This is a genomic window from Sphingomonas sp. UYAg733, assembly GCF_054057355.1.
This window is the reverse complement of sequence record NZ_JBSRZE010000008.1, coordinates 54,872-110,686: the sequence shown is the minus strand read 5'-3', so window position 1 is coordinate 110,686 and position 55,815 is coordinate 54,872. Positions and strand designations below refer to the sequence as shown.

The window sequence follows — 55,815 nt, the reverse complement described above, 5'->3', positions numbered from 1 at the left end:
GTTCGCACGGCGTTCGGCAAGCATCCCGCATAGCGCGTCGAAGCGGCGAACATGCACGCCGTTCGGCCGTGTGCCCGACCGATTGGCGAGTTCGAAGCTATGGCTGACGATGGTCACCGCGGCGTGTCTTTCGGCAACCGCATGATCGAGCGCGGCGGCCATCTCTCCGGCCGACAATGCGCAGATCTGAAAGTTGCGCAACGCGCCCGGGCGATCCTCGATCAAGGTCACCGGCACCTCGATCAACCCTTCGCGTTTCACCGGCGCGATCTGTCGCACGGGCAGCCCGATCGCGCTCGGCCAAGGATGTTCGGCGCCATTATGGCTGCTGTCATAAGCGAAGCCGAGGCTGGCCAGTGCGCGCAACGTGTCGTCATTGGCGCTGTAGCTGCCGGCGCGAAACGCGATCGGCCTGGGCGCGCCCGCCGCGATCAGCAATTCGGCCGCGCCGGAGATCAGGTCGCGCTGCTGATCCTGCGGAAAGTCGATCAGTTCGAAACGGCCATGCGTCTTGCCGCCATCGCCCGCCGCCGCGCCGGTCCAGTTGGGATGGAGGTGAAGCTGTACCTCCTGCCCCGCCTCGACCACCGCGCCGACGATGCGCTTCATCGGTTCGAGGCCGAACAGCAATGCCGGCAGCGGATCGACGAAGAAACACGCCTTGAGCTGGTGCCGGGCAAGCACATCGAGCTGATAGGCCAGGCCGACCCCGGCCGGCTCGAGCGAGCGTTCGAAGATCGTCTCGACATCCAGCGACGCGGCGTGGTGGCGCCAGGCGAGTTCGGTATCGACGGTCAGGAAGACAGGCGTTGTCATGCGACCGATTGCTAACGCGACGTGGTGAAGATTCTCCCAACGGCAGCCCGGTCGATCAGGGTTTCACCCCATAGCGGGCATAATCCTCATCGATCCTGGGGCTCATGGTTCGCGCCGCCGCGAGATCGGCATCGCCAAGAGCAGCCTGCCCCATCCGCTTGCGGATCACGCCGCGAACGTAGAGCGATGCGGGCAGGTCGGGCGAAATATCGAGCGCCGCGGCGATATCGCCGAGCGCATCCTCCATCCGTCCCATCTGGAAATAAACCAGCGCGCGGCTGTCGAATGCGGCCATCGGCGATTCGCCCAGTTCGATCGCTTTGGTGCAATCTTTCAATGCCGTATCCAGCGCGATCTTGCCGATCGCCTTGGCCCAGCAACGTGAATTGAGCAGGCCGGGATTGCCGGGCTTTTCGGCGACGGCGATGTCGAGCGCGGCGACCGCTTCCGGCCCCCGGCCCGCGCGCGACAGCACATTGCTCTTCAAATCGAGCCAGCCAGTCTTGTCCTTGCCGCCCGCCGCGATACGTTCATCAAGCAGCGCAAGCGCTTCGGTCATCTTGCCCGTCCGACCCTTGAGCGACGTCAACGCGGCGACCGCCTGATAAGAACTCGGATCGAGACCGTAAGCGGTTTCAGCATCAGCCAGCGCCTTTGAATCATCCCCCAGAGTCGACAGAAAGGTCGCCCGCTTCAGGTAGCTGTCGAGATCGGGTTCGAGCGCGATGACCCGGTCGAGATCGACAATCGCGCCGCGCCAATCATAGGTGCCAGCGAGAAAACTGGCGCGATTGACGTAGCCGAGCTTATCCTTGGGATCGACGGCGATCGCCCTGGCATAGGCCGCCTCGATCGGCTTGAGCCAACCCGAGGCGCGCGCGGTGGCAACGACCTCGCGCCGCGAGGGATAGTTATCGGGCGCCATGACTCGCAACAATCGGGTCTGGGCCAGCGCCAACCGCGCGCGCACCGCAGGGATATCAGCAGGGGAGATCTCCGCGCCGACCGTGTCCATTCGCTCATCGACCGTCGCGATACCGTCCGCCAGCGCGGCAGTGCGGCGCAGCCGGACCCCGGCCAGAGTCTCCGGCAGACTGGTATCGCCGTCGAGTGTGAAACCGGTGATGCCCTTGGGCAGCTTGATCTTGGTCGTATAGGCGAGACTGCCATTCGGAGCGGTCGCGACGGGAACATCGCGCCATGCCGGGCGTGTACGATCGGGCTGGAAGTTCAGCTGCGACGCTGTCCGGTCGAGCGTTCTGCTGAAACGCTTCTGTTCATAAGCCCAGCCGCTCTGCGTGATCATGGTGGCGGTAACGACAGTCGTTCCCGCCCGTGCGTCCTGTATCAACGACTCGCTGACCGGGAGACCTTCGCCGACCATGGTGCGGGCAAAGCCATAAAGCAGGTCGCGGCGTTCCTTCGCACCCAATTGGGCGGATGCCGTGGCGATTTGCGAGGCCATCTGCCCGCGCAGCGTGATCCGGGCGGTGTACAGGGCCGGCAGGCCGAGGCCGGCGGTCTGATCGACATCGAGCGCAACTGCAACGTCAGGACGGCTGGCCGGCACGCGCGGGATCGCGAGCAAATCCGCGCCCGCATCGCGCAGCGGCAGCACCCAGCCGAACGGGAGGCTGTCGTCGAGATCGGCAAGGCGCGCGCCCTGCGCCGTGCCATCCAGCCACAGGCTCTTTTCGCCGATCGTCGCATGGACCAGCACATGATCGAACGCTCCGGGAAGCGGCAACCGCTTCGGCACCGCATCACCGATCTGGCTGTTGGCCGTCACCGCCTCCGCTTCGATACCGAGACCATGGAGCAGGGCGAGGAGCAGCAGGGTTTTCGCCTTGCAGTCGCCATAACGCAGCGACCAAGTCTGAACGGGCGTTTGCGGCGTGTAATTGCCACCGTCCATGCCGCGAAACAGATAGCGGACCTGACCCTGGACCAGTTCCAGCGCCGCGGCGGCCCGCTTGCGCGGGTCGGTATCGGCCTTGGCGATCCGATCGACCTCGGCAGCGAGCGGGCTGCCCGGCGCTATCAGCCCGTCAGTATGGTAAAGCGGCGCCATGACCTTCGACACTGCCGCCCAATCGGCGAAACTGCTCGCTTCGAGGATCGGCATCACGCGCGTCCGGATCGGCGCATCATCCGGCCAGTCGGCGGGTTTGGCCAGCGGCAGAGGAAGGTCGATTTCCTGATAGCCACCCACTTGCTTCGGCTTGACGTCCAGGCCGGGCATATAGGTTCGATAGTTCAGGCTAGTGCCCGATTTCCACAACAGCCGCGCCCGCGCGAAGCCGACCCGGGTAGGCTCGGCGACCAACGGCATCACGGTTTGCATACCGCCCTTCAGCACCTTGTCGCTCCGCGTCACCGAATAGGCCACGCGCAGCACGTCACCGACCCGCAGTCCCTCCGCCGCCATCGTCGCGGTGAGCATGCCGTTCATCTGCAGCGCCTCGAGCTCCGCCTCGCGGCGCAGGACGGTGAAACGGCTTTCCTGCTTGAGCAGGTCGATCCGTTCGTCGCCACGGACGATCGTCACGCGGTGCACGATGAGGTCGCCATCACCGGGTTGCCATTGCAGCTGGATCGTGCCCGCCTGAGTCAGCACATCGGGCGACGCGATGCGCGTCGCGGTTTCCATATAGGCCCAGACCTGTCCGTCCTGCAGCAGTTGCTGCTGATCGAACACAAGGAACGCCGGTGCCTCTTCTCCGGCCGCCAGAGCGGCGGGCGGTGGGGCGGGTTTCACCCAATCGGGCGCGGGCGCATAGATCGGCTTGTCGCTCGCCTGAGCGGCACTGGCAACCGCGACCAGCGCCGTGAAGATAATCGACCGAAACATGATATTGACCCCCGGTAGAAGCCGAGAACATTAGCGTTCGGCTGGTCGCTCGCAAGCGGCGATTGATCCGTTATCGCCCGTGATAAAAGTCATAGACCTGTTGCGCGACCGCCGATGACACACCGGGCGCCTGTTGCAAGTCCTGCAGGCTTGCGTTGCGTACCGCGCGGCCGGTGCCGAAATGCATCAGCAGCGCCTTTTTGCGCGCCGGGCCGATGCCCGGAACCTCGTCGAGCGGCGACGCGCCGATCGCCTTGGCGCGCTTGGCGCGGTGTGCGCCAATGGCGAAGCGATGCGCCTCGTCGCGCAGCCGTTGCAGATAGAACAGCACCGGCGCGTTGATCGGCAGTTGGAACTCGCGCCCGTCGAGCATGTGGAACACTTCGCGCCCGGCATGGCGGTCCGGCCCCTTGGATACTCCGACCAGACAGACATCCTCGATGCCCAATTCCTCCATCACACCCTTGACCGCGTTGAGCTGTCCGCGCCCGCCATCGATCAGCACCAGATCGGGCCAGTCGCCCGCGTCACGGTCCGGATCCTCGGCCTGCGCACGCGCGAAACGACGGCCGAATACTTCACGCATCATCGCGAAATCGTCGCCCGGTTCGGTGTCCGGGTTCTTGATGTTGAACTTGCGATACTGGCCCTTGCGGAAACCTTCGGGTCCCGCGACGACCATCGCGCCGAGCGCGTTTGTGCCCTGAATATGGCTGTTGTCGTAGATCTCGATCCGGTCGGGCGGTTCGCCGAGGTCGAACAGGTCGGCGACTTCACGCAACAGCTTGGCCTGGGTCGTGCTCTCCGCCAGCCGCCGGTCGAGCGCTTCCTCGGCATTGCGCTTGGCCTGGTCGAGCAAGCGGCGGCGCGTGCCCCGCTGCGGCATCGACAGCGTCACTTTGAACCCAGCCCCCCCGCCGAGCGCCTCGCCGAGCAATGCGGCTTCCTCCAATTCACGATCGACAAAGATAGTACGCGGCGGCGGTACCTCTTCATAGAATTGCACCAGGAAACTGGTCAGCACTTCATCCTCGGGCACATCATTGGTGTGCGCCGGGAAGAAGCTGCGATGACCCCAATTCTGCCCGCCGCGGATGAAGAAGGCCTGGATGCCCATGACGCCATTCTTGCACGCGAGCGCGAAGATATCGGCATCGCCCAGCCCCTCTGCGTTGATCGCCTGAGTGCCCTGGATGAAGGTCAGCGCGCGCAACCGATCGCGCAGGATCGCGGCGAGTTCGAAATCCATCGCTTCCGCGGCAGCCTGCATCTGGCCGCCGAGTTTGGTCTGCACCTGAGTCGATTTACCGGCGAGGAACGCCTTTGCGTCGCCGACCAGCTCGGCATAGCCATCCGCGTCGATCCGGCCGACGCACGGCGCCGAGCAGCGCCTGATCTGGTAGAGCAGACACGGCCGGTCGCGGTTGCGGAAGAAACTGTCGGTGCAGGAGCGCAGCAGGAACAGCTTTTGCAGCGCGTTGAGCGTGTTGTTGACCGATCCCGCGCTGGCGAAGGGCCCGTAATAATTGCCCTTGGCGCGTCGCGCCCCGCGATGCTTCTGGATACGCGGAAAATCATGGTCGGCGCGAAGAAGGATGAAGGGGAAGCTTTTGTCGTCGCGCAGCAGCACGTTGTAGGCGGGGCGATAGCGCTTGATCAGCTGCGCCTCGAGCAGCAGTGCCTCGGCCTCGTTATTGGTCGTGACAATGGTCATCGAACGAGTCTGCGCGACCATCCGTTGCAAGCGCTTGGGCAGCCGATCGACCTGAGTGTAATTGGTCACCCGGTTCTTCAGCGCGCGCGCCTTGCCGACATAGAGCACATCGCCGCGCGCATCCTGCATCCGGTAGACGCCAGGCCGCGCCGGCAGCGTCGCCAGCACGTTACGGATCGCCGCGACGCCCGCCTCCAGGTCGGGCGCATCGCTGCCCCTGACGGTGTAGGTCGATTTCTCTTCGTTGAACCGGTCGGGGGCGTTGGGCGCTGACATCTTCGTCTCATTTAGGACTCCGGCGCCAAAGCAACAACGGCTATAACCAAGCCTGAGGGGAAGATGCGATGCGGCTTGCGGGAAAGACGGTCCTGGTCACGGGCGGGACGGACGGTATCGGGCTGGCGCTGGCCCGCCAGCTCAAAGCGGCGGAGTCGATCGTTATCGTGGTGGGACGCAGCCCCGAACGGCTCGCCGCCGCTATCGCGGAGCGTTTCGAAGCGATCGAGGCTGACCTGTCGTCAGAGGCTGGCTGCACCGCCTTGCTGGCAAAACTCGCCGACCGCACGGTCGATATCCTGATCAACAATGCCGGCACGGGCGCGGCATTCGACGTCACCGCACCGATCGACATGGCGGAAGTGGATCGATCGATCTTCCTCAATCTCAACGCGCCGATCCGCCTGATCGCCGGGATGCTCGATCCGCTGCGCAGCCGGCCCGAGGCGATGATCGTCAACGTCACCTCCGGTCTGGCGATCGCACCGAGCGCCAAGGCGCCGGTCTATTGCGCGACCAAGGCGGGGTTGAGAAGCTTCACCATGGCGCTGCGCGAACAGCTGTCCGACACCAGGGTGCGCGTGCTGGAAGTGCTGCCGCCAGTGGTCGAGACGCGAATGACCGCGAATAATTCGCACAAGAAGATGCCCGCCCGCGAATGCGCGCGGCAGATCGTCTCGGCGATGGAGAAGGACAGGGATCAGGCCAATGTCGGCATGACCGCATTGCTTTATGCGGCCTATAATATCTCACCGGCGATCGCGCGGCGGGTAATGCTCCGCTACTGACGCCGCAGGCGACGCCAGTAGCGGAGGAATTAGTTACTTGATCGCCGCCAGGTCGGTCGCGACCTTGGTCAGGATTTCGGGCGTGATCACGCCATTCGACATCGGCGCGACCTGGTTGAGCGACATACCCTTGAAGCTGTCATACATCGGGTGCGTCGTGGTGCCGGGCAGATCGGCCTCGATCACGGCCTTGCCGGCGGCATCGGCGACGATCGTCTCGATCGGCGTGTCGAGCGTGAACTTGCCCGCAGCAGCGGGTGCTACGGCGGCAGGAGCCGCAGGAGCGGCTTCGACCGGCGCGGTCTGGGCAGCGGCAGGGACGGCAACGGCAAGCGCGAGGGCGGCGCCAATAACGACAGACTTCATGGGAGAGCCTCTTTCACAAGATACGGCGCGAATCGCCGCTGACCCGGCTTTAGCCGGATTAGTGGCGATTCGAAATGCAATGTGAAAAGCACGCCCGCCGACACGGGCGAGATCGGCTTTAGTTGAGCCGGCCAAGCCCTGCGATCGTGCGATCGACCAAAGTCTTGTCCGCCTCCGCGCCGTGGCGCTGGGCGATGATCGTTGCCGCGGCCTTGGCGGCGGCATCAGCGGCCTTGGCGCGGACTTCGCCGATCGCGGCGCGCTCGGCGGCGGCGATCTTGTCCTCGGCCATCTTGCCGCGACGCGCGACCAATTCCTGCGCATCGCTTTCGGCCTTGGCGAGCAGCAGCTTCGCCTCAGCTCCGGCGTGCGCGACGATCGCGGCGGCATCGCCGGCGCTGGCCGCGTTACGCGCCTTGGCTTCGGCGAGCTGCGCCTCAGCTTCGGCACGAAGCCGGGCGGCCTCGTCGAGATCGGCACGGATCGCCGCGATCTTCGCGTCGAGCATGCCGCCGATCAGCGCCGGGACTTTTTTCCACAGCATGATCGCGATGACGACGAGCATCGACAGCGCGACGAAACCCGGCGCGGTGACGCCGAATGCCGCCGGCTCGTGGTGCAGTTCGACCACGCCGGTGTGCGCGACGGTCTCTACTGGATGCGCCTCAGCCATGAGCCAGTTCCGCCTTTACCTGCTTTTCGATCGATGCCCGGTCGACCGCGACGCCCGAAAGCTTCGCGACGATGTCCTGCACCGCGTCGATGGTCGATGTCTCGATCTCGGCCATCGCCTGTTGCCGGGCGCCGTCGATCCGCGTCGTCGCGGCCGAAATGCGATCGCCGATATCGGCATCGCCGGCCTTGATCTTCATCTCGGACGCCGCTGTCGCCTTCGCTTTCGCGTCGGTTACCGCCTTGAACGCCTGGCTCCGGGCCGAGTCCAGACCAGTCTGGTACTCGGTTTCCGAAGCCTGGGCGGTCGCGCGCGCCGCCTCCGCCGCGGCGATGTCACCCGAGATGCGCGCGGTACGATCGTCGATCGTCCGCTCGATCTTGGGCACCATCGCCTTGCCGATCCCGAAATAGATCAGGGCGAATACGATCGCGAGCCAGAATAGCTGCGACGCGTAGATCTCTCCGATCTGGGATAACTGCGGCATCTCGAGGTCGTCCTTACTTCTTGACGACGAAGAGGATGAGGATCGCGACGACGAATGCGATCAGGCCGAGCAGCTCCGAAGCCGCGAAGCCGATGAACAGGCGACCCTGCTGACCGTCTGCCGCACCAGGATTGCGCAGCGCGCCTTCGAGGAACGAACCGAACACGTTGCCCACGCCGAGCGCGGCGAGGCCAACGCCGATCGCCGCAAGGCCGGCACCAATGTACATTGCACCAAGATCAGTCATTTCAAAGCTCCTTAGGAATATTCAACTAGTGGAAATCGTGGGATTTAGTGCAGATGCACCGCATCGTGGAGGTAAAGCGAGGTAAGCAGTGCGAACACATAGGCCTGGATCGCACAGACCAGCAGCTCAAGTGCGCTGACGCCGACGATCATCACGAAGCTGAGCACGCTGACGACCGGGCCCATTGCGCCACCGGCGTTGAGACCCTGGACGACGAAGCTGCCGAACACTTCGAGCAGGATATGGCCGGCGGTCATCGCGACGAACAGTCGCAGGCCAAGGCTGAACGGGCGCACCAGGAACGACAGCAGCTCGACCGGCGGGATCAGCCACATCAACCACAGCGGCGTGCCGTGCGGCACGAACAGCGAGAAGAATTTCAGGCCGTGTTTCCACAAACCGACCACCAGCACGATGCCGAACGACAGGAACGCGAGCACCGCGGTCACTGTGATATGGCTGGTCACCGCGAAGGTATGCAGGCCCGGCAGGATCGCCAGCGGCAGCACGCCGACCAGGTTGGCGAACAGAATGAAGAAGAACAGCGAGAAGATATAAGGTGCGAACTTCTTGCCGCCCGAGCCGATGCTGGTGTTCACCATATTATCGATGAAGCTCACCGCGCCTTCGGCGGCGACTTGCCAGCGACCGGGAATCAGCTGACGCTTCAGTCCGCCCGACATGAAGACGGCGAGCAGCACGAACACGACGACCATGAACAGCGCCGAGTTGGTGAACGAGACGTCGTACCCGAACATATCGATATGCCGGCCAAGCACGGGCTCGACCATGAACTGTTCCATCGGATCGATTTTGCCGGCGCTCACAATTTTATCCCGTTCATTGGCCCACTCACTCCGGGCGCTCCTTCGAAATACGGAAAATGTTACGGAACGCGACCACCACGGCGAGCGCGATCAGGATCAGCATCAGCCAAGGCTTGGTTCCAAGCCAATGGTCGAGCGCATATCCGATCACGCCACCACCGAGCGGCGCGCCGATCAGTTCGGCCAGCACGCGCGATCCTTGCGAATAGCCCTTGGCCGGTTTGCCATCGGTGTTGCCGGCACGCGCCTCTTCCGCCGCACGCGCCCTGGCGATGCGGAGATCGAGATCATCGGTCTGGCGGTCGTCGGCCAACGCGGAAAGCACCCTGATAAGAAAACGCCGCCGGGCTTGCGCACGGCGACGAGGATCTGGGAGCGAGGCCCCCGTTGCGGCGTCCGTTTAGAAAAGGGGCACCCTTGAGTCAACTATCCTCCCGGCCGATCGACCGGGAGGGCCAGACTATCGTGGACGCGCAATCAAGGACAGCGCGGATCGCGCCCTTTTAAGGGCAGCGCGCGTCGCGGTCGGGCGCCGCGGCGGTCCGTGTCTTCCAACTGCCGTCGGGCGCCATGTATTTCTCGCCCGGCTTGGTCTGCGCGATCAGGTTGCAGCCAAAGGTAAGACCCTGGTCGATCACCGTCACGTTCGCGGCGGCGGCCTTTTGCGTATAGGTCGCCTTGCGCTGAATGTTGATGTTGCTGACCATCGCGAGCAGTGTTGCGCTGCCCGCACCGATCACACCGAGATACCCATCGGGCTGTTCGCCGACCTGCCCGGCATCGCGTGCGGCCTGATAGGCCGGGTCGCGCTGCGCCAGTGCCATGGTCGACATACCAGCGAGCACCAGGCCCGCCGCGATCATCACTTTACCCATAATCTTCATCAGAAAATTCCCGGTTGAGCCTGGATCGTCGTTTTCGCCTCGGCATCGAGACGATATACGACTTCCTGCTTCACGTTGATATTGAGATTGATCACGATCGGCTTGTCGGGCGCGCTGACATTCACGCATCCGCTTACCAGTCCTGCCAATCCCGCCATCCCCAATTTCATTGGCGCGAGGCTTATTCTCCAGATCACTGCATCTGTCATGGCACGGTCCTGCTTTCCTGAGGCTGAATGGATGGCGCCGCCACAGGTATTTCTGCGGGCGGCAAGCTACGCTTCTTCTGGTCCTCCAACAGCGCCGGCAGGTTGCGCTCGATCAACCGCTTCGGGTCGTAGAAGGATTGGGCCGAATCGATCAACTGTCGAAACGGCGCGGTGATGCGGACGTTGAAGACGAAGGGCAGTTTCTGCAGCCGGTCGAACAGGAAGTTGCGCTTCGCCCCCTCGCCCTGGCCGATCCCGGCGAACCGCACCTCGGTGACCATTTCACCGGCGAGCGGCCCGTTCATCACAACGTCGAGATTGCGGTAGCGCAGCGATTTCAGCATCTGGAAGGTGAGGTTACCCCAGAAACCGACATCCTCCTTGGTCACTTCGCCGACATAGGCGATCGTCCCGCCGCCCTCACGCATCGACAATTTCCCATTCTCGATCCGCCCGCCGGTCTGGTCAAAGATCATCGGCAGCACGCCGTCGAACGTGCCGGTCGCATTGAGATTGTCGAAATCGAACTGCTGCAGGAATTGCCCGGCATCCATCGCGGTCACGCGGAACGTCATGTAGCGCAATTGCGCTTCGGCGAAATCGAGCACGGTCGGTTCGAGCACCAGTTGCCCGCCGGCCAGTGGCCAGTTGCCGCTATCGACCTGAATCCGCGTTCCCGCGAGCGTTCGAAAAACGATGCGGCCGTCATTGACCGGGATGCCCGGATTGATCGTCTTGATCGTGACGATCTGGCCCGGCGCACTTTCGAGATTGAGCAAGTCGGTGAAGTGGATTTCCCCGGCGATGCCGGTCACCGGACCGAATGCGGCGGCGAGATCGACACTGGCGGTGCGGAACACGCCGTCGCTGGTCACCGCATCGGCATTCCAGCGGATTTGCCCGTTGCCGGTCACCGTCCCCACGACATTGGCGATCACGCCAAAAGTCAGCCGGGTCAGCTCGTCGGGCTGGAACTTGTCACTGAAGGTCAGGCCGGCGACCGCGAGATCGGCCTTGCCGGCGCCGCTCGACAAGTCGTGCGCGATCGCGACGGTGGCGACCTGCACGCCCTTTTCCGGATGGACCAACGTGCCGGTCGCGGCGATCTTGCCGTCGATCAGAGTCAGCGCGACATCGCGCGCGGCGAGCGGCTTGAAGCGCGGATCGGGGTCGGCATCGGCGACCATCATCGTGCCCTTCAGGCCGAGGTGCCCGCCCTCCAGCATCCAGTCGCCACCGGCAGCGGACATCAGCAACGGCACCTTGCCGATCTGACCCGCGCCGCCGGCGAAGCTGCCCTTGACGACATTGCCATGGAGCCGCCCGTCGAGCGTCGCGAAATCGAGCCGCGTCAGCCGTTCCTCCGTTCCGAGGCGAACCGCCAGATCGGTCAGGCCGAAACCATTGTCGCCAAGCGTCACGCGCGACCCGGTCGCCGCCAGCGTCACGGGCGTGCTGCCGAGCTTTCCCGACAGCCGCGGTGCGGCGATCGTTGCCCCGCCGCTCAGCCGTCCGCCATCGAGGCGCAGCAGCGCGCCACCGGTCGGGCAAAGGTGCAGGCTCGCCGGACGCAGGACCAGCCCGGACACAGCCAGCCGATCGAACGATAGCGGTGCACAGGCGGGGTTAAGCGCAAGGCGCGACCGGCCGTCCCACAAACCATCGAACGCGAAGCGTAGCGCGTCGACCCGGCCATCCCCCAATGGCCCGGACAGGGTCGCATTGGTCGAAAAGCGCGTATTGCCGCCCGGCGTCGCGCTGAACCGGACCGGAGTCAGCGCAAGGCTGGCGCCGTTCGCGACATAGGGCTGCCGCAGTGTGGCGAGGCCGGTGATGGGCTTGCCCGGAGCGGATTGGGCGAGTGTGATGGTCGCAGCGGGGAAACCGCCCCCACCCATGCTCAAGCGTCCGGCGATGCGCAGATCGCCAGCGGGCCAGCGATACGACACTGCCGCATCGTCGAGCCTGGCGTCCAGACCAGATGCCGATGAAAGCGCGATCGTCGACGCCAGAAATTGACCGGCCCCGCCCTGCATCGCACCCGAGACAGCGGTGTTGAACCCGAACGACTTGCCCGCGACCGCCGCCGCCCGGGCAAGCTGATCGACGAGCGGCCCGACCGGCGTTCCCTGCCCAACGGCCGCGAGGCGCGCGGGCGAGGCAAGATAGGTTGGCGTCAGGGCGATTTTTTCACCACCGACCGTGCCGGTGAAGGCGCTACGATCAGCGAGACGATAGGCGCCCTTGACGGACAGGCCCTGTCCATTCGCGATCGCGGTAGCGAACCGGCGCGACACAAGGTTAACGCGCCCGCTCGTCTCGGCGGCCGTGCCCGCAAAGTCGATCGTGCCGCCGATGTCGGCCAGTTGCGCCTGTGGATGACGGACCGTCGCGACCGCCAGCCGGGCAGTGCCGCTCCAGCGATCGAGCGCGGCGCTCAGCGCGACCGTGACATCGCCGCCCAGCGCCGCGATCCGCGTACCGCCGCAGGTCAGCGATGCCGCGCGCAATGGCCCGGTCATTGACGGTCTTGCCCTGGTCACGCCGATATTCATGGACGCCGAAAGCTTGTCGCCGATGCATCCACCGGCGTCGATCCGATCCGAAACCGCCGCCAACGTGCCGGCGAAACCATCATCGAGCCGCCCCCGCCCCGTGAGCTTCAAGCCGACCAGCCCTTGCGGTGTTTCCAGCCGCATGCGTCCGTCGGCGACATCGAGATCGATGCTGGGGAGCGCGAAGGGCTTGCCACTCGGCGCTGGCATCAGCCGGTCGAGCGTGCCGAGCGACAGCGTGCCGTTCGCCAGCCGACCGCGCAGCCGGACATGCCCGGCGCGGATTCCGGTCACCGACGCGCCCGAAAACCCGACATTGGTGCGAAGCTCTATCCAGTCCGCGACCAGATCCGGCTTGGCGGGATCGCCGAGCACGACATTGGTCAGCCGCTGCCGGTCGAAGCCGAGATCGGCGATCTCGTAGCGCGCCGGCACGTGATGTTCGGCGAGGTAGCGATCGACATAACCCGACGCGATCGTCTTGCGCTGCGTCCACAGCGCGATCAGCGCGCCGAGCAGCATCAGCGCGATGATTGCGATGATTCGCGCGCCGCGCCCCAGTTTCGGGATGCGGCGTCGGCGCGTCCTGCGCTGCGGTTCGGCTGCCGGTAATTCCACTGGATCAGCCGTCACGCCGTTCAATACTCCTGGATGGCGTCACAACTGGAGCCAGAATAGAGACTAAAGCGCGTCGTGCAATTGCGCAGCGACGATCAATAGGTAATCCTCGAAACCCGATGAGCGTTCCCGACACCGATCAGACTGGCCATCGCGCCCGGTTGCGCAAGCGGCTCAACGAGCATGGCGGCGACGGCCTGCTCGATCATGAGCTGATCGAATATCTGCTCGCGCTCGCCATTCCGCGCCGTGACACCAAGCCATTGGCCAAGACATTGCTGGCGGAATTCGGTGGTATCGGCGGGGTGCTGTCGGCCGATGCGACGTCGCTGGCACGTATATCCGGCATGGGCGAAACCGCGATAGCCGCGATCAAGATCGCCAATGCCGCGGCGCTGCGCATGCTCCAGGCCGAGGTCAAGGAGCGCCCGGTGCTGAGCAACTGGCAAGCGCTGATCGACTATCTCCACGCCGACATGGCGCACCATTCGATCGAACGCGTCCGCGTGCTCCATCTCAACACGCGCAACATGCTGATCCGCGACGAACTGATGAGCCAGGGGTCGATCGACGAGGCCGCAGTCTATGTGCGCGAAGTGATCCGCCGCGCGATCGAACTCGGCTCCGCCGCGATCATCCTGGTCCACAACCATCCGAGCGGCGACCCGACGCCAAGCCGCGCCGATATCGACCTGACGCGCAATATCATCGAGGCGAGCAAACGGATGGGCATCGCGGTGCATGACCATATCATCATGGGCACCAGCGGCCATGCGAGCCTGAGGGCGTTGGGGTTGATGTAGGTCTCACTGCCGCTCCGGACTGCGCCGGGGACGAGTTACAGGAAGCGTGACCACCTGGAATCAGAACGGCCGCCAAACCCTGAGGTTTGGCGGCCGTCCCGGAGGGTCATTTCCCCGTCGCTAGCGGTTATCCGCCTTGCGACAGGAAGCCCGTCAACTCTGTCTTGGACACCGACTTGTTCTTGTCGATATCGGCGCTGGCAAAGGCCTGGTTGATCCAGGTCTTGACCTCGGCACTCTCGGCCTTGGTCGCTGGATCGCTGGCGGTCTTCAGCGCAACCATCCACGATGCGAATTCGGTCTGGCTCAGGTCGCCATTGGCATCCTTGTCGTAAGACGGGAATTCGGTGTTCACGACTTGCGCGACCTGTTCAGCCTTGCTTGTGGCCGGCGCCGGCTGCTGAGCCATCGCCTGAGCAGGAGCGGCAGCTGCCGGGTCGGCAGGTGTGGTGGCCGGCGTTTGCTGAGCAACAGCCGAATCCTGCGCTGCGGGCTTACCCGTCGCCGCCTGATCGGTCGCGGTCATCGCGTCAGGCGCAGTCTGACTCTCGGCAGGCGCCGGATTGGTGGCAGTCTGCGTCGTCGGCTGCGAAGTCGTTTCGACTGGTGCGGCGGGGTCACCAGCAACCGGCTTGTCCTGCGCCAGAGCGGGAATAGAAATAGTCATCGCACCAGCAAGAAGAATATATTTCAACATGATTTCTCTCCGAATAGATAGTATCTGAATGCTCGATGGCTTGGTCGTTGCCCTCCAGAACACTCACAGGGACCAACCTCCCACTGTCCAGATAGTTCATAATTTAGCGATTTGAAGCGTCGGCTCGTCCCTGCTAACGCGCGCCTCGTCGTGAGTATGTTTGCGAATCACGATGAACAGAAACTCCGATTTTCAGGAACCGTTGTAATGGTGCCACGCTATTCCCGCCCCGACATGGCTGCGATCTGGACCCCGGAGGCGCGTTTCCGCATCTGGTTCGAGATCGAGGCGCACGCCACCGATGCGCTCGCCGAGCTCGGCGTAGTGCCAAAAGAGGCCGCCGCGGCGATCTGGGCGAAGGGCGCGTTCGAGGTCGATCGCATCGACGAGATCGAGCGCGAGACCAAGCATGACGTGATCGCCTTTCTGACCAATGTCGCCGAGCATGTCGGGCCAGAGGCGCGCTTCATGCATCAGGGCATGACCAGTTCGGACGTGCTCGACACCTGCCTTGCTGTACAGCTTGCGCGCGCATCGGACATCTTGATCGCCGATATCGACGCGCTGCTCGTCGTGCTCAAGCGCCGCGCAGTGGAGCACAAGCTGACCCCGACGATCGGTCGCAGCCATGGCATCCATGCCGAACCGGTGACCTTCGGCCTGAAGCTCGCCCAGGCCTATGCCGAGTTCGACCGCAACCGCGCGCGTCTGGTCACGGCGCGTGCCGATATCGCGACCTGCGCGATTTCCGGCGCGGTCGGCACCTTCGCCAATATCGATCCGTTCGTCGAAGCGCACGTGGCCGAGAAACTGGGGCTGAGCATCGAGCCGGTCTCGACTCAGGTCATTCCGCGCGACCGGCACGCAATGTTCTTCGCGACACTCGGCGTGATCGCCTCGTCGATCGAACGCCTCGCTACTGAAATCCGTCATTTGCAGCGTACCGAAGTGCTTGAGGCGGAGGAGTATTTCTCGCCTGGGCAAAAGGGTTCGTCGGCGATGCCGCACAAACGCAACCCGGTGCTGACCGAAAATCTCACCGGCCTCGCGCGCATGGTGCGCGGTTATGTCACGCCAGCACTGGAGAATGTCGCGCTGTGGCATGAGCGCGACATCAGTCACTCGTCGGTCGAGCGTTATATCGGCCCCGACGCGACGATCACGCTCGACTTCGCGCTCGCGCGTCTCACGGGCGTGATGGACAAGCTGGTCGTCTATCCAACGCGGATGGAGAAGAACCTCAACAAGATGGGCGGCCTGGTCCATTCGCAGCGCGTGCTGCTCGCCCTGACCCAGGCCGGCGTAAGCCGCGAGGATGCCTATCGCCTGGTCCAGCGCAACGCGATGCGGGTATGGGAGTCGGACGGCGAATTATCGTTGCAGGAGCTGCTCAAGGCCGACCCTGAGGTTACCGCCGCCTTGTCGATCGCCGAGATCGACGACAAGTTCGACCTTGGTTATCATTTGAAGCATGTAGATACGATTTTCGCGCGGGTGTTCACCGACTGACCAACGCGCTTCGTACCGGGAGCGACTTCGCACACTGCGCGTCCCAAGTGGGAGCCGGGCAGCAGATATCGTCAGTCGCTGAGGCGTTAGCACTGACGAATTCGGCCTACCATTGAAGGTCCATCGTGGACGGGTTCCGCGGACAGCTTTCGGCTCGAATTTGTCGAAAGCTACTCATTCCCGTTTCGGCAAAGGCCGGTCGACCCTGCTCTGCCGTATTTGGGCTTCCAGCCCGAAAATCGGACGTCGAAATTGTTGCACGGGTGGCTGGCCTAGCTGAGTCATACTGTGTTACATGAACAGCACGGTGCAAGTCGCCGATTGGTTTCCTATCGTGTGAAGGGACGGTTCGATGATCCGACGCGCGCGGCATGAGTTTTGGGGCGCCGGGCCGTCATATCGAGAAGCCGCCGGATTCACCTTTCATCGCCTGCAGGCCAGTGCGCCCGAACGAGAGGTACCCGAGCACACACATGACGAAGCGCACTTCGTTCTGGTACTGGCAGGCGGCTATATTTCGTCCGCCGTCGGTGCACCTTTGGTATCGGGGACGGCACTGCTGGTGTTCAACCCCGCCGGAACGACTCATCGAGACCGCTTCCATCAAGGCTGCGGGAGCTTCCTCGCAGTGTCCGGTGGGCCAGAGCAGCAAGAGGGCGCCGCTGTCGCAGTGCTTGATCCCTATGCGATTTGGACCGCGCATCGCATCGCGCACGAGATTGCCGATGCGCGCTTGCCCATCATCGGGCTCGACGGATGTGCGCACCAACTCATTGCAACCGTACAGCCGCTGACTTCGGACGAAGCGCGCGATGCGGCCTGCCCGCCTTCTTGGTTGAAGCGGGCGTTCGAGATGAGCTTCACCGCCGATGATATCGATCTGAGCGTGGCTGACCTGGCTGCGGAAGCGGGAGTCCATCCCGTCCATCTCGCCCGCGTATTCAAACGCTATTTGATGTGCTCGCCCGGCGAGCATCTTCGCGGGCGCCGGTTGGAACGCGCCGTGGCGATGCTTGGCAAATCTCATGCGTCGCTGGCCGACGTCGCTCATGCTTCCGGTTTTGCCGACCAAGCCCATTTCAGCCGCGCCTTTCGCACTACATTTCGCAGCACGCCCTCGGCCTGGCGGCGCGCACGCGATGTTGCATCGCTTCAAGACTGCTAGCCGCGCATGGTGCAAGAGACCGGGTGATCCACCCGCGACAGGACGAAATATGCGCATTGCCGATAGCCTCACCAAGTTGACGATAATGGCCGCCTTCCTCACCACGCCGGCCTTTGCCGACAAGCCGACCGTCGGCGACAAGGCAACGGACCTTGCCGGGCTGTGGCAGAGCAAGAAGAGGTTGGGCCCCGACATGCGCGGTGAACTGACCATCGTGCACGATGGCGCCACATGGCGCGCGGAACTCGCCGGACGACACGCGAGCGTAAACGCCGATGGAAGCATCATCACTTTCGCCCTCGGCAATGACGGGGACAGCTTTCGCGGCCGCCTGGTGGACGATGGCAAGCGAATTCGCGGCCACTGGCTCCAGTCGAAGACAGTGACCGGCGGCATGGCCTATCTAACGCCCGTCGATCTCGTCGCCACGGGAGCAGGGTCGTGGCGCGGCGAAGTGCGGCCGCTCGACGACAGCTTCACTCTCTATCTCAAGATCGACGCCGACCCCGACGGCACGGCGCGCATATTCCTGCGCAACCCCGACCGCAACATCGGCAAGCGTGTCGACCTGCAGCACATCACCCGCGATGGGAACAAGGTAACGCTGCTCGGCAAGCCGGGCGGCATGGCCCAGGAAGTCCCCATCACCACCGGTACTTACAATGCCGATGACCGCGTGTTGTCGATCTATGTCGCGGGACGCGGCGGCACCTATGATTTCGAGCGCACCGGTGAAGACAGCGATTTCTATCCCCGGTCGGGCGCCGCCGCATACGCCTATCGCGCGCCGCTGGCGCGGAACGACGGCTGGGCGGTTGCCACACTCGAATCGGTCGCTATCGACCGGCCGGCGATCGAGCGCTTCATCCAAATGGTGATCGATACCCCGATCGACTCGGTCCAAGCACAGGATATTCACGGCGTCCTGATCGCACGCCACGGCAAGCTAGTGCTGGAGGAATATTTCCACGGCCAGGATGGCGGCGCGTTGCACGATACTAGGTCGGCGGCAAAAAGCATGACGTCGGTGCTGATCGGCGCCGCGATCCGGGATGGCGCGAAGCTGAGCGCCTCGACTCCGGTATATGCCGCAATGAATGGCGGCACGGCCCCGCCCGGCCTCGATCCGCGCAAGCAGGCGATGACGCTGGAACATCTGATGACGATGTCGTCGGGTTTCCATTGCGACGACAGCGATCCGAAGGCGCCCGGGAACGAGGACATGATGCAAAACCAGGACGCGCAGCCCGACTGGTATCGCTACGCGCTCGACTTGCCGATGGCATCGGCGCCGGGGACGACGGCGATCTATTGCAGCACCAATCCCAATCTGGCGGGCGGCGTTCTCGCCAAGGTGACCGGCGAGCGACTGGAAGACAGCTTCGACCGGTTGATCGCGCAGCCGATGCGGTTCGGGCGCTACGCGCTCGATGTGCAACCGACCGGCGAGCCCTATTTGGGCGGCGGCGCGCAGTTCCTCCCGCGCGACTTCATGAAGTTCGGCCAAATGATGCTCGACGGCGGCATTTGGCATGGCGGCCGCATCGTCAGCGCCGACTGGGTAACAAGATCGACCACGCCGCTACGCGAAATGCGCGGGCTCCATTACGGTTATCTCTGGTGGGGTATCGACTTGCCATATGAGGGCAGGACGCTTCCCGCATTTTACGCGGCGGGCAATGGCGGGCAGGTCGTGATGGTGGTTCCTGCGCTCGACCTCGTCGTGGCGATCTATGGCGGCAATTACAGCGACAAGGTCATGTACGTGCCGCAGGAGATTTACACGCCGAGATATATTCTGCCCGCGATCAGATAGCGACAACAACTCGCCTTCACCTCGCTGTATGACGGCTGTCGAGCGACGCGGCTATCTTCACGGCGGCAATTGGGCGTACTCCTTCCGCAACTGCCGTCCGATGAACGATTGGTTCAGAGCGAAGTCGAAGACCTTGTCAAAGCGCATTGCGCCAATCGGGCTGCTTTTCGATACGCATTTCGACAAGCTCAATGACCGCTCAAGACCAGTGCTCTCATTCGGCCACCCACGAATGCAAATTCTGCAATCGCGACTGCGCGCAACAATGTTGCACCGCAGCACAATAATCTTATTTGGGCCGTGTCGGACTTAACCGGCATTCTCGGAGACGACCCTATGCGCACGTTCGAAGCCCTTGCCAGCAGCGTGCTGGCTTTTGCGGCTCAGGCGCTGGTGGTCGGGTTGGTCATTACGACCTTCTGATCCATCGGCTAGCCCGCCCCTTCGCAAGGAGGGGCGGTCACGGCTCAGTCGATCCCAAAACTTCTCGCACTGACCGGCACATCACCCCCAGGCGCTCTTCACCTTCTTGAAGAACCCGGTCGTCTGCGGATTCTCCTTACCCGTCTCGGTCGCGCGGAATTCCTCGAGCAATTCGCGCTGGCGCGAGGTCAGGCTGGTCGGCGTTTCGACTTCGATCTGGATCACCAGGTCACCACGCCCGCGCCCCTGCAGCACCGGCATGCCCGCACCGCGCTGACGCAGTTCGCGTCCCGATTGCGTGCCCGCCGGAATCTTGATGCTGTGCAATTCGCCATCGGGACCGGGGATGTGGATTTCGCCGCCGAGCGAGGCGGTGGTGAAGCTGATCGGCGCACGCGCGAACAGGGTCGTGCCCTCGCGTTCGAAGATCGAATGCCGTGCGACGTGCAGGAAGATGTAGAGGTCACCGGGCGGCGCGCCACGCGCACCCGCCTCACCTTCGCCGGTCAGGCGCACGCGCGTGCCTTCGTCTACGCCGGGCGGAATGTTGACGGTCAGCGTCTTGGTCTTCTCGACCCGGCCTTCGCCATGGCAGGCGTTGCAGGGATCAACGATCACCTGGCCCGCTCCGTGGCAACTTGGGCAGGCGCGTTCGACCACGAAGAAACCCTGCTGCGCGCGGACCTTGCCCGCGCCGCCACAAGTCGAGCAGCCTTTCGCGCTGGTGCCGGGCTTCGCGCCCGATCCCGAACAGGTATCGCAGGCGGCCGAGACATCGACCGTCACATCGGTCGATTTGCCCTGGAACGCTTCTTCGAGCGTGATCTCCATATCGTAGCGCAAGTCCGCGCCACGCCGGGGTCCGCGCTGGGCGCCACGCTGGCCGCCCATGAATTCGCCGAAGATATTTTCGAAAATGTCGCTGAACGCGTTGAAGTCCTGCCCGCCACCGCCGCCGCCGGCACCATCACGGAACGCGGCATGGCCGAACCGATCATAGGCCGCGCGCTTCTGCGGGTCCTTCAGGCATTCATAGGCTTCGCTGATCGCCTTGAAGCGACCTTCCGAATCCTTGCACCCGGAATTCTTGTCGGGGTGATATTTCATGGCGAGCTTGCGGTACGACGATTTGATCGTCGCATCGTCGGCGCTGCGCTCGATCTCGAGCAATTCGTAGAAATCGACTTCGGTGGTCATATTGGGCCCCCGCCCGCCCCGTCATCCCGGACAAGGCCGAAATGACGGGGGGCACGCATCTACTGATTTACGCTTTTTGGTTGTCGTCGACTTCCGAGAATTCGGCGTCGACCACGTCTTCGGCAGGTGCCGCTTCGGCATCCGCTTCACCAGCCGGCGACGCTTCCGACGCTGCTTGCTTCTCGTAGATCGCCTGACCGAGCTTCATCGCGACCTGCGCCAGCGCATTGGTCTTTTCCTTCATCGCCTCGGGATCGCCGCCTTCGACCGCAGTCTTGGCTTCGGCGATCGCCGCTTCGATTTCACCCTTCAAGCCGGAATCGACCTTGTCGCCATGCTCGGCGATCTGGCGCTCGGTCGTGTGAATCAGGCTGTCGGCATTGTTCTTCGCCTCGGCCGCCTCACGGCGCTTCTTGTCGTCCTCGGCAAACTGCTCAGCGTCACGGACCATCTGATCGATGTCCTTGTCGCTGAGGCCACCCGAGGCTTGGATGCGGATCTGCTGCTCCTTGCCGGTGCCCTTGTCACGCGCCGATACGTTGACGATGCCGTTGGCGTCGATGTCGAAAGTGACCTCGATCTGCGGCACGCCACGCGGCGCGGGCGGGATACCGACCAGGTCGAACTGGCCGAGCACCTTGTTGTCCGCGGCCATTTCACGCTCGCCCTGGAACACGCGGATGGTCACCGCCTGCTGGTTGTCGTCGGCGGTCGAATAGGTCTGCGATTTCTTGGTCGGGATCGTCGTGTTGCGGTCGATCATGCGGGTGAATACGCCACCCAGCGTCTCGATGCCGAGCGACAGCGGCGTCACGTCGAGCAGCAGCACGTCCTTGACGTCGCCCTGCAGCACGCCGGCCTGGATCGCAGCACCCATCGCCACGACTTCATCCGGGTTGACGCCCGAATGCGGTTCCTTGCCGAAGAAATCCTTCACGACCTGACGCACCTTGGGCATGCGCGTCATGCCGCCGACCAGCACGACCTCGTCGATCTGCGCCGATTTCACGCCGGCATCGGCAAGCGCCTTGCGGCATGGCTCGAGCGTACGCTGGATCAGGTCCTCGACCAGCTTTTCCAGGTCGGCGCGGGTGATCGTCTTGACGAGATGCTTCGGACCGTTCTGGTCAGCGGTGATGAAGGGCAAATTGACTTCGGTCGTCGCCGCCGAGGACAGTTCGATCTTGGCCTTTTCGGCGCCTTCCTTGAGCCGCTGCAGGGCCAGCTTGTCCTTGGTCAGGTCGATGCCTTCGGCCTTTTTGAAGTCTTCGGCTAGGAACCGCAGCAACTTGTCGTCGAAATCCTCGCCGCCAAGGAACGTGTCGCCATTGGTCGCCTTCACTTCGAACACGCCGTCACCGATCTCCAGGATCGAGATGTCGAACGTGCCGCCGCCAAGGTCATAGACCGCGATCGTCTTGTTGCTGTCCTTGTCGAGTCCGTAAGCGAGCGCCGCCGCAGTCGGCTCGTTGATGATGCGCAGCACTTCGAGCCCGGCAATCTGGCCGGCATCCTTGGTCGCCTGACGCTGGGCGTCGTTGAAGTAAGCAGGAACGGTGATGACCGCCTGGGTCACCGTCTCACCGAGATAGGCCTCAGCGGTTTCCTTCATCTTCTGCAGCGTGAAGGCGCTGATCTGTGACGGCGAATAATCCTTGCCGCCGGCCTGCACCCAAGCGTCGCCATTGGCGCCCTTGACGATGGTATAGGGCACCAACTCGGTGTCCTTCTTGGTCACCGGGTCGTCGAAGCGGCGACCGATCAGGCGCTTCACCGCAAAGATGGTGTTTTCCGGATTCGTCACTGCCTGGCGCTTGGCCGGCTGGCCGACCAGCCGCTCGCCATCCTTGGCGAAGGCGACGATCGATGGCGTGGTGCGTGCGCCTTCCGCATTTTCGATCACCTTGGGCTTGCCGCCTTCCATCACGGAAACGCAGCTGTTGGTCGTGCCCAGATCGATACCGATTACTTTAGCCATTTGGTCCTCTGACCCCCGTCGTTCTAAATTGCCTCTCGACCGCGTCCCGCTGTTCGGGGCACGATACGTTACTGAAGGCGATATAGGGGGGCTTTCGCTTGCCGCAAGATTTTCGCGTGCGTAGTTGTAGCGCAGATTTCCCGAACTGAGAGAATATGATGCGCCTTGCGACCCTGCTTCCCGCCGCCGCACTGGTGCTCAGCGCTTGCTCACCGCCCGCGGAAATCGAAGCGCACGACGCCTATGTTCGCCTCGCCGCCGTCAAGGGCAACCCGGCAGCGGCCTATTTCACGCTCCAGGGCGGCGCCGAAGACGCGACCCTGATGAGCGTCGGTACCACAGTCGCGATCAAGACCGAGATGCACGAATCGATGAAATCGAGCGCGGGGAAGGCGGGCGCCGGCATGACGATGAAGCCGATCGCCGATCTGCCATTGCCCGCGCTGGGCACGCTGACCTTCGCGCCGGGCGGCAAGCATGTCATGCTGTTCGACGTCAATCCGGGCATCAAACGCGGATCGACCGTGCCGCTGACCTTCACCTTCACCAACGGCCGGCGCGTTGAATATAAGGCGGTGGCGATCGGCGCGGGCGATCCGGCACCCGAATAATGACCGATCGTCCGCTCACGTCAGGCGAGATTCAGCTCGCCCGGACCGTCTTCGGCACCGCGATCGATTACGGACCGGTGCGCATCGCGCGGCGCAAATGGATTTTCTTCCAGCCGCGCGAGACGGTGATGGCGCCGACCGGCAATATCCACTTCCATCCCAAGGGCAGGCTCTACCGCGACGATTTCGCTATCGCACCGCTCGGTGAACAGGGGCTGTTCATCCATGAGATGACGCACGTGTGGCAGCATCAGCGCGGCGTCGTCCTGCCGATCGCGCGCCATCCATTCTGCCGTTACGACTATGCGATTCGGCCGGGCCTGCCGCTCAATCGCTATGGCATCGAGCAACAGGCGGAGATCGTTCGCCACACCTTTCTGTTGCGCCGCGGATGTGACGTGACGGGCGCCCCGGACCTGGCACGCTACGAGACGATCCTGCCATTCGAAAAAGGGCAGGGATAGCCTTTCAGCCATTCGCTCTTGGCAATTGCTTAACCAATTTCCGTCATGAGAATCCCCTTAACGGGGCCAAAAAAATGAGCGTTCGCGCGGGTTTGTGGTTATATGCATCGCTCGCGCTGATTGGCGTGACGTGTGCGCTCGCGGCTACTGGCCTCTCGCTCGATTTCGCGGATAGCGGCGCGCGTGGCGTGCTGGTGGCGAGCGTGATCGTCCTCGCACTGCGGCGCGACCGGATCGACAATCCCGTGCTCCGCACGCTGGCGGATGTGATGGAATGCCTGGGCCTGCTTTCGCTGCTCAGCCTGTTGGGAGCGTTGGCAAGCTATGCGGTGGCGGCAGCGACCACCGGCTATGTCGATCATCTGCTGGCGACGATAGATGCGTCGCTCGGCTTCGACTGGGTCGCGCTATATCAGTTTTTCGCGCATAACCCTTCCATCGCGCACCTTGCCGCTCTGGCCTATTCCAACATCTTCTATTCGCCGGCCATCATCCTCGTGGCACTGGTCGTCACCGGCCGCAAGGATCGCGCGCACGCATTCCTGATGGCCTATGCGATCGCGCTGACCGCAACGGTCGTCGCCTTTGCGCTGTTCCCGGCCCAGGGCGCTCTCTTATATTATATAGGCTGGAAGCCCGGCTTCATGCCGGCGATCGGCCTCGACCATGTCGTGGTCATCGCGAATCTGCGCAGCGGTGCGATGACGGTCATCAACCCGATGACCCTTTCCGGGCTGATCAGCTTCCCCAGCTTCCATGCCGCCGCGGCCCTGCTCTTAATCTGGGCCGCATGGCCGCTGAAACTGCTGCGGTGGCCCATGGTGGTGGTCAATGTCGCCATGCTCCTCGCAACGCCAGTACATGGCTGTCATTACCTGATCGACGTAATCGGCGGGCTCATGATCACCGGCCTCTCGATCGGCATGTTGCGGCTGCCCGCTTTGGCGGCACTATGCGCCCATGTGCCGCGCCTGGCGCCGAAATTCGCGCTGGCGAAGCTCAACTAAGCTAAAGCGCTGCCAAATCGATCTCGCCGAACCGGTCTACTGTCTTCGACGCATCGGCCATCGGATACTTCAATCCCGTCGCGCAGTTGAACAGCACTGCGCTTTCATCCTCGTCGACCAGTCCTAGTTTCAACGCCTCGCGATACGCTGCCAGCGTCGCGCCGCCTTCAGGGCACATCAGCAAGCCGTCCTTTGACGCGGCATCTTCGACCGCCTGCAGGATCGCCGGATCGCCGACCGCCATCGCCCGGCCCCCGCTCTCGCGCACCGCACGCAGGATCAGGAAATCGCCGACCGCTTTCGGCACGCGGATGCCGGCCGCGACGGTATGCGCATCTTCCCAGCGCTCGGCATGTTCCTCGCCCGCCTCATACGCGCGCACGATCGGCGCGCAGCCCGACGACTGGATCGCGAACATCTTGGGCCGTTCGGGCCCGATCCACCCCAGTGCTTCCATCTCAACGAACGCTTTCCACATGCCGATCAGGCCTGTTCCGCCGCCGGTCGGATAGAAGATCGCTTGGGGCAGTTTCCAGCCGAACTGCGCGGCCAGCTCCAGCCCCATCGTCTTCTTGCCCTCGATCCGGTACGGCTCCTTCAGAGTCGAAAAGTCGAACCACAGGCCCTCCGCGGCGCCCTTGCCGACGATCGCGCCACAATCGTCGATCAGCCCGTTGACGCGGTAGACGCGGCCCCCTTGCGCAGCGATCTCCCGCACGTTGATTTCCGGCGTGTCGTCGGGACAGAAGACGATCGTCTCAATCCCGCAGCGCGTCGCATAGGCGGCAAGCGCAGCGCCGGCATTGCCGTTGGTCGGCATCGCGATCTTCCTGATGCCGAGCGCCTTGGCCATCGCCACCGCCATGACCAGCCCGCGCGCCTTGAACGATCCGGTCGGCAGCCGCCCCTCATCCTTGACCAGCACGTTGGGGCCGCCCGATCTAGGGATCGGCACCAGTGGCGTCTCGATCTCGCCCAGGCTGACGATGTCGCCGGTGCGCCGTACAGGCAGCAGTTCACGCCAGCGCCACAGATCGGTCGGCCGCGCCGCGATCATCGCGCGCGGGGTCGCGGCGCGAATCGCGGGCAAGTCATAGCGCACCAGCAAAGGCCGCCCGGCGCGCGACAAGCCGTGAAGCTGGTCCGCCTCGTAGCGCTCGCCGGTCAGCGAGCATTCGAGGTGCGTGACGAAAGTCGGTCGGTCGGCGGTGAGATTGGGGTTCATGCCCGCACCCTAACCCAGGCTTTTGAAAAAGCGAGCGCATCGCCAATTCTCCGTCTGACTTGCCGAGCATCCCGCACTATCCCACCGCCATAGCTCGATTATTTTTTCGCCTGAACCTGTGCGGCACTGTCAGACAGGATGTCGAAGGCATGACCTTCCCGATCTCGGCGCGGCGCGCGGCCCCGATCTGGACGCAGCCCGCATCAAGGCGATCCAGGCCGCTCGTGCGGTCTCGTAAGAGGAAGCGGCGCAGGGTAAACTCTACCTGAGCTGTCACGTGGAGGTGCTGAACGAGAAGGGCGAGCGGCTGCGCCACGTGCCCTTCGCGGAAGCCCTCACGATCACCGGTCTAGAAGGCGGCGGCGGGCTGACGCACGATGTCTGCGATCAGCGTCGATAATGCTTCAGGCATATCCGCCGGATCTTCGACCGACCGCGACCGGTGATAAAATTCATCGACGCGATAGTTGATGCCGACACCCGCCAAGATGATATCGTCCGCTTGCTCGAGATCGCCGATGACGGTCTTGATGTGGCGCCATAGATATTGCGCGCCATTGTCACATAGCGTCGAATCATCGACCGGTGCACCGTCAGACAGTATAATCAGCAGCTTGTGCTGCTCCGGCCGCTCACGTAGCAACCCAGCCGCCCATTGAATCGCCTCGCCATCGACATTTTCACGCAGCACGTCCGGGTGGAGCATCGTTGACCAATCCTCCTCGGCAAGAGGCTCGCCGAAGCGCTGATAACCTATGTGCAACAAAGAGCAGAGGCGACCGGGCCTTTTGGGCTGGCCGCCCCTGAGCCAGTCTTGTCGCGCGCGCCCACCTTTCCAGCCAACCGTCGAGAAACCGAGAATCGCAAGATTGACGCCCAGCCTGCCGAACAAATCGGCGACCCAGCGCGACGTCGCGGCAGCATAAAGAATGGGCTGGCTTTTCATGGAACCAGAATGATCTACCAGCAGGCAGATCGCCCAATCCTTCGGCTCGGCCCCGGCAAAAGCATCGCGAATTGCCGTCGTCCGATCGGCGGGAATGCCAGCGACGATGTGCCGGGCCGCTTCGATATTGCCTTGCCAGATTGCCGGATCTCGCATCGCCCAACCCTTGGCGCGATCCATCCCATCTTCGGTTAGTGCGGCCGGCACATCTCGCGCCGGAAGCGTCAGGTCATGGTCGAACGTGAAGACGCGATAAGGCTCGCCAGGCGGCCCGTCCGCGACGCAGCCGGATGCAGTCCGTCGTCGGCGCCGAAACGCCCAGATAAGATAGCCGACAAAGCCGATCACAAGGGCCAACGACAGTATGTCGCCAACTCCGAATGGCGTCGGCGCTGGGTTCATCCCGCCTTGGCGACCCCGACCAACGCCGGCCGCAACAGCCGGTCCTTGATCATATATCCCGCCTGCATTTCCTGCACGACGGTACCCGGCTTCTCATCGCTCGGCACTTCGAACATCGCCTGATGACGGTTGGGGTCGAGCGCCTCGCCCAGCACGGTCATCCTGATGATGCCATGGCGCTGAAACACCGACTCCAACTCGCGGCCGGTCGCTTCGAGACCCGCGACCAGGCCTCTCATCTTCTCGTCATCGCGCAATTCCGCGGGGATCGCGTCGAGCCCGCGCGACAGATTGTCGGCGACCGACAGAAGGTCGCGCGCAAACGCCGTCGCGGCATAGGCGCGGGCATCGGCCGCTTCCTTCTCGGCGCGGCGGCGGACGTTCTGCGCCTCGGCATGGGCGTATAGCAGCCCGGACTTGGCCTCGGCCAGTTCGGCTTCCAGCTTGAGCAGGCGGTCCTCGGCGATCGGGTCCGATGCGATCGGGGCAGTTTCCGTCATGTCGATCATCTCGGTCGCTTCGGTCTTTTCGTCTTCGATCATGTCTTAGCTTCAATCCTATCGGGAATTCTGACCTGTTCGCCAGATTCCGGCTTTCAACTCATCAACCGCGCCAGTGTCGCGGCGGTAAAATCAACCATTGGCACAACCCGCGCATAGTTCAACCTCGTCGGACCAATGACCCCGACGACCCCGACGACGCGCCCGTCCAACCCACGAAACGGCTTGGCGATGACCGAAGATCCCGACAGCGAAAAGAGTTTGTTCTCCGCCCCGATGAAGATCCGCGTCGCATCGCCCGCGCTTGCGCTGTCGAGCAGATGGGCGATCTCCTGCTTGCCTTCAAGGTCGTCGAGCAAGATGCCGATCCGTTCGAGGTCGGCGGCGGCGGCGGCATCGATCAACCGCCCCTGCCCGCGCACGATCAGCACCGGACGCCGGTCGCCATCCTCGCTCCACACCGCGAGGCCTTGCTCAACCAGCGCACGGGCGACGCTGTCGAGCAAGGCGCGTTCCTCGCCAATCTCGCGCTCGATCCGTGCCCGCGCCTGAGTCAGGGTCATCCCCGACAGCATCGCCGTCATGTAATTGCCCGCCTCGACCAAGGCGGACGACGTCACACCCATTGGCAGATCGACCACGCGATTCTCGACCGCGCCATCCTCGCTGACCAGCACCGCCAAGGCCTTGTCGGCCGACAAGGGCACGAAACTCATCTGGCGCAACACCAGCTCGCGCTTCGGCACCAGCACCAGCCCGGCACAGGCCGACAGGCCCGACAGCGCCGCGGTGGTCGCGGCGAGCGCTTCCTCGACCGGCCCGACTTGCGACACGCGCGATTCGATCGCAGCGCGCTCCTCCGCCGACGGTTCGAGCGCGTGCATCATGCCATCGACGAACAGCCGTAAGCCAATCTCGGTCGGCATCCGCCCCGCGCTAGTATGCGGTGCCGCGAGGAGGCCGAGTTCCTCCAGATCCTGCATCACGTTGCGAATCGACGCCGGCGACAGGTTCAGGCCCGATAGCTGGGCGATCGTCCGCGATCCGATCGGGCTGCCGGTGTCGAGATAGCTTTCGACCACCACGCGAAACACGTCGCGGGCGCGGTCGTTGAGATCGCTGATCGGGGGAGCGGACATACCGGTCATATGGTGATCCGCTGCACGCGCCTCAACGCTTGCCGATAAGGTCGGCGATCGGCAGGTTTGACGGCGCCGCCTGCAGCGCCTCGGCCATAGCCGGGCCCTGCGCCGGCCGGCAGCCATAATAATAGGATAGCCGATCCGAACGTGCATCGTTCCAGCGCACCGTGACGCTCGGCATGTCGGTAACAGTATCGTTGCACTCGGGCTGACCCGGTATGATGTCGCGCGTGCCTTGCGGGCGATAGGGCGCGAGCGACGCCGCAAATGCCTTAAACTGCTCCGGCGTCACCGGGAATTTTCGATCTCCGACAATCGCGGAGTGCCGAATGCCAGTAAAAATGCCCGAGCCCTCCGATCCGACAGTGACGCGATAGACCGGGCAGACTCCGAAACAGGGCGCCGTTTCATAGACGATGGTCTGCGGTTTCGCGGGCTGCTGCTGCGGCACGGCGCACCCGACTACCAGAAGCGCCCCAAATACAATGGCCGTACGCATCGTCGTATCTCGCCTCGTTGGAAACTGCGCGCGACACTGGCGCGTTTGCGGCGACCCGTCTAGGTGCCGTGCCGACCGTTTTTGTGGAGAACAACTATGCGCCCATCCGGCCGCACCCCCGACCAAATGCGCGCGATCACGATCGAGCCGCGCTTCACCCGCCATGCCGAGGGATCGGTGCTGATCGGGTTCGGCGACACCAAGGTGCTGGTGACGGCATCGGTCGAGGAGCGCCTGCCGCCATGGATGCGCGGCAAAGGCGAAGGCTGGGTCACCGCCGAATATGGCATGCTGCCGCGCGCCACCCACACCCGCAGCAGCCGTGAAGCGGCGAAAGGCAAGCAATCTGGCCGGACGCAGGAGATCCAGCGTTTGATCGGGCGCAGCTTGCGCGCGGTTACCGACCTGAAGCTGCTCGGCGAACGCCAGATCACGCTCGATTGCGATGTGATCCAGGCCGATGGCGGAACGCGTACGGCGTCGATCTCCGGCGCCTGGGTCGCGCTGCGTCTCGCGATCGACGGACTGATGGCGGAGGGCAAGCTGACCGCAGACCCACTGACCCAGAAGGTCGCGGCGGTGTCGTGCGGCATCTTCAAGGGCACGCCGGTGCTCGATCTCGATTATGACGAGGATTCGAACGCCGACGCCGACGCCAATTTCGTGCTGCTCGAAAACGGCAACATCGCCGAAGCGCAGGCAACCGCCGAGGGCGCGACCTATGACGAGGAAGCCTTGTTGCGTCTGCTGCGTTTGGCACGCATCGGCTGCGCAGACATCTTCGCGGCACAAGCGAAGGCTGTGGCAAAATGAGCGGTGAAGGCGATACCCCCCAGGCGATCCGCAAGCTCATGCCCGGCAAGCTGGTGATCGCCAGCCATAATGCCGGCAAGGTGCGCGAGATTCGCGATCTGCTCGGGCCTTACGGTATCGAGCCGGTGTCCGCTGCCGATCTCGACCTGCCCGAGCCGGATGAGACCGGTACCACGTTCGTCGCCAATGCCGAGTTGAAAGCGCTGCAGGCGGCCGACCTGTCCGGCCTGCCCGCGCTCGCCGACGATAGCGGCTTGTGTGTCGATGCGTTGGCCGGCGAACCCGGCATCTTCTCCGCGCGCTGGTCCGGCGAAGCCCGCGACTTCGGCCTGGCGATGAAACTGGTCAACGACCGGCTCGACGCGCTTGAACCGGAAACCGGCCGTGACGCGCATTTCGTCTGCGCGCTCGCACTCGCCTGGCCCGACGGCCATGTCGAATGGTTCGAAGGCCGGGTTGAAGGCGCCCTCGTCTGGCCGCCACGCGGCGAGAACGGTTTCGGTTATGACGCGATGTTCGTGCCGGATGGCGGCACCAAGACCTTTGGTGAGATGGATCCGCCAGCCAAACACGCAATCAGCCACCGCGCCGACGCGTTCCGGCAAATGGTCGCGGCGGTCCTTTAGATCCGCCGATACGCCACGCGCCACATCGCCAGCCCGATCGCCGCCGACATGCCAGCAAGGATCAGGCTCGTCGCGATGCCGCTCAACCAGCGGAATATCAATGTGCTCGCATCGGTGACGGGCATGTCGAACAGGCCGAAGCCATAGGTTTGTGCGCCAAGGAACAACGCCAGACCGGCGACCGCACCGACCGATGCCGCCGCCACCGGGCCGCGCTTGCCCAGCGCATGGCAGACGATCCACAATGGCCCGCCGATCGCGGTTATGGTCATCGCGGAGATAACCGACCCGACGACCAGGCCGACAACCAGCGCAACCGGCGACCATGAGCCGCCGAAAATGACCAGCACTACCGTGAACAGGCCGCCGAGTAGCCCGCCGGTCGCCAGAGCGATCCCCGCCCGGTCAAGTGTCGTATCATAGCTGCGCAGTGCGACCCGCTCACCCAAGTCTTTTCTCCCCCGAAACGACTTCTATCACCGGGCCGGTGCCCGCCCAAGCCCATCGATACGTAAAATCGGTGAACCGAATTACGTATAAGCAGGAACCGGGCGCAGGGGCCCGGCGCGATCGAATTAACGAAGATTCGCCTATAGCCCGACGCGGAAGCTGTTGTTCGCTGGAGGGCAATCATGATCCTGGAAGATGACGCCCCGATCGGCACGGTGGGGATTGTTGTGGCGCTGGTCGTCGCGGGTGAAATCGCGTTCGGGCTTTTTCTGCTCATCGCGCCCGGACTGACGCCCTCGATCGCCATGATGATGGCCGCGTTGGCGGCCAGTTTCGCCTCGGTAGTCGTGATTTGCCTGTGCAGAATGCCACGGCAAGTCCGCGCTATTCTGATCGCCGGGCTCGTCATCGTCCTGCTCGCCTTGTCGGGGCGGAGCGATCTGTACGGCGTCCGCCATATCGGAACGGAGTCCGGGGAGCCCGAAGCTGGGCTCGACCGGCCAGCGGCGAGCATGTCGGACCGGATTCGCAGCGGCGGCGCGCTCGACGTACCTCCCGTGCAGTCCGATGCTCCGATCGCGCAGCGCGGTGCCCCGATCGCGCAGCACGGTGCCCATGTGGCGATCACGCCGGGAGAAAATGGCGATGGCGGATGGTCGCGCACGATCAACGCCGCGACCAACGGCTCGATCGGCGGGGCGGATGGATCGAGCTGGCACATTTCGGGTACGACGAGCCTGGCCCCCGGCTCACCCTGGGATAAACTGACATTGATCTGGTCGATCGAAGGCAATGGGGTGACGGCCCCGTGCGGCATGACGACGCTGCTCGTGACCGACCATAATATCGCGACCAAGCAAATCGCGTCGTCATTCCGCAAGGCGGTCGATCGTTCGATCGAAATCGGACGAGCCGTCTGCTTTTGACCGGCGCGCCAGATACTACCGGTCCGCTATAATATTACGTAATATTACGTAGTTCCATTATTTTGCGCAATTTACATAGTAAGGTGTTATTGTCAGGACGGCCAGATAATGGCCGGCATGACGAGGGGAACCAGCCGCTTCAGTTATCCAGGACGCGCCGCTCTGGCGCGACACGCGGCATGCACCCGTGGCACCGCGGTCATCGAAATGGCCCTGGCACTGCCGTTGCTCCTGACCTTCCTGCTCGGGATCGTCGCTTACGGCAATTGGTTCCTGACCGCGCACGATGTGCAGCAAGCCGCCAATGATGCGGCACGCGCCACCATTGCCGGGCTCACGCCCACGGAGCGCGCGACGATCGCCGCCAGCAGCGTGGAGACTAACATGCGGCGATCCGGCGGTCTTGATCCACGGCGGGCAAGCGTCCAGTTGGAGGATGACGGCGCCACACTCGTCGTCCATGTGACTTATGATGCTCGCAACAACCCGCTGCTCGCGATAAAATTCCTGCCGATGCCGAGCCCGACGATCGAGCGGAGCGCGGCGATCCGTCTGGACAACCTCTGATGGCGCGCTGGACCTGGTCCAACCGGCTGGTCATGCTGGCCCGGGACTGTCGCGGGGGCGTTACCGTGCTCGTCGCGGGCGCGATGCTGATGACGATCGGCGCCGCAGCGGTCGCGGTCGATGTCGGGTCGATCTATCTCGGCGAGCGCCGGTTGCAGGGCGTCGCGGATGCCGCGGCACTCGCTGCGGCCAACGCAAGCACCAGCCCCCAGGCCGCCGCGAACGCCGTGATCGCCACCAATCGAAACGGCAATGCCCATCTGGTGACGCTGGTCGGGGGAAGCTACACCCCCGATGCGACGCTTGCCGTGAACCAGCGCTTCGTCGCCGGCGGCTCGCCGGCGAACGCGGTGCAGATTTCGGTCGGTCAGGACGTACCATTATTCTTCGGGCGCGTCCTGCTGGGCAGGGCGACCACGCCGGTCGTCGCCCGTGCCTCCGCCGCTCGGACCGATATGGCCTCCTTCTCGATCGGATCGCGCCTCGCCGCGGTGAGCGGTGGCCTGCCCAATGCGCTGCTGTCCGGGCTTGCCGGGACCAGTCTGAACCTGTCGGTGATGGATTATAACGCGCTGGTCGGCACCAATATCGATCTGCTTGCTTTTTCCGACGCGTTGCGCACTCAGCTCCACCTTGGTGCTGCGACCTTCGCGGACACGCTGGACGCCACCGCAACCCTGCCTCAGGTCCTGAATGCGCTGGCCGCCACGACCAGCGACCCAAATGCGGCGGCAGCCTATCGGTCAATGGCACTCAAGGTGCCGCCAACCTCGGTCAAGCTTTCCGATCTGATCGATCTCGGCCCGCTCGGGTCGGACGTCAGCGTCAATCCGGCATCGTCGGTCAAGACCGATGGTTATGCCGTTGTCCGGGAAGTGCTCGAACTGGCCAATGGGTCGCGCCAGGTCGCGCTCGATCTCGGCGTGTCGTTGCCGGGGCTCTTATCGACCAAGCTCTATCTCGCGATCGGCAATCGCCCGGCGCACTCGCCCTGGCTCACCGTCACAAAGGACAACAGGACGATCGTCCGCACCGCCCAGACCCGGCTGTTTCTCGATACGAAAATCGCCGGCGGTGCGACGCTCGGCCTGGTGTCGGTACGCCTGCCGATCTTCATCGAACTGGCCGAGGCGCAGGCCACGCTGTCGGCGATCTCGTGCCCGGCAGGCCAGGCCAAGGCGAGCGTCACGCTGGATGTGACGCCGGCGGTCGGGCAAATCAGGATTGCCGATTTCGACACGACGGCACTGAACAATTTCAACGCACCCCTCGATTTCCGTCGCGCCACCATCGCTCATGCATTGCTGGTCGATGTGACGGGTCAGGCGGCGGTGAGTCTTGGCGGCGTATCGCCCCAGCCGGTCACCTTTTCGGCGAACGATATTGCCACGCGTCAGGTCAAGACGGTGTCGACCAACGACGTGCTGCAAGGCGTGGCCACCTCACTGATCAGTCAGGTCGACTTGCGTGCGGTCGGCATCAGCCTGTCCCCGATAACCGCGCTGGTGGGCGCGCTGCTCTCACCTGTCGCGCCGGTGCTGGACGGCCTGGTCGATCAGGTGACCAGCCTGCTCGGTGTGCGGGTCGGTCAGGCGGACGTACAGATTAATGGCCTGCGCTGTGGCCGGCCAATGCTGGTGGGATAGGATGATGTGGACCGTACTGCGCGGGGCGGGAGATGAGTGATCGGGTGAAGTTATCCTGGGTCAGTGACGGCCGGGGTCCGCAACGGTCGCTGCGGCTGCCGATCAGCCTCCCAGTCAAGGTCCGTGAACTAAGCTCATGCCCGATGGATGTGGAACTAATCGACATCTCCACGCTCGGGTGCCGGATCTGGGCAGGTTTCGCGATGCCGCCGGGCCGCGCCACGATGATCATCATTCCCGGCTTCAGACCGCTACCATCGACCACGGTGTGGAGCCGCGATGGCCATGCCGGATTCCGCTTTACTACCGCGCTGCATCCGGCGGTCGTGACTCATGTGATCGGCATGGGGACCATCGCCGATCATAATAGCCATGAGCGCCGGGTCCGCCTGCGCACAGGCTGAGCACGGCTTTTCCTCACCTTGCGGTCGCTTTCAGGCAGCCGGCCGCGCAGACACCGTATCGGCCAGAAACGCGAGGATCGCCGCTTCGTCCCTCTTCGCCGTCCAGGTCCCGACCCGATAGAGCAAGCCGCCGAACGCCATCATGCCAAGCGGTATCGCCATCAACGGCCACGCCGCACCGAAGGACTCTCCCGCCACGGCCATGCCGCCCCCGGCAAGCGCCAGGAAAACCGTGAGGAAGCCGAACCAGCATCCCATGAAAACGCCCGCGCTGCGCGGCGTGCCGATCCGGCCCGCGATCCGCGTGCCGCCGCCTGCGGCAGCCATGGTCGCGGTCAGATTGGTGGCGAAGCTATTTTGGATATTGGGCCGAAAATAGAACAGCATCATGCTCTGATCGGTACCCTGCCCGGTTACGCCGGCCGCTTTGATTTGCCCGTCGCGTCCGCCGAGCACCGTCTTCAGCCTGGTCGCCAGAGCGACCGGATCGAGCGGGGATTCGAGCACGATCTTGCGAGCCATCGATTGACTTCCTTAAAGCGCCCCGGCGAGCGCCAGCGCGACACCCACCGCCACCAGCAACAGCCCGATCGCTTCGCTGCGCGCGATCCGTTCACCGAGATAGAAATGCGCGAATCCCATGGTGAACGCCACCTCGACCTGACCGACGATCCGCACCAGCGCGACCGGAGCGGTGGCGAACCCGGTGAACCAGCATGCCGACCCAAGCGACGACATCAATCCAGCCTGGCCCGCCACGCGCCAGTTGGCGAACACCTTCGCCACCTGATCGCGCTCGCGCCACATGACATAGCCGCCCTGCAACACCGTCTGCAGCACCACGGTCGTGACCAGCACGATCAGCGCCGCGCGCAGCTTATCATCGGTCGCGACTTCGAAAGTCGCGCGCCGGATCCCGATCGTCGTCAGCGCAAAGAAGAAGCCTGAGGCGATGCCGTACCGCGCCGCCGGCTGACCCAGCGAGCGGAGAAGTTCGCCGAACCCCATCCGCTTGCCGCCGGTCGACAGCATCATGATACCGGCCACGCCAAAGCCGATGCCGAGCCAGGTCAACGGCCGGAGTCCCTCGCCCAGCAACAGGATCGACAACAGCGCGCTCTGCACCGCCTCGGTCTTCGAATAGGCGGTGCCGACGACGAAGTTACGTTCGTCGAACGCCATCAGCAGCAGATTGGTCGCGACGATCTGCGCGATCCCGCCCGCCGCGCAGAACAGCAGGAACGTCGCACCAAGCGCCGGAAACGGCGCCGGCGCGATCACCCATTGATAAGCAACAACGAACAGGATCGCGAACGGCAGGCCATAGAGATAGCGCACCAACCCCGCCGCATTGACCGACAGATCCCGGCCGACCTTGCGCTGCACCGCCGTGCGCCATGCCTGCAACGCGCCGGCGAAAACCGTCGCCGGCAGCCAGATCGGCAGGACGATCATCGCTAACGACGCTTCAACGGATCAAATCGACGTGTAGCGGCATCGCATCGACCATCTTCGCCAGCGCTGAGCAAGGAACGACGCGGTCATAGGCACCGCGATAGATATCCTCGATCCAGGCAGCGACCTCATCCCTTGTGACATGCGTTCGACCGCTGCCCGGCCAGATCATCAGGTCGAGTTCGGGCGGGGATTCGGCGCCGATCTTCGGCATCCGGTATTCGACGCCGGTGATCTGCCGAGCGCCCAATCGACCGTAGAACCGCTTGCGACGACGGCGCATCTCCAGATCGCCGCTGTCCTGACGATCGCTATCGACTTCCATCACCAGACTATGGCGGCCGATCCGGTCGAGCGCCGCGCGAAACATCTCCGCGCCAAGCCCTTGGCCGCGCCCCGCAGCCGAGGTTCCCAGATATTCCAGCAACGCCATCGGGTGGCGATCGGACAGGAAAAGAACCGCAAACGACATCACCTGATTGCCGATTTCGCCGATCAGGATGCGATAGTCGGGCCGGATCGCCAACGCCACGATCTGCTCGCGCGTCTTGCGCTCGCTCGCCGGAAGCGCCTCGCAGAATATCTCGTAGAAACCATCAAACGCCGGCCCTTCGGCGACGCTGAGCTGCCCAATCCGAAATTCGCTACGGCCCGCTTGCGTCACGCGTTCTCCAGCGCCTGTCTGGCGATCTTTTCCTTCCACACCAGCGGCGCAAGCGCGTGCACATTGGCTCCACTCGAATCGACCGCCACAGTGACCGGGAAATCGCTCACATCGAATTCGTAGATCGCCTCCATGCCGAGGTCCTCGAAGCCGACGATCCTGGATCCCTTGATCGCGCGGGCGACGAGATAGGCCGCGCCACCCACCGCCATCAGATAGGCGCTCTTCGCTTCGGCGATCGCCGCGGTCGCGTCGGGCCCGCGCTCGGCCTTGCCGACCATCGCCAGCAGGCCCTGGTCGAGCATCATGCGGGTGAACTTGTCCATCCGCGTCGCGGTGGTCGGGCCGGCCGGGCCGACCACCTCGTCGCCGACCGGGTCGACCGGACCGACATAATAGATCACGCGGCCGGCGAACTCGACCGGCAGCTTTTCGCCCGCGTCGAGCATGTCCTTGATCCGTTTGTGCGCGGCGTCGCGCCCGGTGAGCATCTTGCCGTTGAGCAACAGCCGATCACCCTGCTTCCAGCCCCGCACCACCTCCGCCGTCAGCGTATCGAGATCGACCCGGATCGCCGCCTTGTCGGGCGTCCAGTTGACGTCGGGCCATTCCTCCAGCTTCGGCGCTTCCAGATAGGCGGGACCCGATCCGTCCAGCGTGAAATGGGCGTGGCGGGTCGCTGCACAATTGGGAATCATCGCGACCGGCTTGGACGCGGCATGCGTCGGCCAGTCGAAAATCTTGACATCGAGAATGGTCGACAGACCGCCCAGCCCCTGCGCGCCGATCCCCAGCGCGTTGACCTTGTCATAGATTTCGATGCGCAGTTTCTCGATATCGTTCTGCGGTCCCCGCTCCTTCAGCTGCGCCATGTCGATCGCGCCCATCAGGCTTTGCTTGGCGAGCAGCATGGATTTTTCCGCCGTACCGCCAATACCGATACCGAGCATACCCGGCGGGCACCAGCCGGCACCCATCTGCGGCAGCATCTCCAGCACCCAGTCGACGATCGAATCGCTCGGGTTCATCATCTTGAACTTGGATTTGTTCTCGGACCCGCCGCCCTTGGCCGCGACATCGATCGACACCGTATTGCCCGGCACCATTTCGACATTCAGCACGCTCGGCGTGTTGTCCTTGGTGTTGCGCCGCGTGAAGGCAGGATCCGCGAGAATCGAGGCGCGCAACTTATTCTCGGGATGGAGATAGGCGCGGCGGACTCCCTCATCGACCACTTCCTGCAAGGACCGGTCGCCCTTTTCCAGCCGACAATCCTGGCCCCATTTGACGAACACCGTGACGATGCCGGTGTCCTGGCAGATCGGTCGGTGCCCCTCGGCGCACATACGGCTGTTGGTCAGGATCTGCGCGATCGCATCCTTCGCGGCCGGGCTCTGCTCCGCTTCATAAGCGACGCCCAGCGCACGGATATAGTCCATCGGGTGGTAATAGCTGATGAACTGCAATGCGTCGGCGACGCTCTCGATCAGGTCGGCTTCGCGGATAATCACTGTCATGGTCGGTTCCCGGCACTGGCTTGGCGCCGTCCATATGCGCAGCATGGCGGTCGGCCAAGTCCCTCACGCGCCCGGCGCCGTTAACCAATCCATGTTGGCAATTCGGAAACGCCTTGCCGCTACCGCCACGATCGATGATCGGATCTCTCAATCCTTTTCCCTGGGCACGGCGATCAATCGCGTCGCTGTGGCACGATCTGTCGCTCGGCGCCGATGAGGAACGGCCGCTCGACGCGCATCACGCACAGTTCGAGCAGGCGGCAACCGCCTGGCCCGCCGCTCTGCTCGCGCAGATTCTTGCCACCGCGATGCTTGCGACGACCGCTGGATCGACGGGACCAAGGACGTTGCTCGGTGCGATCCTGCTGTGCGGTACGGCGACCGGATTGTTCGCGGTGGCCGCGCTGGCACTGCTCAAATTACGCAAGGCGCGCTGCTGGCCGCCGCATATCCAGGCGCGGCTGTCGCTGATCTATGCCGCCGGCCTTGGCGCCGGGCTGTTCGCTATGCTGTGGCTGACCACGCGACTGCCTACCGGCACGCTGCAACTGGCCAGCTTCGTCGCGGTATTCAGTGCGATCGTGGTCACGACGCTGGCATTGCAGGCGTTGCGCGCGGGCATGCTCGCCTTTGCCGCCGCGCTGGTCACGGCCATCGCCGTGCTGACCGGTTTCGGCATGGTTACTGGCATCGCCTGCGTCTTTCTCGGATGCCTGACGGTCGCCACCGGCAGCCTTGCCCGGCTCGACCAGACAATGGCCAAGGAGCGCGATGCCAATACCAATGACGGCAAGCTTGCCCTGCGCCTGATCCGCGAATTCGAAGACCATGGCAGTGGCTGGTTCTGGCAGACCGACCGCCACGGCCGTGTCATCTATCTGTCGCCGCAGGTTGCAACCGAAGTCGGCACCACCACGCCGGCTGTCGGATCGCAACTGATCCATGTGTTCAAGGTCGACAGCCTGTCGCCCGAATCCGAACGTACCCTCGGTTTCCACCTTTCCTCCCGCACATCCTTTTCGGGCTATTCGGTACGCGCCGCCGCCGGTGAGACGGAGCGTTGGTGGTCGATTTCGGGTCGGCCGATCCTCGACGAACTCAACCGTTTTCAAGGTTTTATCGGGAATGGCAGCGATCTGACCGAAAAGCGCAAGTCGGAGGCCGAGATTACCCGGCTCGCATTGTTCGACAGCCTGACCGGACTTGCCAATCGTCAGCGTATGCGCCTCGCGCTCGATCAGACGCTTGCTTCCCACGGTGGCGGATATCGCTCGCCCGCGCTGCTCCTGCTCGACCTCGACCGGTTCAAGTCGGTCAACGATACGCTTGGTCATCAGACCGGCGACGCGCTGCTCAAACAGGTCAGCCAGCGATTGCAACGCAGCGTCGGCGACGCGGGGCTGGTCGGCCGGATCGGCGGCGACGAGTTCGAGGTCGTGCTGCCGCGCGAAGCCAATCGCGACCGGCTGGCCGAACTCGCGCGGGCAATCATCGCCGCTGTGTCCCAGCCCTATTTCATCGAAGGCTCGTCGATCACCATCGGCTGCTCGATCGGTATCGCGATCGCGCCGGATGATGGCGAGGATTCGGAGACGCTGGTGCGCAACGCCGATCTCGCACTCTACGCGGCGAAGGCCGATGGTCGTGGCGTCCACCGTTTCTACCGCGAGGAGCTGCTCCACGGCGCACAGAATCGCCGGCAACTCGAGGACGATCTGCGCAATGCGATGGTCCAGAACCAATTCCATGTCGCCTATCAACCGGTGGTCAGCACCAGGACCGAGCGGATCGTCGGTTATGAAGCGCTGCTGCGTTGGGACCATCCGACGCGCGGCGCAGTCAGCCCGGCCGAATTCATCCCGGTCGCCGAGGATTGCGGGCTGATCGAAGCGATCGGCGAATGGGTGCTGCGCACCGCCTGCGCCGATGCCGCGACCTGGCCGCGCGATATCCGCGTCGCGGTCAATGTCTCGCCGATCCAGTTCGCCAACCCTGCTCTTCCTGCGGTCGTCACTAATGCGCTGGCGCGGTCGGGTATCAGCCCGGCGCGGCTTGAGCTTGAAATAACAGAGGGCGTATTCCTCAACGAGGATGCTTCGTCGGAACAGATGTTCAAGAACCTCAAGACGATCGGCGTGCGCCTCGCGCTCGACGATTTCGGTACCGGCTATTCCTCGCTTGGCTATCTCAAGAAAGCGCCGTTCGACAAGATCAAGATCGACCAGAGCTTCGTACGCGGCGCGGCAGTCGCCGGTAACCGCAATGCCGCGATCATCAAAGCGATCGTCACGCTGGCCGACACGCTTGGCATGGAAACCACCGCCGAGGGTGTCGAGGTGCAGGATGAGATCGCGCTGATCCGCGAACTCGGCTGCAGCCACATCCAGGGTTATGTCTATGGCAAGGCCGCACGGGTCGCGGCGGTGCTTGAACAACTCGCCGCGAACGGCGGCATGGCCACCGCGAGCGGTTACAGTGTCAGCCGCTCGCCCCGCAGCACGATGCTGCGCAACGCGCGGATCCTGGCCGAAGGCGTCGAGGGTGAAATCCGCATTCGCAACATGTCTTCGACCGGCGCGATGATCGACGGCATCGAGATCGACGGCAGTGCCGCCGGCATCGATATCCTGATCGAACTGATCGAGGACCAGATGTTCCCGGCCAAGCTACGCTGGGCCGCCGACGGCAAGGCCGGGATCGAGTTCGCGCAGCATTTCAACATGGAACGCCTGAACCCGGTCAATCAGCCCGCCACGATCCGCCGTTCGGCATAGGCGGCAAGGCTCGAATCAACTTCATTTCTGGCAGAGGGGGTTCGACAGCAACGGTGCATGGAGCGCGGGCGGTTCGCGGTACGCCGTTCGCATTCAACACCAATGCGACCTCGCTTCTGGCCGCGCATTTGGCGACGATCGCGCGGTAGAAGCCGCTCGGGTCCGCCATCGGCTCGATACCTTCCGCTTTCTCGATTACCGGCGCATCGCCAAACAAGACGCATCCGGGGGGCGCCTGCACATATAGGCCGCGCTTGTCCTCCCCCACGCCGCGCAACTCGCCACATGACGACAGAATCAGCGCCTGCATTGCCGCAACCCGCTGACTAAAGCCCAAGGGCGATTGCACATCGACCGAGGCACCAAGCCGGTTCAGCATTACCGCAAGCTCCGGCCATCGCCCGGCCCCCGCACCGTCGATTAGCGAATCAACCGCTGGCACCGCGCGCGGCGCCAACGACGCGACCAGCCCACGCCATGTTGCGACTGCCGCCAGCCCTCCGGCCCTCTTCGCCACCAGAAAGCGTCGCCAGATCGCAAAGCTATCGCGGCGACCGGACTCGCTGCGGGCACCCAGATCGGCGATCCATTGCATCACCGCGCCGCACGGATACCGCGCGCCACGAGCAGCCGGCTCTTCCAAAGCACCTAGCGGCTGTGATTGCAGGACGCTCGCGCATCCGCGCAGTGCGCCGCCGACGCGCTGGTCGAGCGATAAATCTGCTGGCCACAGCGTCGCGGTGGCAACCCATGAGGCATATTCCGCACCGCCCTCGTGCAGCCACCAGTCGCGCGGGGCGGTCTCCCCGCCTTCACCCCATAGATGAAACAGTTCGTGTGACAGAAACCCCGTATAGTTCCCGATCGCCGACGGATCAGCAACCTGTGCCGCGCTGCCATAGATGCGCAGGAACACAACGCCATTGGGCGTCACGTCGCCACGACTGTACCGGTGCCCCGATTCCGATGCTCGCTCCGCATAGGACATGACGACCGTCGGCATTCGCCGCAGCGGCAGATGCAGCCGCGCCCGATAAAAGGCGAGGAGGCGCCCGGTCCGATCCAACAGCGTGTCGCGCAGTCCGTCGGGCATTCCCATCGATACGAGCGATCGATAGGCGCCGCGCTTTTCCGGTGCCGCGCCAATAATGACATAACCATCAAGCGTCGCTCGATCGCGCAACACATGCACGGCACCACCATCGGTGACGATCCCGACGCGAAACGGCCCGGAAGACGGGAGTATGTAGGGGGCGAACAGCACAACACCCTTGCCAGCCACCGGAAGCAACATCGGATAGATCGAGTCGATTTCGTCACTGTCCGATCGAATCAGCAACGTGACACGGCGAAAGCCCGTCCGTGCGCTGAGCGTCCCACGATCAAGGGTCACGCTTGCCTCGCGAACGCGGATGTCGGCTGCAGCGGGTGGGAGCGAGCCATTGCCGAGCGAAAGCGACGTTACCTCGGCCGGCAGGTCGTAGATGACCTGAACGGCGTTGTTTGTCACGGAAATGGTGAGCATTGTCTCGCGCAATCCAACGGCAGCCGCCGAACCGCTCTCCATGAGCAGCATGATCGACAAGGCGAACCACCAAATGCGCGACAACATCATTCCGGGCAATTATCCAGTTCAGGTCATGCGACGGACTTATACGATGGTGCGGCGATGTCGAACGGCATCAACCATCAGCCAGCGGAAACCAATCCCAGAACGGCTTGCCCTCTTCGCGCGTTCGCGCCACCGAAGGCCGTGCCTCAAGCCGTTCGTGATACGCCGCGACATTGGCAAACCCGTCAAACGGCAGCGCATGTTTCGCATAGAGCAACGACGGCGCCGCCGCGCAATCGGCCAGGCCGAACGCGCCGCCCGCCGCCCATTCGCGCGTCGCCATCACCGTATCGAGCCAGCCATAGGCCCGGGTCAGCATCTCCCGCGCCTTCCCCGCGCCATAGGGGTCGGCATTACCTTCGGGTCGGCGGCGCTCGAACACCACCGTCTGCAACGGGGTCATGACATAATTGTCGAAGAACCGGTCCATGAAGCGCGCTTCCAGCGCGGCGTCGATGTCTGCCGGAATCATCGGTGTCGCACCCGGATGATAATGGTCGAGATAGTCGATGATCACGCTGGTCTCCGCCACCGAGCGCTCGCCATCGACCAGCAACGGCATGTGCTGAATCGGCCAAAGCGTCGCAAACTCCTTGGCATATTCGGGCGTGTCCGGCCCAAGCTCGCGGTATTCGAACGAGGTGCCATTCTCATACAGTGCGATCAGCACCTTTTGGCAGTATGACGACAGGGGATGTGCGTAAATTTTGATGGTCATCTCTCTCTCCGCCTATTTCGTCTCAGGACGATGTGCATCGCGTTTTCGCCCCGGACATGTTCGGTCACATTATAACCGAGCGCCGGCAGGTTGATCCCGGCGAAAAACCCCTCGCCACAACCCAGCATTATCGGGGCGATGGCGAGATGCATCTCGTCGATCGCGCCGACCTGCAGATATTGGCGGATCGTCGCCGATCCGCCGCCAATCCGGATATCGCGCTCGCCGGCTGCTTGCCGCGCCAGCGCCAGTGCTTCGTCGGCCCCGCCGGTCACGAAATGGAAAACGGTGCCGCCCTTCATTTCGATCGACGCGCGGGCGTGATGAGTCAGGACGAACACCGGGCAATGATAAGGCGGAGTATCGCCCCACCAGCCTTTCCACTCATCGTCGGGCCAGTCACCGCGAACGGGGCCGAACATGTTGCGGCCAAGGATCCAGGCCCCCAGGCCGTGCATCGCCCTGGCGGCATAACCCTCGTCTATGCCGGACGAGCCGCCCGCCTCACCGAACATCGTACGAAAGGTCTTGGTGCCGAACGCCCATTCATGCAGCTCTTTGCCACGCACACCGAGGGGATTGTCCAGATTCTGATCGGGGCCGGCGCCAAACCCGTCCACCGATATCGAGAAACCGCCCACGCGAACCTTGGTCATCATCGATCCCTTCAAAACTGATTGCGAATCAAAAGCAGTTGTTCTTTTGCATAACTGATCCTATATTGCAATCAGTCATGACGATCCATATCGACGCTCCGCGGTCGGGCTGCCCGATCAACCTTACGATCCAGGCGCTGGGCGACCGCTGGAGCCTGATCGTCATCCGCGACGTGATGTTCGGCAATCGCCGCCATTTTCGCGAACTGCTTGGCGGGTCGGAGGAGGGCATCGCATCCAACATCCTCGCCGATCGCCTGAAGAAACTGGTCGCTGCGGGCTTTCTCGTGATCACCGACGATCCAAGTCACAAGCAGAAGCATTTCTACAGCCTGACCGAGCCCGCGATCCAGCTTGTGCCGCTGATCGTCCAGCTCGGCGCCTGGGGGCGGCGCCATTTGCCCGTCACCCCCGATCTCGCGATCCGTGCGCAATTGCTTGAGGAGGGCGGACCCGAAATATCGGCGGATTTCATGGATGAGCTGCGTACCGCGCATCTCGGCACCCCGCCCACCGGCCGTCCGAGCGTCGCCGGCCGCCTTCAAGCGGCATATGAAGCGATGGTCACCCGATTATACCGAGACTCGGCCGACCCGACGGACTAGCATACCCGTAATTCAAAACGGGAGAGTCGCATGCGCCTGAGCAAAGCACGTATCGAGCCGCTGTCGGATGCCGAGGCGACCGATGCGCAGAGGGAAGTGCTGGCACCGTTCGTCGAGCGCAACTTCGTCCTCAACATCTTCCGCACCATGGCGCGACACCCTGGCGCGCTCGACCGATTCCTCAAATGGGGCAATTACATCCTCGGCAAGCACAATACGCTGCCGGCGCGCGAGCGCGAACTCGCCATACTGCGCACCGGTTTCAATTGCGGATCCGGTTATGAATGGGCACAGCACGTCGTTATCGGCAAACGCGCCGGGCTGACCGATGATGAGGTCGCGCGGATCAAGAACGGCAGTGCCGCACCAGGCTGGAGCGCGGCGGACGCGGCGATCCTCGATGCGTGCGACGACCTGACCCGCGATCACTTCATCACCGATGTGCATTGGGCGGCGCTGGGCCGGCACTTCTCGACCGAACAGTGCATGGATCTGGTCTATACCGTCGGCCAGTACACCCAGGTGTCGATGCTGCTCAACAGCTTCGGGGTCCAGCTCGACCCCGGCCTGACGCTCGATCCCGATCTGGACCGTCGCGCATGACCGGGCGGCTTTCCGGCAAGACCGCGATCGTGATCGGCGCGGGCCAGACGCCGGGCGACACGATCGGTAATGGCCGCGCCACCGCGCTGCTTTTCGCGCGCGAAGGGGCGGCGGTGTTCTGCGTCGACCGCGACCTGATCCGGGCCGAAGAAACCGCGACGCTGATCACCGGCGAGGGCGGCATCGCTCATGCCCATGGCGCCGATATCCGCGACGAAGCCGAATGCGCCGCGCTGATCGCAGCCGGGGTCGCGGCGCTCGGCCGGCTCGACATACTGCACAATAATGTCGGCGGGGGCGCGGGCGACGCGCCGGTCGAGAAGACAGATCCCGCCCGCTTCGATGCGATCCTCCATCTCAACCTCACCGCGATGATGCAGACGATCAAACATGCACTGCCGGTGATGCGCGCGCAGGGCGGCGGCGCGATCGTCAACATCTCGTCGCTCGCCTCGATCGCCCCCGCCGGGATCATCGCCTATGAAGTGTCCAAGGCCGGGGTCAATAAACTCACCACCAGCGTCGCCGCGCTCAACGCGCGCCATCAAATCCGCTGCAACGCGATCCTGCCGGGCCTGATCGACACGCCGATGGCGATCCAGGGCTGGGCCGGCATGAGCGGCGAAGCGCAGGCCGAACTGCGCGCCAAACGCAACGCGCGCGTTCCGATGGGCCGGATGGGCACTGCCTGGGACGTCGCGCATGCGGCACTCTGGCTCGCCTCCGACGATGCTCGATTCGTCACCGGCGCGCTACTGCCGGTCGATGGCGGCCAGTCGGTGAGACTCGGTTAACGCACCGTCCTTTACGGGAGCGGTTGCGGAGGGGCTCAGCCGTGCGCGCGGCTCAATGCCCCGTCGATGCTTCGCATCGAGCGCTGCGCTTTGCGATCGCAACCCTACATCCAACCATGAACCGCAGATAACCAGCGGGTTCAGCAACCGGACTTCAACCGAGGCGTATCGTCCAACAATGCCCGACTCACCGGGCGAAAGAGGACAAGCCGATGAAAATGCCCAAACTCTTCGTCGCTGCCGGTCTCATGATCGCCGCGCTCGGCGTGAGCACCAGTGCAAGCGCCCAAAGCTATCGTGACGATGGCCGCTACTACGAGCAGCGGTATGACCGGGGCGACCAGTACGACCGGGGCGACCAGTACGACCGGGGTGATCGTGGCGACCGGTACGATCGGGGCGATCGGTACGACCGATACAATCGATATGATCGTCGCTGGGACCATCGCGACCGCCGTTGGCACAACCGCGATCGCCGCTGGAACAACCATCGTCGCTGCTGGATCGAATGGCGCCATCACCGCCGCATTCGCATCTGCCGCTAAAGTGAAGGGGCGGCGGCTCGATGGCCGCCGCCCTTTACCTGGTCAGCCCGTGCTATTCCCCGAAAGGACGTGAGCCGGCAAGCCGGATCGCCTACCCCTGCTCGCTATCCAGGTGGGCCATCAGCGGTGTCGGATACCGGTCGCCCGCCGCTGCACCCTTGGGCACCGCGCGCTCGATCGCCGCAAGATCCTCCGCCGTCAGCACCACATCGAGCGCGCCGAGCGCCTCGCTCAGCCGGTCGCGGCGGCGCGCCCCGACCAGCGGCACGATGTCACGCCCCCGTGCGGCGACCCAGGCGATCGCGATCTGCGCCACCGTTGCGCCTGTCGCGGATGCGACCGTCCGCAACGCCGCGACCAGCGCGAGATTTGCATCGACATTGCCCGGCTGGAAACGCGGGCTCATCACACGAAAATCGCCCGCCCGGCTCGCATCCTTCTGCCAATGCCCGCTGATCAGCCCACGCGACAACACGCCATAGCCGGTCACACCGATGCCCAGTTCACGCGTGGTCGGGAAAATCACCTTTTCCGGCCCGCGCGAGATCAGCGAATATTCGATCTGCAGGTCGCAGATCGGATGCACCGCCGCCGCGCGCCGGATCGTCTCCGCGCCCATCTCGCTGAGCCCGATGTGCCGGACATACCCTGCCTTCACCATCTCGGCGATCGCCCCGATCGTTTCCTCGATCGGCACATCGGGGTCGAGCCGCGACGGGCGGTAAACGTCGATATAATCGGTGCCGAGTCGCTGGAGCGAATAGGCGAGGAAATTCTTCACCGCCTCGGGCCGCGCATCATATTTCGACCAGCCATTCGCCGGATCGCGCATCGCGCCGAACTTGACGCTCAACTGGAAACTGTCCCGCGCTAGGCCCCTCACCGCCTCGCCGATCAGCATCTCGTTATGCCCCATGCCGTAGAAATCGCCGGTATCGAGCAGAGTCACGCCGGCATCGAGCGCGGCATGGATCGTCGCGATGCTCTCCGTCCGGTCGGCCGGGCCATACATGCCCGACATGCCCATGCAGCCAAGTCCGATCGCCGATGTCGCCGGGCCGGTGGCGCCGAGATTGCGCTGTTCCATTCATGGTCTCCTCAAAGTCGATCTGCCGCTTATGCCGCACCCACGATCGTGCGATAAGCCGCTGTTATTGGAACAACCCGTGCGGGAACCCGGACAATGACCACACCCAACCTCGACGACATCCGGCTCTTCACGGCAGTGGCCGAAGCCGGCGGTTTCCGCACCGCCGCGCTACGCCGCAGCGTCTCCGCCTCATCGCTCAGCGACGCAGTACGGCGGCTCGAGGGCGATCTCGGCGTCCGCTTGCTCAACCGCACGACGCGCAGCGTGACGGCGACCGAGGCCGGGCAGCGCCTGCTCGACCGATTGCGCCCGGCGCTCGCCGAGATCACTGATGCACTCGACGGCCTCGCCGTCGCGCACGGCCAGCCGAGCGGAACGCTGCGCCTCAACGTGCCCTCGATCGTGGCCCGCTATATCTTGCCGCCGATCGTCGCGCGTTTCCTCACCGCGCATCCCGGCATCCGTCTGGAGGTCGTCGCCGAAGACAGTTTCCTCGACGTCCTCGCGCACGGTTTCGACGCCGGCATCCGTTACGAGGAGAGTATCGCCAAGGACATGATCGCGATCCCGATCGGCCCGAAGCGTCAGCGTTTCGCGGTCGCTGGCTCGCCTGCCTATCTCGCCGCGCGCGGCGTGCCGAAACATCCGCGCGACCTCGCCGATCACGCCCGGATCGGCCACCGCTTCGCCAACGGCAATGTCGCGCTGTGGGATTTCGAGCGCACCGGCAAACGTTTCCGCATCGCCCCCGAAGGCCCGCTGATCAGCACCGGACACGAGATCGAACTCGCCGCCGCGATCGCCGGCCTGGGCTTGATCGCCAGTTTCGCGGAAGTCCTGCAGCCGGAGATCGACAGCGGCGCGCTGGTGCCCGTGCTCGTCGACTGGCTGGAGGATTTCCCCGGTCCGTCGATCTATTACCATAGCCGCCGACACATGCCGGCGCCGCTGCGCGCGTTCGTCGATTTCGTGAAAGCGGGGATTTCGTGAAAGCGGGGATTTCGTGAAAGCGGGGATTTCGTGAAAGCGGGTTCATGAATTCGGCGCCTTGACCACGCGCCGTTCGCCCTGAGTTAGAGACTAAGCGTATCGAAGGAACACCGTATGCCCGAACCCCTCGCTTTGGCCTTCGACGTGTTCGGCACCGTGGTCGACTGGCGCACCAGCATCGCGCGGGAGGCCGACGTTTGCTTCACCGCGCTCGGCATCGAGATCGACGGCGCGCAGTTCGCCGATCAATGGCGCGGTCTCTACCAGCCGGCGATGGAGGAATGCCGCAGCGGACGGCGCCCCTATACCCGTCTCGACATCCTCAACCGCGAGACGCTGGAGGCGCTGCTCATCCGCCACGATATCGACCCGGCCAGCATCGACGAGTCCGCGCTCGACCATCTCGCCAAAGCCTGGCACAGGCTCGACCCTTGGCCCGATTCGGTCGAAGGCCTGACGCGGATGAAGGCATTTTTCCCGATCGTCACTTTATCCAACGGCAACACCGCGCTGACCCTGGAGATGGCCCGCCGCGCACGCCTGCCCTGGGACGCGATCCTCGGCGCCGAATCGACCGGCTATTACAAGCCGCTCCCCCAGGCCTATCTCGGCACTGCCGAAATCCTCGGCATCGCACCGTGCCGCCTGTGTCTTGTCGCCGCGCACCATAGCGACCTCGCCGCCGCGCGGGCGTGCGGGCTGATCACCGCGTTCGTACATCGGCCGATGGAATATGGCGGCCGCCCCGCGCCCGACGCCGATGCGGAGCAGGACTGGGATTACCAGGCCAGCTCGTTCATCGACCTCGCCGCGCAGCTCGCGCAATAGCGGCCGACCAAAGCGATTTCATGCAGGTTAACCGATTGAAACTGCTAGAGTGGAACTCACGTCCTCCCAGCCACCTTTGCATCATGCCCGCATCGGCGGGTCAGGCCGTACCGGGGATGGCTTTCGCACCGCGAGTCTCCGGCCCTTTGAGGCCAATAAATGCCAACCTCGCCACCTGCCATCATCGACGCGGCGAACAGCATGATGCTCGCGCTGATATCTTCATCCGACGCGCCGCTTGTGCTGCTCGACGGGGATCTGGTGATCATCGCGCTCAGCACATCCTTCTGCGCCGCGTTCGATATCGAGCGCTCGGCGGCGGTTGGCCGCAAGCTGACCGCGATCGGCAACGGCGAATGGAACCGCCCGCAGCTCGGCTCGCTGCTTGAGGCGACGGTATCGGGCAATGTCCAGATCGACGCCTATGAAATGGACCTGGCGCGCGACGGCACCACCCCGCGTCGCCTCGTACTCAACGCGCACACGCTCGATTATTCGGACGACGCCACCAATATCCGCCTCGTCCTGACCATCTCCGACGTGACCGACGCACGGCTGACGGCCAAGCTCAAGGACGAACTGCTCCACGAAAAGGCCGTGCTGCTTCAGGAACTGCAGCATCGCGTCGCCAATAGCTTGCAGATCATCGCCAGCGTCCTCACGCAGAGCGCACGCCGGACCAGTTCCCCCGAGGCGCGCGGCCATATCAACGATGCGCATAACCGCGTCATGTCGATCGCCTCGCTGCAACAGCAACTCGCCCAGTCGCAACTCGGCGAAGTCGGGCTGCGCAGCTATTTCAACGATCTGTGCCGCAGCATCGGCGCGTCGATGATCCACGACCATGCCCAGATCAGCCTGAAGGTCGAGGTCGATGACAGCATCACCAGTGCCGATGCATCGGTCAGCCTGGGGCTGATCGTCACCGAACTCGTCATCAACGCGCTGAAGCACGCCTTTCCGGGTACGCGCCACGGCGTGATCACCGTCGGCTATCAGTCCGACGGTAATTCATGGACCCTCTCGGTCGGCGATGACGGCGTCGGCATGCCGAGCGACGCGGCGGACGCAAAGCCCGGCCTTGGGACCAGCATCGTCGAGGCGCTGGCGAAGCAGCTTCGCGCCGATGTCGTAATCACCGACGCCAGGCCGGGCACTTATGTGTCGATCGTTCACCCGCAATCCGTGGCCAGCGGGATCGAAGCAAGGGTCCGCGCCGCCTGATCCGACGTCTCTGCACCGGACCGATTTTTTCGCGCAAATTTTTTGTTCGTTCCGTGTTCGTGCTCTTGCCTTTCAGCAAAGCCAGCTTTGACCACGCGTCGCTGCGCTGCGGCATCGAAAGCCTGTGGTGAACCGACTCAAAATAGCGACGAACCGAGTCGCTAAATTGTCATTTACCGTCTTGCCTCCTGACCAGAATAGGCACAATCTGTAGGGGTTGAGTTCGGGGGCGAACCCAAGAACTGGTAGTACAGCGGTCGCAACACCATATTGCGAGCCTATCGCCACGCGCCATCGGGGTGGCGCGGAGCGGTAGATTTTGTTCTCCTTGGGTCGCCCGAAATGATAGCTTGGGGGTTCGCCCTCCGATTCGAACGGACCGGGAACGTCGGTCGGGTATTTTTGTTGATTGAGGGCGACACCGATGGATTTCAGAGACGGCCAGGAAGCGAGCGTAAACATGTCAACCGACACGATCGAAGCGATCACCGGCATTACTCCAGAGGCATCCGCCCCTGACGACAAGGGTAAGGGCACGGCAGCGCGCAAGCTCGACGCCCGCGGCGATTCGAAGGAAGTGAAGGCGCAGCTTTATCCGGTCGAGGTCGATCATTCGCGCGACGCGCTGCTCACCGATTTCGGCAAGGACACGCTGACCGACCGTTATCTGCTGCCGGGCGAGCGCTACCAGGATCTCTTCGTCCGCGTCGCGTCGGCCTATGCCGATGATGCCGCGCATGCGCAGCGCCTGTACGACGCGATTTCGCAGCTGTGGTTCATGCCCGCGACGCCCGTCCTGTCGAACGGCGGCACCGGCCGCGGCCTGCCGATCAGTTGCTACCTTAATTCGGTGCCCGATAGCCTGGGCGGCATCGTCGATACCTGGAACGAGAATGTCTGGCTCGCCTCGCGCGGTGGCGGTATCGGCACTTATTGGGGCAATGTACGCGGCATTGGTGAGCCGGTCGGCCTGAACGGCAAGACCAGCGGCATCATCCCGTTCGTGCGCGTGATGGATTCGCTGACGCTCGCGATCAGCCAGGGCTCGCTGCGCCGCGGCTCGGCCGCTTGCTACCTCGATGTCTCACACCCGGAAATCGAGGAATTCCTCGAGATTCGCAAACCCTCGGGCGACTTCAACCGCAAGGCACTCAACCTGCACCACGGCGTGCTGATCACCGACGAATTCATGGAAGCGGTGCGCGACGGCAGGGAATGGACGCTGCGCAGCCCGAAGGATCAGTCGGAGCGCGGCAAGGTCGACGCGCGCTCGCTCTTCCAGAAACTGGTCGAAACGCGCCTCGCCACTGGTGAGCCGTACATCGTCTTCGCCGACCATGTGAACAAGGCGATGCCCAAGCATCACCGCGATCTCGGGCTCAAGGTCTCGACCTCGAACCTGTGTTCGGAAATCACCTTGCCGACCGGCAAGGACCATCTCGGCAACGAACGCACCGCGGTGTGCTGTCTGTCCTCGCTCAATCTCGAAACCTGGGATCAGTGGAAGGACCAGAAGGGCTTTATCGAGGACGTCATGCGTTTCCTCGACAATGTCCTGCAGGATTATATCGACCGCGCCGAACCCGGCATGGAGCGCGCCGCCTATTCGGCGATGCGTGAACGGTCGGTCGGCCTCGGCGTGATGGGCTTTCACAGCTTCCTCCAGGCGCGCGGCCTCGCCTTCGAAGGTGCGATGGCCAAGTCGTGGAACCTGAAGATGTTCAAGCACATCAAGGCGCAGGTCGACGAAGCGTCGATGCAGCTCGCGGTCGAACGCGGCCCCTGCCCCGATGCCGCCGACATGGGCGCGATGGAGCGGTTCAGCTGCAAGATGGCGATCGCGCCGACCGCGTCGATCAGCATCATCTGCGGCGGCACCAGCGCGTGCATCGAACCGATCCCGGCGAATATCTACACTCACAAGACGCTGTCGGGCAGCTTCTCGATCAAGAACCCCTATCTCGAAAAACTGCTGAACGAGAAGTCGAAGAACTCGGACGCGGTATGGAATACGATCCTCGAACAAGGCGGCAGCGTCCAGCATCTCGACTTCCTCACCACCGAGGAGAAGGACTGCTTCAAGACCAGCTTCGAGATCGACCAGCGCTGGCTGATCGAACTCGCCGCCGACCGCACACCCTATATCGACCAGTCGCAGTCGCTGAACCTGTTCATCCCAGCCGATGTCGAGAAATGGGACTTGCTCATGCTCCACTTCCGCGCCTGGGAACTGGGCATCAAGTCGCTCTATTACCTCCGCTCGAAGAGCATCCAACGCGCCGGTTTCGCCGGCGGGGTGGAAGCCGACAACACGATCGACCTGCGCCAGATCGAGGTCGAATCGAAGGATTATGACGAGTGTTTGGCGTGCCAGTGAGGTGGAGCAGCTAAGTCCCCTTCACCCTTCCGTCGCTTCGCTCCTCCCTCCCTCTCCCACAAGGGGAGAGGGAACAGAAAGCGCGACTCCTAAAAACTCTTCTCCCCTTGTGGGAGAAGAAGGGGCCCGCGCGAAGCGTGGGAAGATGAGGGGGAATGACGCGGGCCTGACGAAACGCCAGCTGCTGCCGTCAAACACCACGGCCCGCGCCCGCGAACTGCGCCGCAACGTGACCGAAGCCGAAAAACGCTTGCTCCGAGCCCTGCGCGAAACCTTCCCAGCGGCAAAATTCCGCTTCCAGGTCCCGATGGGACGCTTCTTCGTGGATTTCTGCTCGCACAGCGCAAAGCTGATCATCGAAGCCGATGGCGGCCAGCACGCGATCGCCACGGAAAACGATGCCAGCCGCACCCGCTTTCTGGAAGGCGAAGGCTATCGGGTAATGCGCTTCTGGAACAACGACATCATCGAAAACATGGAAGGCGTAATCACAACGATCGCCGCACAAATTCCTTCTCCCCCTGTGGAAGAAGGTGGCGCGAAGCGCCGGATGAGGGGGAGTGAGTCTTGAAACCTCTGTCCCCCTCACCCTTCCGTCGCTTCACTCCTCCCTCCCTCTCCCACAAGGGGAGAGGGAAAGACGCCTCACGCCTCTTCTTCGAAACTCGCCGCGACGTCGCCATTGGCGCTCAGCCGAACCTTGTCGCCCTCGACCTCAGCGACCAGCCCGCCCGAGATATAATGATGGTGCCCCTCATGGCTCCCCTCACCCGAATCCTTCTTGGTCAGCTTGATGCGGTCGCCCCCATCTGGTCCTTTGGCGACATGGTCGACGGTGCCGACATGGACGCCATCGGCGCCGATGACTTCCATATGTTCCTTGATCGCACTCAGATCGGCCATGCTTTCAGCTCCTTCGTTACGGTTGCGGCGATTGAACGCGCGCCAGCGGGAATGGATGCACGGGAGAACCGGCCATGATGATCACCACACCACGCCTGCGTCTGACCCTCGCACTAGCCCTGGTCGCGACGCTCACCGCCTGCGCGCACCAGATAAACGCCACGGTCGCGCCCACCGCGCCCGGCTTCCTGCTCGGCCTGTGGCACGGTTTCATCTTCCCGGTCGCCTGGGTCCTGTCGCTCTTCATGCCCGAGGTCGCGGTCTATGCCGTGCCCAACAATGGCGGCTGGTATGATTTCGGCTATTTCCTCGGCATCGTCGTGTTCGGCGTCGGCTCGCATCGCGGCTCGAAGCGGATCTATGTCGATCGGCGCCGGCCGCGATGACATTGCAGATCGCCATCATGTACGCCGTCGCGCTGGTCTTCGCCCTGGTCGGAGCCGGTCTGCTGCTCGCGCTCAGCCGTCCGGCAGGACCGGCCAAGGTCTATGTGTTCCGCATGGTCGGGATCATGGCGGTGGCGCTCGGCGTGGTGCTGGCGATCTCGGCGAGTGCGATGTGGCAATGGAGCACGGAGTCATGAGCAACGTGAATATGACACGCCGCTTCTGGCCTCGACTGCGCTTGTTGCTAATAACCGCTGTGGTCGTTGCACTGTTGCAATTGGCGTCTATCCTGACCGGCTTCGGAGACTGGGTGCGCGAAACCCCCGCCGCCGCCACAACCGCTCGAATAATCGCAATGCTGTTCTGCGGAGGGCTCGGCTTGGTCAGCTTGTTGGCTGGTCGTTACGATCCCGAGATGAGAACGCTTGGCAATCGTCTCATAGGCATTTTTATATTGCTCATCGCCGCCATCCAGGCAGCACTCCTGCTCAGGGGCGCGGCATCATGATCGGCAGCACGCCCGCTTTCCTCCTCGCGTCGCGTACGCGGTTCGGACCGCTCGGAAGCGCCCGGATGACCTCATTTGGTGCTATGATGACGGCGACTCGTACGGTGATCGCCAGCGATCACCGAGACCAGAAGGCAGCGTTATGAATACCGCAGCAAGTGCCGTCTCGCCCGCTCCGCAATCGCGACGCACGCTCGGTGCGATCCAGCTTTTGGTTGCGGCAATGGGTTTGATCTCGATGGCCTTGCCGTATCTTCTGGCGGTCGACACGGCGCGATGGACCAACCTGTTATTTGCCGCGATGTTCTGCTGCTGGGCGACCGATTGGCTGATCTGGCCGGATCGTTCCAGCCTGCCCTCACGAGTTGCTGCACGGGCCGGCGGTGTCCTGACGCTCGCCATTGCCGTGTCCCTGCTCACCCAATTCTCGCATATAGTC

The 55,815-nt window shown here is 63.6% G+C and carries 58 protein-coding genes (2 of these 58 only partly in view); 28 read left to right on the top strand and 30 right to left on the bottom strand.

Translation table 11 applies throughout. From position 1 onward, the window contains the following. The 3 genes from ACVWZA_RS14675 to uvrC form a co-directional block, all read right to left on the bottom strand. Positions 1-816, bottom strand: the 5' portion of a protein-coding gene (locus ACVWZA_RS14675) for a polysaccharide deacetylase (protein ID WP_457311993.1). 141 nt of this gene lie to the left of the window's left edge; only the first 816 of its 957 coding nucleotides appear in the window; its start codon is at positions 814-816; its stop codon lies off the left edge, out of view. Between the two features lie 55 nt (positions 817-871). Then, complete coding sequence (locus ACVWZA_RS14670; protein WP_457311992.1) at positions 872-3,667, bottom strand: DUF3857 domain-containing protein; 2,796 nt, start codon at positions 3,665-3,667, stop codon at positions 872-874. A gap of 70 nt (positions 3,668-3,737) precedes the next feature. Then, positions 3,738-5,657, bottom strand: a complete 1,920-nt coding sequence (uvrC, locus tag ACVWZA_RS14665) for an excinuclease ABC subunit UvrC (protein WP_457311991.1) — start codon at positions 5,655-5,657, stop codon at positions 3,738-3,740. Positions 5,658-5,725: 68 nt separating this feature from the next. Between uvrC and ACVWZA_RS14660 the strand changes: the two genes are divergently transcribed. After that, positions 5,726-6,445 (top strand): SDR family oxidoreductase, encoded by a 720-nt coding sequence (locus tag ACVWZA_RS14660; protein ID WP_457311990.1) that lies wholly within the window; start codon positions 5,726-5,728, stop codon positions 6,443-6,445. A 33-nt stretch (positions 6,446-6,478) separates the two neighbouring features. On the opposite strand, the gene ACVWZA_RS14655 is transcribed toward ACVWZA_RS14660, so the two are convergent. The 9 genes from ACVWZA_RS14655 to ACVWZA_RS14615 form a co-directional block, all read right to left on the bottom strand. Continuing rightward, complete coding sequence (locus tag ACVWZA_RS14655; protein WP_457311989.1) at positions 6,479-6,811, bottom strand: hypothetical protein; 333 nt, start codon at positions 6,809-6,811, stop codon at positions 6,479-6,481. A 118-nt stretch (positions 6,812-6,929) separates the two neighbouring features. After that, positions 6,930-7,484: a F0F1 ATP synthase subunit B family protein gene (locus tag ACVWZA_RS14650; RefSeq protein ID WP_457311988.1), complete on the bottom strand. Its 555-nt coding sequence runs from the start codon at positions 7,482-7,484 to the stop codon at positions 6,930-6,932. Further along, a complete protein-coding gene (locus ACVWZA_RS14645; protein ID WP_457311987.1) occupies positions 7,477-7,971 on the bottom strand; it encodes a F0F1 ATP synthase subunit B family protein in 495 nt (164 codons plus the stop codon). The genes ACVWZA_RS14650 and ACVWZA_RS14645 overlap by 8 nt, the downstream gene beginning before the upstream one ends. A gap of 13 nt (positions 7,972-7,984) precedes the next feature. Further along, positions 7,985-8,200, bottom strand: a complete 216-nt coding sequence (locus tag ACVWZA_RS14640; RefSeq protein ID WP_299913126.1) for a F0F1 ATP synthase subunit C — start codon at positions 8,198-8,200, stop codon at positions 7,985-7,987. A 62-nt stretch (positions 8,201-8,262) separates the two neighbouring features. Then, entirely contained in the window at positions 8,263-9,045 is a 783-nt protein-coding gene (locus tag ACVWZA_RS14635; protein WP_457311986.1) for a F0F1 ATP synthase subunit A, read from the bottom strand. 25 nt (positions 9,046-9,070) lie between these two features. Further along, complete coding sequence (locus tag ACVWZA_RS14630) at positions 9,071-9,358, bottom strand: AtpZ/AtpI family protein (protein ID WP_457311985.1); 288 nt, start codon at positions 9,356-9,358, stop codon at positions 9,071-9,073. Positions 9,359-9,548: 190 nt separating this feature from the next. Further along, positions 9,549-9,929, bottom strand: coding sequence for a YdbL family protein (locus tag ACVWZA_RS14625; protein ID WP_457311984.1), 381 nt, complete (start codon positions 9,927-9,929; stop codon positions 9,549-9,551). Then, entirely contained in the window at positions 9,929-10,087 is a 159-nt protein-coding gene (locus tag ACVWZA_RS14620) for a YnbE family lipoprotein (protein ID WP_457311983.1), read from the bottom strand. Before ACVWZA_RS14620 ends, ACVWZA_RS14625 begins: the two co-directional genes overlap by 1 nt. A gap of 47 nt (positions 10,088-10,134) precedes the next feature. Continuing rightward, positions 10,135-13,326 (bottom strand): intermembrane phospholipid transport protein YdbH family protein, encoded by a 3,192-nt coding sequence (locus tag ACVWZA_RS14615; protein WP_457311982.1) that lies wholly within the window; start codon positions 13,324-13,326, stop codon positions 10,135-10,137. 104 nt (positions 13,327-13,430) lie between these two features. Between ACVWZA_RS14615 and radC the strand changes: the two genes are divergently transcribed. Beyond that, positions 13,431-14,114 carry a RadC family protein gene (gene radC / locus ACVWZA_RS14610; RefSeq protein ID WP_457311981.1) on the top strand — a complete coding sequence of 228 codons (684 nt, stop codon included), beginning with the start codon at positions 13,431-13,433 and terminating at the stop codon, positions 14,112-14,114. Positions 14,115-14,241: 127 nt separating this feature from the next. On the opposite strand, the gene ACVWZA_RS14605 is transcribed toward radC, so the two are convergent. Continuing rightward, positions 14,242-14,811 (bottom strand): hypothetical protein, encoded by a 570-nt coding sequence (locus ACVWZA_RS14605; RefSeq protein WP_457311980.1) that lies wholly within the window; start codon positions 14,809-14,811, stop codon positions 14,242-14,244. Between the two features lie 207 nt (positions 14,812-15,018). On the opposite strand from ACVWZA_RS14605, the gene purB reads away from it, so the two are divergent. The 3 genes from purB to ACVWZA_RS14590 all read left to right on the top strand — a co-directional run bounded on the left by purB (position 15,019) and on the right by ACVWZA_RS14590 (position 19,301). After that, positions 15,019-16,320: an adenylosuccinate lyase gene (gene purB / locus ACVWZA_RS14600; protein WP_457311979.1), complete on the top strand. Its 1,302-nt coding sequence runs from the start codon at positions 15,019-15,021 to the stop codon at positions 16,318-16,320. A gap of 352 nt (positions 16,321-16,672) precedes the next feature. Further along, positions 16,673-17,485: a helix-turn-helix transcriptional regulator gene (locus ACVWZA_RS14595; RefSeq protein WP_457311978.1), complete on the top strand. Its 813-nt coding sequence runs from the start codon at positions 16,673-16,675 to the stop codon at positions 17,483-17,485. A 49-nt stretch (positions 17,486-17,534) separates the two neighbouring features. After that, entirely contained in the window at positions 17,535-19,301 is a 1,767-nt protein-coding gene (locus tag ACVWZA_RS14590; protein ID WP_457311977.1) for a serine hydrolase domain-containing protein, read from the top strand. 504 nt (positions 19,302-19,805) lie between these two features. On the opposite strand, the gene dnaJ is transcribed toward ACVWZA_RS14590, so the two are convergent. Together dnaJ and dnaK are read right to left on the bottom strand one after the other, a co-directional pair. Continuing rightward, a complete protein-coding gene (gene dnaJ / locus ACVWZA_RS14585) occupies positions 19,806-20,921 on the bottom strand; it encodes a molecular chaperone DnaJ (RefSeq protein ID WP_457311976.1) in 1,116 nt (371 codons plus the stop codon). A gap of 67 nt (positions 20,922-20,988) precedes the next feature. After that, entirely contained in the window at positions 20,989-22,899 is a 1,911-nt protein-coding gene (dnaK, locus tag ACVWZA_RS14580) for a molecular chaperone DnaK (protein ID WP_457311975.1), read from the bottom strand. A gap of 155 nt (positions 22,900-23,054) precedes the next feature. On the opposite strand from dnaK, the gene ACVWZA_RS14575 reads away from it, so the two are divergent. The 3 genes from ACVWZA_RS14575 (at position 23,055) to ACVWZA_RS14565 (ending at position 24,981) form a co-directional block, all read left to right on the top strand. Continuing rightward, entirely contained in the window at positions 23,055-23,510 is a 456-nt protein-coding gene (locus tag ACVWZA_RS14575) for a copper chaperone PCu(A)C (RefSeq protein ID WP_457311974.1), read from the top strand. Then, positions 23,510-23,974, top strand: a complete 465-nt coding sequence (locus ACVWZA_RS14570) for a vgr related protein (protein WP_457311973.1) — start codon at positions 23,510-23,512, stop codon at positions 23,972-23,974. The genes ACVWZA_RS14575 and ACVWZA_RS14570 overlap by 1 nt, the downstream gene beginning before the upstream one ends. Positions 23,975-24,048: 74 nt before the next feature. Next, positions 24,049-24,981 (top strand): phosphatase PAP2 family protein, encoded by a 933-nt coding sequence (locus ACVWZA_RS14565; protein ID WP_457311972.1) that lies wholly within the window; start codon positions 24,049-24,051, stop codon positions 24,979-24,981. Position 24,982: 1 nt separating this feature from the next. On the opposite strand, the gene ACVWZA_RS14560 is transcribed toward ACVWZA_RS14565, so the two are convergent. From ACVWZA_RS14560 to ACVWZA_RS14540, 5 genes are all read right to left on the bottom strand, one after another. Then, positions 24,983-26,206: a threonine synthase gene (locus ACVWZA_RS14560; RefSeq protein WP_457311971.1), complete on the bottom strand. Its 1,224-nt coding sequence runs from the start codon at positions 26,204-26,206 to the stop codon at positions 24,983-24,985. A 349-nt stretch (positions 26,207-26,555) separates the two neighbouring features. Next, positions 26,556-27,554: a cobaltochelatase CobT-related protein gene (locus ACVWZA_RS14555; protein WP_457311970.1), complete on the bottom strand. Its 999-nt coding sequence runs from the start codon at positions 27,552-27,554 to the stop codon at positions 26,556-26,558. Beyond that, a complete protein-coding gene (grpE, locus tag ACVWZA_RS14550) occupies positions 27,551-28,096 on the bottom strand; it encodes a nucleotide exchange factor GrpE (RefSeq protein WP_457311969.1) in 546 nt (181 codons plus the stop codon). Before grpE ends, ACVWZA_RS14555 begins: the two co-directional genes overlap by 4 nt. 53 nt (positions 28,097-28,149) lie before the next feature. Then, entirely contained in the window at positions 28,150-29,193 is a 1,044-nt protein-coding gene (gene hrcA, locus ACVWZA_RS14545; RefSeq protein ID WP_457312046.1) for a heat-inducible transcriptional repressor HrcA, read from the bottom strand. Between the two features lie 31 nt (positions 29,194-29,224). Then, positions 29,225-29,695: a DUF6438 domain-containing protein gene (locus ACVWZA_RS14540; RefSeq protein ID WP_457311968.1), complete on the bottom strand. Its 471-nt coding sequence runs from the start codon at positions 29,693-29,695 to the stop codon at positions 29,225-29,227. 96 nt (positions 29,696-29,791) lie between these two features. Between ACVWZA_RS14540 and rph the strand changes: the two genes are divergently transcribed. Then, on the top strand, positions 29,792-30,508 hold the full coding sequence (gene rph, locus ACVWZA_RS14535) for a ribonuclease PH (protein ID WP_457311967.1): 717 nt from the start codon (positions 29,792-29,794) through the stop codon (positions 30,506-30,508). Beyond that, positions 30,505-31,134, top strand: a complete 630-nt coding sequence (rdgB, locus tag ACVWZA_RS14530; RefSeq protein WP_457311966.1) for an RdgB/HAM1 family non-canonical purine NTP pyrophosphatase — start codon at positions 30,505-30,507, stop codon at positions 31,132-31,134. Before rph ends, rdgB begins: the two co-directional genes overlap by 4 nt. Here rdgB and ACVWZA_RS14525 read toward each other — a convergent pair. Then, positions 31,131-31,583, bottom strand: a complete 453-nt coding sequence (locus ACVWZA_RS14525; RefSeq protein WP_457311965.1) for a hypothetical protein — start codon at positions 31,581-31,583, stop codon at positions 31,131-31,133. The genes rdgB and ACVWZA_RS14525 overlap by 4 nt on opposite strands. A 183-nt stretch (positions 31,584-31,766) precedes the next feature. Between ACVWZA_RS14525 and ACVWZA_RS14520 the strand changes: the two genes are divergently transcribed. From ACVWZA_RS14520 to ACVWZA_RS14505, 4 genes are all read left to right on the top strand, one after another. Then, positions 31,767-32,510 carry a hypothetical protein gene (locus ACVWZA_RS14520; RefSeq protein ID WP_457311964.1) on the top strand — a complete coding sequence of 248 codons (744 nt, stop codon included), beginning with the start codon at positions 31,767-31,769 and terminating at the stop codon, positions 32,508-32,510. Positions 32,511-32,618: 108 nt separating this feature from the next. Further along, positions 32,619-33,077: a TadE/TadG family type IV pilus assembly protein gene (locus tag ACVWZA_RS14515; RefSeq protein WP_457311963.1), complete on the top strand. Its 459-nt coding sequence runs from the start codon at positions 32,619-32,621 to the stop codon at positions 33,075-33,077. Then, a complete protein-coding gene (locus tag ACVWZA_RS14510; RefSeq protein ID WP_457311962.1) occupies positions 33,077-34,723 on the top strand; it encodes a pilus assembly protein TadG-related protein in 1,647 nt (548 codons plus the stop codon). Before ACVWZA_RS14515 ends, ACVWZA_RS14510 begins: the two co-directional genes overlap by 1 nt. Before the next feature lie 143 nt (positions 34,724-34,866). After that, a complete protein-coding gene (locus ACVWZA_RS14505) occupies positions 34,867-35,127 on the top strand; it encodes a hypothetical protein (RefSeq protein ID WP_457311961.1) in 261 nt (86 codons plus the stop codon). A gap of 30 nt (positions 35,128-35,157) precedes the next feature. On the opposite strand, the gene ACVWZA_RS14500 is transcribed toward ACVWZA_RS14505, so the two are convergent. Genes ACVWZA_RS14500 through ACVWZA_RS14485 form a run of 4 tightly spaced genes read right to left on the bottom strand, consistent with a single transcriptional unit; the run spans position 35,158 to position 38,763 of the window. Further along, the gene (locus tag ACVWZA_RS14500; protein ID WP_457311960.1) at positions 35,158-35,649 is read right to left on the bottom strand and encodes a hypothetical protein; all 492 of its coding nucleotides are present in this window, start codon (positions 35,647-35,649) and stop codon (positions 35,158-35,160) included. A 12-nt stretch (positions 35,650-35,661) separates the two neighbouring features. Next, a complete protein-coding gene (locus ACVWZA_RS14495) occupies positions 35,662-36,582 on the bottom strand; it encodes a DMT family transporter (protein WP_457311959.1) in 921 nt (306 codons plus the stop codon). A 13-nt stretch (positions 36,583-36,595) separates the two neighbouring features. Further along, complete coding sequence (locus tag ACVWZA_RS14490) at positions 36,596-37,246, bottom strand: GNAT family N-acetyltransferase (protein WP_457311958.1); 651 nt, start codon at positions 37,244-37,246, stop codon at positions 36,596-36,598. Further along, positions 37,243-38,763 (bottom strand): fumarate hydratase, encoded by a 1,521-nt coding sequence (locus ACVWZA_RS14485; protein WP_457311957.1) that lies wholly within the window; start codon positions 38,761-38,763, stop codon positions 37,243-37,245. The genes ACVWZA_RS14490 and ACVWZA_RS14485 overlap by 4 nt, the downstream gene beginning before the upstream one ends. Before the next feature lie 134 nt (positions 38,764-38,897). Here ACVWZA_RS14485 and ACVWZA_RS14480 point away from each other — a divergent pair, with 134 nt between their 5' ends. Continuing rightward, entirely contained in the window at positions 38,898-41,537 is a 2,640-nt protein-coding gene (locus tag ACVWZA_RS14480) for a putative bifunctional diguanylate cyclase/phosphodiesterase (RefSeq protein ID WP_457311956.1), read from the top strand. Here the strand turns inward: ACVWZA_RS14480 and ACVWZA_RS14475 are convergent. From ACVWZA_RS14475 to ACVWZA_RS14465, 3 genes are all read right to left on the bottom strand, one after another. Continuing rightward, the gene (locus tag ACVWZA_RS14475) at positions 41,503-43,152 is read right to left on the bottom strand and encodes a hypothetical protein (RefSeq protein ID WP_457311955.1); all 1,650 of its coding nucleotides are present in this window, start codon (positions 43,150-43,152) and stop codon (positions 41,503-41,505) included. The two genes, ACVWZA_RS14480 and ACVWZA_RS14475, sit on opposite strands and share 35 nt — an antisense overlap. Positions 43,153-43,219: 67 nt before the next feature. Further along, on the bottom strand, positions 43,220-43,867 hold the full coding sequence (locus ACVWZA_RS14470; RefSeq protein WP_457311954.1) for a glutathione S-transferase family protein: 648 nt from the start codon (positions 43,865-43,867) through the stop codon (positions 43,220-43,222). Next, positions 43,864-44,523 carry a dihydrofolate reductase family protein gene (locus tag ACVWZA_RS14465; RefSeq protein ID WP_457311953.1) on the bottom strand — a complete coding sequence of 220 codons (660 nt, stop codon included), beginning with the start codon at positions 44,521-44,523 and terminating at the stop codon, positions 43,864-43,866. The genes ACVWZA_RS14470 and ACVWZA_RS14465 overlap by 4 nt, the downstream gene beginning before the upstream one ends. 77 nt (positions 44,524-44,600) lie before the next feature. Here ACVWZA_RS14465 and ACVWZA_RS14460 point away from each other — a divergent pair, with 77 nt between their 5' ends. The 4 genes from ACVWZA_RS14460 (at position 44,601) to ACVWZA_RS14445 (ending at position 47,070) form a co-directional block, all read left to right on the top strand. Beyond that, positions 44,601-45,128 (top strand): winged helix-turn-helix transcriptional regulator, encoded by a 528-nt coding sequence (locus ACVWZA_RS14460; RefSeq protein WP_457311952.1) that lies wholly within the window; start codon positions 44,601-44,603, stop codon positions 45,126-45,128. Between the two features lie 30 nt (positions 45,129-45,158). Next, the gene (locus ACVWZA_RS14455; protein WP_457311951.1) at positions 45,159-45,731 is read left to right on the top strand and encodes a carboxymuconolactone decarboxylase family protein; all 573 of its coding nucleotides are present in this window, start codon (positions 45,159-45,161) and stop codon (positions 45,729-45,731) included. Then, a complete protein-coding gene (locus tag ACVWZA_RS14450; protein WP_457311950.1) occupies positions 45,728-46,525 on the top strand; it encodes an SDR family NAD(P)-dependent oxidoreductase in 798 nt (265 codons plus the stop codon). The genes ACVWZA_RS14455 and ACVWZA_RS14450 overlap by 4 nt, the downstream gene beginning before the upstream one ends. A 212-nt stretch (positions 46,526-46,737) precedes the next feature. Then, positions 46,738-47,070 (top strand): hypothetical protein, encoded by a 333-nt coding sequence (locus ACVWZA_RS14445; protein WP_457311949.1) that lies wholly within the window; start codon positions 46,738-46,740, stop codon positions 47,068-47,070. Between the two features lie 91 nt (positions 47,071-47,161). Here ACVWZA_RS14445 and ACVWZA_RS14440 read toward each other — a convergent pair whose 3' ends face one another. Continuing rightward, positions 47,162-48,157: an aldo/keto reductase gene (locus ACVWZA_RS14440; protein ID WP_457311948.1), complete on the bottom strand. Its 996-nt coding sequence runs from the start codon at positions 48,155-48,157 to the stop codon at positions 47,162-47,164. A gap of 96 nt (positions 48,158-48,253) precedes the next feature. On the opposite strand from ACVWZA_RS14440, the gene ACVWZA_RS14435 reads away from it, so the two are divergent. The 5 genes from ACVWZA_RS14435 to ACVWZA_RS14415 all read left to right on the top strand — a co-directional run bounded on the left by ACVWZA_RS14435 (position 48,254) and on the right by ACVWZA_RS14415 (position 54,150). After that, a complete protein-coding gene (locus ACVWZA_RS14435) occupies positions 48,254-49,150 on the top strand; it encodes a LysR family transcriptional regulator (protein ID WP_457311947.1) in 897 nt (298 codons plus the stop codon). Between the two features lie 114 nt (positions 49,151-49,264). Then, on the top strand, positions 49,265-49,978 hold the full coding sequence (locus tag ACVWZA_RS14430; protein ID WP_457311946.1) for a haloacid dehalogenase type II: 714 nt from the start codon (positions 49,265-49,267) through the stop codon (positions 49,976-49,978). Between the two features lie 159 nt (positions 49,979-50,137). After that, positions 50,138-51,202: a sensor histidine kinase gene (locus tag ACVWZA_RS14425; RefSeq protein ID WP_457311945.1), complete on the top strand. Its 1,065-nt coding sequence runs from the start codon at positions 50,138-50,140 to the stop codon at positions 51,200-51,202. 424 nt (positions 51,203-51,626) lie between these two features. Next, complete coding sequence (locus ACVWZA_RS14420) at positions 51,627-53,579, top strand: ribonucleoside-diphosphate reductase subunit alpha (protein WP_457311943.1); 1,953 nt, start codon at positions 51,627-51,629, stop codon at positions 53,577-53,579. 145 nt (positions 53,580-53,724) lie between these two features. Then, positions 53,725-54,150: an endonuclease domain-containing protein gene (locus tag ACVWZA_RS14415; protein ID WP_457311942.1), complete on the top strand. Its 426-nt coding sequence runs from the start codon at positions 53,725-53,727 to the stop codon at positions 54,148-54,150. Positions 54,151-54,224: 74 nt separating this feature from the next. Here ACVWZA_RS14415 and ACVWZA_RS14410 read toward each other — a convergent pair whose 3' ends face one another. After that, entirely contained in the window at positions 54,225-54,482 is a 258-nt protein-coding gene (locus ACVWZA_RS14410) for a DUF2171 domain-containing protein (protein WP_457311941.1), read from the bottom strand. Between the two features lie 77 nt (positions 54,483-54,559). On the opposite strand from ACVWZA_RS14410, the gene ACVWZA_RS14405 reads away from it, so the two are divergent. The 4 genes from ACVWZA_RS14405 to ACVWZA_RS14390 all read left to right on the top strand — a co-directional run. Continuing rightward, entirely contained in the window at positions 54,560-54,868 is a 309-nt protein-coding gene (locus ACVWZA_RS14405; protein WP_457312045.1) for a hypothetical protein, read from the top strand. Continuing rightward, complete coding sequence (locus ACVWZA_RS14400) at positions 54,865-55,065, top strand: hypothetical protein (protein WP_457311940.1); 201 nt, start codon at positions 54,865-54,867, stop codon at positions 55,063-55,065. The genes ACVWZA_RS14405 and ACVWZA_RS14400 overlap by 4 nt, the downstream gene beginning before the upstream one ends. Further along, positions 55,062-55,376, top strand: a complete 315-nt coding sequence (locus ACVWZA_RS14395; RefSeq protein WP_457311939.1) for a hypothetical protein — start codon at positions 55,062-55,064, stop codon at positions 55,374-55,376. The genes ACVWZA_RS14400 and ACVWZA_RS14395 overlap by 4 nt, the downstream gene beginning before the upstream one ends. Positions 55,377-55,518: 142 nt before the next feature. Continuing rightward, a protein-coding gene (locus ACVWZA_RS14390; protein ID WP_457311938.1) for a hypothetical protein crosses the window boundary here: on the top strand, positions 55,519-55,815 show its 5' portion. The gene runs 3 nt beyond the window's last position; 297 of the gene's 300 nt are visible here — the first part of the coding sequence; its start codon is at positions 55,519-55,521; its stop codon lies beyond the right edge, outside the window.

Coding starts and splice junctions, on each gene's coding strand:
- ACVWZA_RS14415 (WP_457311942.1), top strand. CDS start 53,725: ATGAGGGGGAATGACGCGGGCCTGACGAAACGCCAGCTGCTGCCGTCA.
- ACVWZA_RS14435 (WP_457311947.1), top strand. CDS start 48,254: ATGACCACACCCAACCTCGACGACATCCGGCTCTTCACGGCAGTGGCC.
- ACVWZA_RS14425 (WP_457311945.1), top strand. CDS start 50,138: ATGCCAACCTCGCCACCTGCCATCATCGACGCGGCGAACAGCATGATG.
- ACVWZA_RS14515 (WP_457311963.1), top strand. CDS start 32,619: ATGGCCGGCATGACGAGGGGAACCAGCCGCTTCAGTTATCCAGGACGC.
- purB (WP_457311979.1), top strand. CDS start 15,019: ATGGTGCCACGCTATTCCCGCCCCGACATGGCTGCGATCTGGACCCCG.
- ACVWZA_RS14410 (WP_457311941.1), bottom strand. CDS start 54,482: ATGGCCGATCTGAGTGCGATCAAGGAACATATGGAAGTCATCGGCGCC.
- ACVWZA_RS14650 (WP_457311988.1), bottom strand. CDS start 7,484: ATGGCTGAGGCGCATCCAGTAGAGACCGTCGCGCACACCGGCGTGGTC.
- ACVWZA_RS14480 (WP_457311956.1), top strand. CDS start 38,898: ATGATCGGATCTCTCAATCCTTTTCCCTGGGCACGGCGATCAATCGCG.
- ACVWZA_RS14440 (WP_457311948.1), bottom strand. CDS start 48,157: ATGGAACAGCGCAATCTCGGCGCCACCGGCCCGGCGACATCGGCGATC.
- hrcA (WP_457312046.1), bottom strand. CDS start 29,193: ATGTCCGCTCCCCCGATCAGCGATCTCAACGACCGCGCCCGCGACGTG.
- ACVWZA_RS14575 (WP_457311974.1), top strand. CDS start 23,055: ATGATGCGCCTTGCGACCCTGCTTCCCGCCGCCGCACTGGTGCTCAGC.
- ACVWZA_RS14450 (WP_457311950.1), top strand. CDS start 45,728: ATGACCGGGCGGCTTTCCGGCAAGACCGCGATCGTGATCGGCGCGGGC.
- radC (WP_457311981.1), top strand. CDS start 13,431: ATGAGCGTTCCCGACACCGATCAGACTGGCCATCGCGCCCGGTTGCGC.
- ACVWZA_RS14400 (WP_457311940.1), top strand. CDS start 54,865: ATGACATTGCAGATCGCCATCATGTACGCCGTCGCGCTGGTCTTCGCC.
- ACVWZA_RS14505 (WP_457311961.1), top strand. CDS start 34,867: ATGGATGTGGAACTAATCGACATCTCCACGCTCGGGTGCCGGATCTGG.
- ACVWZA_RS14475 (WP_457311955.1), bottom strand. CDS start 43,152: ATGATGTTGTCGCGCATTTGGTGGTTCGCCTTGTCGATCATGCTGCTC.
- ACVWZA_RS14605 (WP_457311980.1), bottom strand. CDS start 14,811: ATGTTGAAATATATTCTTCTTGCTGGTGCGATGACTATTTCTATTCCC.
- rdgB (WP_457311966.1), top strand. CDS start 30,505: ATGAGCGGTGAAGGCGATACCCCCCAGGCGATCCGCAAGCTCATGCCC.
- ACVWZA_RS14620 (WP_457311983.1), bottom strand. CDS start 10,087: ATGGCGGGATTGGCAGGACTGGTAAGCGGATGCGTGAATGTCAGCGCG.
- grpE (WP_457311969.1), bottom strand. CDS start 28,096: ATGATCGAAGACGAAAAGACCGAAGCGACCGAGATGATCGACATGACG.
- ACVWZA_RS14495 (WP_457311959.1), bottom strand. CDS start 36,582: ATGATCGTCCTGCCGATCTGGCTGCCGGCGACGGTTTTCGCCGGCGCG.
- ACVWZA_RS14655 (WP_457311989.1), bottom strand. CDS start 6,811: ATGAAGTCTGTCGTTATTGGCGCCGCCCTCGCGCTTGCCGTTGCCGTC.
- ACVWZA_RS14395 (WP_457311939.1), top strand. CDS start 55,062: ATGAGCAACGTGAATATGACACGCCGCTTCTGGCCTCGACTGCGCTTG.
- rph (WP_457311967.1), top strand. CDS start 29,792: ATGCGCCCATCCGGCCGCACCCCCGACCAAATGCGCGCGATCACGATC.
- ACVWZA_RS14500 (WP_457311960.1), bottom strand. CDS start 35,649: ATGGCTCGCAAGATCGTGCTCGAATCCCCGCTCGATCCGGTCGCTCTG.
- dnaJ (WP_457311976.1), bottom strand. CDS start 20,921: ATGACCACCGAAGTCGATTTCTACGAATTGCTCGAGATCGAGCGCAGC.
- ACVWZA_RS14540 (WP_457311968.1), bottom strand. CDS start 29,695: ATGCGTACGGCCATTGTATTTGGGGCGCTTCTGGTAGTCGGGTGCGCC.
- ACVWZA_RS14570 (WP_457311973.1), top strand. CDS start 23,510: ATGACCGATCGTCCGCTCACGTCAGGCGAGATTCAGCTCGCCCGGACC.
- ACVWZA_RS14565 (WP_457311972.1), top strand. CDS start 24,049: ATGAGCGTTCGCGCGGGTTTGTGGTTATATGCATCGCTCGCGCTGATT.
- ACVWZA_RS14590 (WP_457311977.1), top strand. CDS start 17,535: ATGCGCATTGCCGATAGCCTCACCAAGTTGACGATAATGGCCGCCTTC.
- ACVWZA_RS14420 (WP_457311943.1), top strand. CDS start 51,627: ATGGATTTCAGAGACGGCCAGGAAGCGAGCGTAAACATGTCAACCGAC.
- ACVWZA_RS14640 (WP_299913126.1), bottom strand. CDS start 8,200: ATGTACATTGGTGCCGGCCTTGCGGCGATCGGCGTTGGCCTCGCCGCG.
- ACVWZA_RS14485 (WP_457311957.1), bottom strand. CDS start 38,763: ATGACAGTGATTATCCGCGAAGCCGACCTGATCGAGAGCGTCGCCGAC.
- dnaK (WP_457311975.1), bottom strand. CDS start 22,899: ATGGCTAAAGTAATCGGTATCGATCTGGGCACGACCAACAGCTGCGTT.
- ACVWZA_RS14520 (WP_457311964.1), top strand. CDS start 31,767: ATGATCCTGGAAGATGACGCCCCGATCGGCACGGTGGGGATTGTTGTG.
- ACVWZA_RS14405 (WP_457312045.1), top strand. CDS start 54,560: ATGATCACCACACCACGCCTGCGTCTGACCCTCGCACTAGCCCTGGTC.
- ACVWZA_RS14465 (WP_457311953.1), bottom strand. CDS start 44,523: ATGACCAAGGTTCGCGTGGGCGGTTTCTCGATATCGGTGGACGGGTTT.
- ACVWZA_RS14470 (WP_457311954.1), bottom strand. CDS start 43,867: ATGACCATCAAAATTTACGCACATCCCCTGTCGTCATACTGCCAAAAG.
- ACVWZA_RS14460 (WP_457311952.1), top strand. CDS start 44,601: ATGACGATCCATATCGACGCTCCGCGGTCGGGCTGCCCGATCAACCTT.
- ACVWZA_RS14660 (WP_457311990.1), top strand. CDS start 5,726: ATGCGGCTTGCGGGAAAGACGGTCCTGGTCACGGGCGGGACGGACGGT.
- ACVWZA_RS14595 (WP_457311978.1), top strand. CDS start 16,673: ATGATCCGACGCGCGCGGCATGAGTTTTGGGGCGCCGGGCCGTCATAT.
- ACVWZA_RS14510 (WP_457311962.1), top strand. CDS start 33,077: ATGGCGCGCTGGACCTGGTCCAACCGGCTGGTCATGCTGGCCCGGGAC.
- uvrC (WP_457311991.1), bottom strand. CDS start 5,657: ATGTCAGCGCCCAACGCCCCCGACCGGTTCAACGAAGAGAAATCGACC.
- ACVWZA_RS14430 (WP_457311946.1), top strand. CDS start 49,265: ATGCCCGAACCCCTCGCTTTGGCCTTCGACGTGTTCGGCACCGTGGTC.
- ACVWZA_RS14445 (WP_457311949.1), top strand. CDS start 46,738: ATGAAAATGCCCAAACTCTTCGTCGCTGCCGGTCTCATGATCGCCGCG.
- ACVWZA_RS14645 (WP_457311987.1), bottom strand. CDS start 7,971: ATGCCGCAGTTATCCCAGATCGGAGAGATCTACGCGTCGCAGCTATTC.
- ACVWZA_RS14625 (WP_457311984.1), bottom strand. CDS start 9,929: ATGAAGATTATGGGTAAAGTGATGATCGCGGCGGGCCTGGTGCTCGCT.
- ACVWZA_RS14560 (WP_457311971.1), bottom strand. CDS start 26,206: ATGAACCCCAATCTCACCGCCGACCGACCGACTTTCGTCACGCACCTC.
- ACVWZA_RS14555 (WP_457311970.1), bottom strand. CDS start 27,554: ATGAACCCAGCGCCGACGCCATTCGGAGTTGGCGACATACTGTCGTTG.
- ACVWZA_RS14670 (WP_457311992.1), bottom strand. CDS start 3,667: ATGTTTCGGTCGATTATCTTCACGGCGCTGGTCGCGGTTGCCAGTGCC.
- ACVWZA_RS14455 (WP_457311951.1), top strand. CDS start 45,159: ATGCGCCTGAGCAAAGCACGTATCGAGCCGCTGTCGGATGCCGAGGCG.